The 55,829-nt window shown below is 72.0% G+C and carries 49 protein-coding genes, 1 pseudogene and 1 riboswitch (2 of these 51 only partly in view); of the genes and pseudogenes, 21 read left to right on the top strand and 29 right to left on the bottom strand.

What is annotated here, in order from left to right:
• The 9 genes in view from ACSUPV_RS16475 to ACSUPV_RS16515 are tightly spaced (at most 6 nt apart) and all read right to left on the bottom strand, a layout consistent with a single transcriptional unit that may run on beyond the window.
• Positions 1-1,510, bottom strand: partial view of a complex I subunit 4 family protein gene (locus ACSUPV_RS16475; protein WP_037763612.1) — the 5' portion only. Its footprint begins 65 nt before the window's first position; the window shows 1,510 of its 1,575 coding nt (coding positions 1-1,510); it begins with the start codon at positions 1,508-1,510; its stop codon lies off the left edge, out of view.
• Between the two features lie 6 nt (positions 1,511-1,516).
• The gene (locus ACSUPV_RS16480; RefSeq protein ID WP_436947735.1) at positions 1,517-3,511 is read right to left on the bottom strand and encodes an NADH-quinone oxidoreductase subunit 5 family protein; all 1,995 of its coding nucleotides are present in this window, start codon (positions 3,509-3,511) and stop codon (positions 1,517-1,519) included.
• Positions 3,508-3,906 (bottom strand): NADH-quinone oxidoreductase subunit NuoK, encoded by a 399-nt coding sequence (gene nuoK, locus ACSUPV_RS16485; RefSeq protein ID WP_031118822.1) that lies wholly within the window; start codon positions 3,904-3,906, stop codon positions 3,508-3,510. Before nuoK (ACSUPV_RS16485) ends, ACSUPV_RS16480 begins: the two co-directional genes overlap by 4 nt.
• The gene (locus tag ACSUPV_RS16490; RefSeq protein ID WP_051648917.1) at positions 3,906-4,592 is read right to left on the bottom strand and encodes an NADH-quinone oxidoreductase subunit J family protein; all 687 of its coding nucleotides are present in this window, start codon (positions 4,590-4,592) and stop codon (positions 3,906-3,908) included. The genes nuoK (ACSUPV_RS16485) and ACSUPV_RS16490 overlap by 1 nt, the downstream gene beginning before the upstream one ends.
• The gene (locus ACSUPV_RS16495) at positions 4,589-5,254 is read right to left on the bottom strand and encodes a 4Fe-4S binding protein (protein ID WP_359784821.1); all 666 of its coding nucleotides are present in this window, start codon (positions 5,252-5,254) and stop codon (positions 4,589-4,591) included. The genes ACSUPV_RS16490 and ACSUPV_RS16495 overlap by 4 nt, the downstream gene beginning before the upstream one ends.
• A 2-nt stretch (positions 5,255-5,256) precedes the next feature.
• On the bottom strand, positions 5,257-6,225 hold the full coding sequence (locus tag ACSUPV_RS16500) for a complex I subunit 1/NuoH family protein (protein ID WP_010049241.1): 969 nt from the start codon (positions 6,223-6,225) through the stop codon (positions 5,257-5,259).
• Complete coding sequence (locus tag ACSUPV_RS16505) at positions 6,222-7,934, bottom strand: NADH-quinone oxidoreductase subunit C (protein ID WP_436947736.1); 1,713 nt, start codon at positions 7,932-7,934, stop codon at positions 6,222-6,224. Before ACSUPV_RS16505 ends, ACSUPV_RS16500 begins: the two co-directional genes overlap by 4 nt.
• Positions 7,931-8,536 (bottom strand): NADH-quinone oxidoreductase subunit B, encoded by a 606-nt coding sequence (locus ACSUPV_RS16510; protein WP_037763603.1) that lies wholly within the window; start codon positions 8,534-8,536, stop codon positions 7,931-7,933. The genes ACSUPV_RS16505 and ACSUPV_RS16510 overlap by 4 nt, the downstream gene beginning before the upstream one ends.
• Positions 8,527-8,934: an NADH-quinone oxidoreductase subunit A gene (locus ACSUPV_RS16515; protein WP_031116983.1), complete on the bottom strand. Its 408-nt coding sequence runs from the start codon at positions 8,932-8,934 to the stop codon at positions 8,527-8,529. The genes ACSUPV_RS16510 and ACSUPV_RS16515 overlap by 10 nt, the downstream gene beginning before the upstream one ends.
• 226 nt (positions 8,935-9,160) lie before the next feature.
• Between ACSUPV_RS16515 and ACSUPV_RS16520 the strand changes: the two genes are divergently transcribed.
• From ACSUPV_RS16520 to ACSUPV_RS16540, 5 genes are all read left to right on the top strand, one after another.
• The gene (locus ACSUPV_RS16520) at positions 9,161-10,369 is read left to right on the top strand and encodes a sensor histidine kinase (protein ID WP_436947737.1); all 1,209 of its coding nucleotides are present in this window, start codon (positions 9,161-9,163) and stop codon (positions 10,367-10,369) included.
• A 110-nt stretch (positions 10,370-10,479) separates the two neighbouring features.
• The gene (locus tag ACSUPV_RS16525) at positions 10,480-11,841 is read left to right on the top strand and encodes a sensor histidine kinase (RefSeq protein WP_436947738.1); all 1,362 of its coding nucleotides are present in this window, start codon (positions 10,480-10,482) and stop codon (positions 11,839-11,841) included.
• Positions 11,842-12,132: 291 nt separating this feature from the next.
• Positions 12,133-12,804, top strand: a complete 672-nt coding sequence (locus tag ACSUPV_RS16530) for a LuxR C-terminal-related transcriptional regulator (RefSeq protein WP_436947739.1) — start codon at positions 12,133-12,135, stop codon at positions 12,802-12,804.
• 158 nt (positions 12,805-12,962) lie between these two features.
• Positions 12,963-14,891, top strand: coding sequence for a 2-oxoacid:acceptor oxidoreductase subunit alpha (locus ACSUPV_RS16535; RefSeq protein WP_031116989.1), 1,929 nt, complete (start codon positions 12,963-12,965; stop codon positions 14,889-14,891).
• Positions 14,884-15,963, top strand: a complete 1,080-nt coding sequence (locus ACSUPV_RS16540; protein WP_031116990.1) for a 2-oxoacid:ferredoxin oxidoreductase subunit beta — start codon at positions 14,884-14,886, stop codon at positions 15,961-15,963. The genes ACSUPV_RS16535 and ACSUPV_RS16540 overlap by 8 nt, the downstream gene beginning before the upstream one ends.
• Before the next feature lie 30 nt (positions 15,964-15,993).
• On the opposite strand, the gene ACSUPV_RS16545 is transcribed toward ACSUPV_RS16540, so the two are convergent.
• The gene (locus ACSUPV_RS16545) at positions 15,994-16,374 is read right to left on the bottom strand and encodes a winged helix-turn-helix transcriptional regulator (RefSeq protein ID WP_031116991.1); all 381 of its coding nucleotides are present in this window, start codon (positions 16,372-16,374) and stop codon (positions 15,994-15,996) included.
• A gap of 91 nt (positions 16,375-16,465) precedes the next feature.
• Here ACSUPV_RS16545 and ACSUPV_RS16550 point away from each other — a divergent pair, with 91 nt between their 5' ends.
• Positions 16,466-17,320, top strand: coding sequence for an SDR family oxidoreductase (locus ACSUPV_RS16550; RefSeq protein ID WP_037763594.1), 855 nt, complete (start codon positions 16,466-16,468; stop codon positions 17,318-17,320).
• Positions 17,321-17,449: 129 nt separating this feature from the next.
• Positions 17,450-18,463, top strand: coding sequence for an EamA family transporter RarD (gene rarD, locus ACSUPV_RS16555; RefSeq protein ID WP_436947740.1), 1,014 nt, complete (start codon positions 17,450-17,452; stop codon positions 18,461-18,463).
• A gap of 80 nt (positions 18,464-18,543) precedes the next feature.
• Here the strand turns inward: rarD and ACSUPV_RS16560 are convergent.
• Positions 18,544-19,698, bottom strand: a pseudogene (locus tag ACSUPV_RS16560) (MFS transporter); the annotation flags it as partial.
• Positions 19,699-19,789: 91 nt separating this feature from the next.
• On the opposite strand from ACSUPV_RS16560, the gene ACSUPV_RS16565 reads away from it, so the two are divergent.
• Positions 19,790-20,263 (top strand): winged helix-turn-helix transcriptional regulator, encoded by a 474-nt coding sequence (locus ACSUPV_RS16565; protein ID WP_031116995.1) that lies wholly within the window; start codon positions 19,790-19,792, stop codon positions 20,261-20,263.
• On the opposite strand, the gene ACSUPV_RS16570 is transcribed toward ACSUPV_RS16565, so the two are convergent.
• Complete coding sequence (locus ACSUPV_RS16570; protein WP_359784804.1) at positions 20,250-20,873, bottom strand: CGNR zinc finger domain-containing protein; 624 nt, start codon at positions 20,871-20,873, stop codon at positions 20,250-20,252. The genes ACSUPV_RS16565 and ACSUPV_RS16570 overlap by 14 nt on opposite strands.
• Positions 20,874-20,894: 21 nt before the next feature.
• On the opposite strand from ACSUPV_RS16570, the gene ACSUPV_RS16575 reads away from it, so the two are divergent.
• Both ACSUPV_RS16575 and ACSUPV_RS16580 read left to right on the top strand, forming a co-directional pair.
• Positions 20,895-21,368 carry a VOC family protein gene (locus tag ACSUPV_RS16575; RefSeq protein WP_359784802.1) on the top strand — a complete coding sequence of 158 codons (474 nt, stop codon included), beginning with the start codon at positions 20,895-20,897 and terminating at the stop codon, positions 21,366-21,368.
• 141 nt (positions 21,369-21,509) lie between these two features.
• Entirely contained in the window at positions 21,510-22,460 is a 951-nt protein-coding gene (locus ACSUPV_RS16580) for a M28 family metallopeptidase (protein WP_037763580.1), read from the top strand.
• 45 nt (positions 22,461-22,505) lie between these two features.
• Here the strand turns inward: ACSUPV_RS16580 and ACSUPV_RS16585 are convergent, their stop codons facing one another.
• Positions 22,506-23,723 carry a tetratricopeptide repeat protein gene (locus tag ACSUPV_RS16585; RefSeq protein ID WP_436947741.1) on the bottom strand — a complete coding sequence of 406 codons (1,218 nt, stop codon included), beginning with the start codon at positions 23,721-23,723 and terminating at the stop codon, positions 22,506-22,508.
• Between the two features lie 160 nt (positions 23,724-23,883).
• Here ACSUPV_RS16585 and ACSUPV_RS16590 point away from each other — a divergent pair, with 160 nt between their 5' ends.
• The 3 genes from ACSUPV_RS16590 to ACSUPV_RS16600 all read left to right on the top strand — a co-directional run bounded on the left by ACSUPV_RS16590 (position 23,884) and on the right by ACSUPV_RS16600 (position 26,314).
• Entirely contained in the window at positions 23,884-24,387 is a 504-nt protein-coding gene (locus tag ACSUPV_RS16590; protein ID WP_037763575.1) for a DUF6668 family protein, read from the top strand.
• Positions 24,384-25,625: an amidase gene (locus tag ACSUPV_RS16595; RefSeq protein ID WP_436949907.1), complete on the top strand. Its 1,242-nt coding sequence runs from the start codon at positions 24,384-24,386 to the stop codon at positions 25,623-25,625. Before ACSUPV_RS16590 ends, ACSUPV_RS16595 begins: the two co-directional genes overlap by 4 nt.
• A 107-nt stretch (positions 25,626-25,732) precedes the next feature.
• Positions 25,733-26,314 (top strand): flavodoxin family protein, encoded by a 582-nt coding sequence (locus tag ACSUPV_RS16600; protein WP_031117004.1) that lies wholly within the window; start codon positions 25,733-25,735, stop codon positions 26,312-26,314.
• A 3-nt stretch (positions 26,315-26,317) separates the two neighbouring features.
• Here ACSUPV_RS16600 and ACSUPV_RS16605 read toward each other — a convergent pair whose 3' ends face one another.
• From ACSUPV_RS16605 to ACSUPV_RS16620, 4 genes are all read right to left on the bottom strand, one after another.
• A complete protein-coding gene (locus ACSUPV_RS16605) occupies positions 26,318-27,196 on the bottom strand; it encodes an ABC transporter permease (RefSeq protein ID WP_037763573.1) in 879 nt (292 codons plus the stop codon).
• Positions 27,183-28,169, bottom strand: coding sequence for an ATP-binding cassette domain-containing protein (locus ACSUPV_RS16610; protein WP_436947742.1), 987 nt, complete (start codon positions 28,167-28,169; stop codon positions 27,183-27,185). The genes ACSUPV_RS16605 and ACSUPV_RS16610 overlap by 14 nt, the downstream gene beginning before the upstream one ends.
• Positions 28,170-28,214: 45 nt before the next feature.
• The gene (locus ACSUPV_RS16615; RefSeq protein WP_436947743.1) at positions 28,215-29,483 is read right to left on the bottom strand and encodes a LolA family protein; all 1,269 of its coding nucleotides are present in this window, start codon (positions 29,481-29,483) and stop codon (positions 28,215-28,217) included.
• Positions 29,484-29,716: 233 nt separating this feature from the next.
• Positions 29,717-30,727 (bottom strand): polyprenyl synthetase family protein, encoded by a 1,011-nt coding sequence (locus ACSUPV_RS16620; protein ID WP_031117008.1) that lies wholly within the window; start codon positions 30,725-30,727, stop codon positions 29,717-29,719.
• A gap of 503 nt (positions 30,728-31,230) precedes the next feature.
• A riboswitch (cyclic di-AMP (ydaO/yuaA leader) is annotated at positions 31,231-31,409 on the top strand.
• Between the two features lie 3 nt (positions 31,410-31,412).
• Here ACSUPV_RS16620 and ACSUPV_RS16625 point away from each other — a divergent pair.
• A complete protein-coding gene (locus ACSUPV_RS16625; RefSeq protein WP_436947744.1) occupies positions 31,413-32,177 on the top strand; it encodes a transglycosylase SLT domain-containing protein in 765 nt (254 codons plus the stop codon).
• Here the strand turns inward: ACSUPV_RS16625 and ACSUPV_RS16630 are convergent.
• Positions 32,141-32,989: a Cof-type HAD-IIB family hydrolase gene (locus tag ACSUPV_RS16630; protein WP_031117010.1), complete on the bottom strand. Its 849-nt coding sequence runs from the start codon at positions 32,987-32,989 to the stop codon at positions 32,141-32,143. The genes ACSUPV_RS16625 and ACSUPV_RS16630 overlap by 37 nt on opposite strands.
• Before the next feature lie 186 nt (positions 32,990-33,175).
• On the opposite strand from ACSUPV_RS16630, the gene ACSUPV_RS16635 reads away from it, so the two are divergent.
• The 3 genes from ACSUPV_RS16635 to ACSUPV_RS16645 all read left to right on the top strand — a co-directional run bounded on the left by ACSUPV_RS16635 (position 33,176) and on the right by ACSUPV_RS16645 (position 36,480).
• Positions 33,176-34,246, top strand: coding sequence for a GNAT family N-acetyltransferase (locus ACSUPV_RS16635; RefSeq protein WP_436949908.1), 1,071 nt, complete (start codon positions 33,176-33,178; stop codon positions 34,244-34,246).
• Between the two features lie 21 nt (positions 34,247-34,267).
• On the top strand, positions 34,268-35,557 hold the full coding sequence (locus ACSUPV_RS16640) for a glycosyltransferase (RefSeq protein WP_037763562.1): 1,290 nt from the start codon (positions 34,268-34,270) through the stop codon (positions 35,555-35,557).
• A gap of 167 nt (positions 35,558-35,724) precedes the next feature.
• Positions 35,725-36,480, top strand: a complete 756-nt coding sequence (locus tag ACSUPV_RS16645; protein WP_037763717.1) for a polysaccharide deacetylase family protein — start codon at positions 35,725-35,727, stop codon at positions 36,478-36,480.
• A 45-nt stretch (positions 36,481-36,525) separates the two neighbouring features.
• Here ACSUPV_RS16645 and ACSUPV_RS16650 read toward each other — a convergent pair whose 3' ends face one another.
• From ACSUPV_RS16650 to ACSUPV_RS16670, 5 genes are all read right to left on the bottom strand, one after another.
• Complete coding sequence (locus tag ACSUPV_RS16650; RefSeq protein ID WP_031117014.1) at positions 36,526-37,671, bottom strand: glycosyl hydrolase; 1,146 nt, start codon at positions 37,669-37,671, stop codon at positions 36,526-36,528.
• Complete coding sequence (locus ACSUPV_RS16655) at positions 37,668-38,108, bottom strand: hypothetical protein (protein WP_436947745.1); 441 nt, start codon at positions 38,106-38,108, stop codon at positions 37,668-37,670. Before ACSUPV_RS16655 ends, ACSUPV_RS16650 begins: the two co-directional genes overlap by 4 nt.
• Positions 38,105-40,000, bottom strand: coding sequence for a glycosyltransferase (locus ACSUPV_RS16660; RefSeq protein WP_436947746.1), 1,896 nt, complete (start codon positions 39,998-40,000; stop codon positions 38,105-38,107). The genes ACSUPV_RS16655 and ACSUPV_RS16660 overlap by 4 nt, the downstream gene beginning before the upstream one ends.
• Positions 40,001-40,115: 115 nt before the next feature.
• A complete protein-coding gene (locus tag ACSUPV_RS16665; protein ID WP_382614430.1) occupies positions 40,116-42,452 on the bottom strand; it encodes an oligosaccharide flippase family protein in 2,337 nt (778 codons plus the stop codon).
• A gap of 4 nt (positions 42,453-42,456) precedes the next feature.
• The gene (locus tag ACSUPV_RS16670; protein WP_436947747.1) at positions 42,457-43,704 is read right to left on the bottom strand and encodes a DegT/DnrJ/EryC1/StrS family aminotransferase; all 1,248 of its coding nucleotides are present in this window, start codon (positions 43,702-43,704) and stop codon (positions 42,457-42,459) included.
• A gap of 319 nt (positions 43,705-44,023) precedes the next feature.
• On the opposite strand from ACSUPV_RS16670, the gene fahA reads away from it, so the two are divergent.
• The 3 genes from fahA (at position 44,024) to ACSUPV_RS16685 (ending at position 46,514) form a co-directional block, all read left to right on the top strand.
• Positions 44,024-45,235: a fumarylacetoacetase gene (gene fahA / locus ACSUPV_RS16675; RefSeq protein ID WP_436947748.1), complete on the top strand. Its 1,212-nt coding sequence runs from the start codon at positions 44,024-44,026 to the stop codon at positions 45,233-45,235.
• Positions 45,236-45,403: 168 nt separating this feature from the next.
• Positions 45,404-45,538 (top strand): hypothetical protein, encoded by a 135-nt coding sequence (locus ACSUPV_RS16680; protein WP_436947749.1) that lies wholly within the window; start codon positions 45,404-45,406, stop codon positions 45,536-45,538.
• Positions 45,539-45,575: 37 nt separating this feature from the next.
• Positions 45,576-46,514, top strand: a complete 939-nt coding sequence (locus ACSUPV_RS16685; protein WP_359784914.1) for a M56 family metallopeptidase — start codon at positions 45,576-45,578, stop codon at positions 46,512-46,514.
• Positions 46,515-46,660: 146 nt separating this feature from the next.
• Here the strand turns inward: ACSUPV_RS16685 and recQ are convergent, their stop codons facing one another.
• Positions 46,661-48,733 (bottom strand): DNA helicase RecQ, encoded by a 2,073-nt coding sequence (recQ, locus tag ACSUPV_RS16690; protein WP_436947750.1) that lies wholly within the window; start codon positions 48,731-48,733, stop codon positions 46,661-46,663.
• Positions 48,734-48,933: 200 nt separating this feature from the next.
• Between recQ and ACSUPV_RS16695 the strand changes: the two genes are divergently transcribed.
• Positions 48,934-49,536 carry a Uma2 family endonuclease gene (locus ACSUPV_RS16695; protein WP_359784769.1) on the top strand — a complete coding sequence of 201 codons (603 nt, stop codon included), beginning with the start codon at positions 48,934-48,936 and terminating at the stop codon, positions 49,534-49,536.
• Positions 49,537-49,611: 75 nt separating this feature from the next.
• Here ACSUPV_RS16695 and nuoN read toward each other — a convergent pair whose 3' ends face one another.
• The 5 genes in view from nuoN to ACSUPV_RS16720 are tightly spaced (at most 15 nt apart) and all read right to left on the bottom strand, a layout consistent with a single transcriptional unit that may run on beyond the window.
• Positions 49,612-51,261 carry an NADH-quinone oxidoreductase subunit NuoN gene (gene nuoN / locus ACSUPV_RS16700; RefSeq protein WP_037763540.1) on the bottom strand — a complete coding sequence of 550 codons (1,650 nt, stop codon included), beginning with the start codon at positions 51,259-51,261 and terminating at the stop codon, positions 49,612-49,614.
• A complete protein-coding gene (locus ACSUPV_RS16705) occupies positions 51,258-52,829 on the bottom strand; it encodes an NADH-quinone oxidoreductase subunit M (RefSeq protein ID WP_436947751.1) in 1,572 nt (523 codons plus the stop codon). The genes nuoN and ACSUPV_RS16705 overlap by 4 nt, the downstream gene beginning before the upstream one ends.
• Before the next feature lie 5 nt (positions 52,830-52,834).
• Positions 52,835-54,799, bottom strand: a complete 1,965-nt coding sequence (gene nuoL / locus ACSUPV_RS16710) for an NADH-quinone oxidoreductase subunit L (RefSeq protein WP_359784766.1) — start codon at positions 54,797-54,799, stop codon at positions 52,835-52,837.
• A 15-nt stretch (positions 54,800-54,814) separates the two neighbouring features.
• On the bottom strand, positions 54,815-55,114 hold the full coding sequence (nuoK, locus tag ACSUPV_RS16715; protein WP_003992252.1) for an NADH-quinone oxidoreductase subunit NuoK: 300 nt from the start codon (positions 55,112-55,114) through the stop codon (positions 54,815-54,817).
• Positions 55,111-55,829: the 3' portion of an NADH-quinone oxidoreductase subunit J gene (locus ACSUPV_RS16720; protein ID WP_031117032.1), read on the bottom strand. Its footprint extends 124 nt past the window's final position; 719 of the gene's 843 nt are visible here — the last part of the coding sequence; its start codon lies beyond the right edge, outside the window; it ends in the stop codon at positions 55,111-55,113. Before ACSUPV_RS16720 ends, nuoK (ACSUPV_RS16715) begins: the two co-directional genes overlap by 4 nt.

Here is a 55,829-nt window from a genome sequence, read left to right on the forward strand (position 1 = left end):
GCCACAGGCCCGCGACGACGGTGAGGACGACGAGCGGGGTCCACGCCGCGAACTCGTACGAGCGGACGTCGGTGAGCCGGGGGGCGTCCTGGGGCAGGGCGCCCATGCAGACGCGGCGGACCACGATCAGCAGGTACGCGGCCGTCAGCAGCGTCCCGAACGCGCCGATCGCCATGAAGGTGAGGAAGGCCGCACGGTTGAGGCCCTCGGCGGGCTGGAACGCGCCGAACAGGGCCAGCATCTCGCCCCAGAAGCCGGCCAGGCCCGGCAGACCGAGCGAGGCGACCGCGCCGAACGCGAGCAGGCCGCCGAGGCGCGGGGCCCTGCCGTAGAGCGCGGCGCCGGTCTCCTCGGCGAGGGTGTCCAGGTCGGTGGTACCGGTGCGGTCCTTCAGGGCTCCGACCAGGAAGAACAGCAGGCCGGTGATGAGACCGTGGGCGATGTTGGCGAAGAGGGCGCCGTTCACGCCGGTCGGGGTCATGGTCGAGATGCCGAGCAGGACGAAGCCCATGTGGCCGACGGAGGAGTAGGCGATGAGGCGCTTCAGGTCGCCCTTCGCGCCCTGCTTGGCGAGGGCCAGGCAGGCGAGGGATCCGTAGATGATGCCGACGACGGCCAGGGCGGCGAGGTAGGGCGCGAAGGTGCGGAAGCCGTCCGGTGCGATGGGGAGCAGGATCCGGACGAATCCGTACGTACCCATCTTCAGCAGGACGCCGGCCAGCAGGACCGAGCCGACGGTCGGAGCGGCGGTGTGGGCGTCGGGCAGCCAGCTGTGCAGGGGCCACATCGGCGTCTTGACCGCGAGCCCGATCCCGATCGCCAGAACGGCGATGACCTGCACCGATGTGGTCAGCGACCGGCCGTTGTCAGTGGCGAGTGCCATCATGTCGAACGTGCCCGCCTTGATCCCGATCAGGAGCAGGCCGAGCAGCATGACCACGGATCCGAGCAGCGTGTAGAGGATGAACCGCCACGCGGCCTGGCTCCGGTCCTCACCGCCCCAGCGGGCGATGAGGAAGTACATCGGGATGAGGACCATCTCGAAGGCCAGGAAGAACAGCAGCAGGTCGAGGACGGCGAAGGTGGCCAGCGTGCCGGACTCGAGGACGAGCAGCAGGGCGACGAAGGCCTTCGGGGTCGGCCCCGCGGGCATCTTGAAGTACGAGTAGAGCGCGCAGAGGAAGGTCAGCAGCGCGGTCAGGACCAGAAGGGGGAGGGAGATGCCGTCGATGCCGAGGTGGATGCGTACGTCGAGTGCGGGGATCCAGCTGATGTCGGTGCTGGCCTGCATCTTCGACGGCTGGTCGTGGTCGAAGCCGAGCGCGAGGACGACCGCTGCGATGAGGACGGCGCCGGTGACGGTGACGCCGTGCCGGAGCACGGCCTGCTCGGGCGACTTCCCCTTCAGCCCGGGCGGGGCCGGCAGGAGAGCCGCGGCGGCGCCGAGGAGCGGGCCGACGACGACGAATGCCAGAAGGAACTGCATCACGGACTCGTTGATATCGATCACGCCTGCTCACGCTCCCGTGGCGACGAGGACGACGGCGACCGCGAGGACGACGGTGCCGGCGAGCAGCGCGCTCACATAGGTCTGGACGTTGCCGGTCTGGGCGCGTCGTACGGCGGTGCCGAGCCAGCGGGGCAGGGCGCCCGCACCGCGTACGTAGGTCTCGACGACCTCGCGGTCCAGGAACCGGACGAGGCTCGCTCCGGCCTGGACCGGGCGGACGAAGAGGGTCCTGTACAGGGCGTCCAGGTGGAAGCCGGCGGCCGCGTGCCGGTGCAGGGGGCCGAGCAGCAGCCGTCCCGGGTCCGCGGGGTCGGGTGCGTAGGCGATGTCGCCGTAGGCCGGTTCGTGGGTGGCGATGGCTTCCGCCTCGACCTGGGCGGCGTCGCCCTCCGGGTGGGCCGCGACGGCTCCCAGCAGGACGCGTGCGGTGAGCGCGGTGGTGTGCCGCCAGGCGGCGTAGGTGACGATGCCGCCGACCAGGGCCACGCCCGTGCCGAGCACGGAGGTGGTCAGGGTCGGGCTGAGGTCACGGCCGTCGAACCAGTCGGGCAGCAGGCGGAACGCGAACCCGCCGAGGGCCAGGGAGGGGACGGCCAGCACCCACAGCACGACGGTCATGGTCAGCGGCTGCCTGCCGTGGTCGGGGGCTTCGGCGCCCCGGCCCCGGAAGGCCAGCAGCCACAGGCGCATCGCGTAGGCGGCGGTGAGCACGGCCGTGACCAGGCCCGCGACGAGGACGATCCAGCCCGCGGCGGCGGGAGCGTGCTCGGTGTGCCCGGTGACGACGTGTTCGGCGACGCCGAGGACGGCCTCCTTGGAGAAGAAGCCGCTGAACGGCGGGATCGCGGCGAGCGCGAGCAGCGCCACGGTCATCGTCCAGTACGCGTCGGGGATCCGGTCGCGCAGGTTCCGCATGCGGGACATCGCGGCCAGGGAGTTGGTGCCGGCGGCGTGGATGATCACGCCGGCCGCGAGGAACAGCAGCGCCTTGAAGGCGCCGTGGGACAGGAGGTGGAAGACGGCGGCTCCGCGGTCGCCGACGGCGAGGGCGCCGGACATGTAGCCGAGCTGCCCGATCGTCGAGTAGGCGAGGACGCGCTTGATGTCGTCCTGGGCGAGCGCGGCGAGCGCCGAGCCGGCCATCGTGACGGCGGCCATGACGGCGAGCACCACCATCGCGGCCTGGGAGGCCTCGAAGAGCGGGAGGAGACGGGCGATGAAGTAGACACCCGCGGCGACCATCGTCGCCGCGTGGATCAGCGCGGAGACGGGGGTCGGGCCCGCCATCGCGTCGGGGAGCCAGGTGTGCAGCGGGAACTGCGCCGACTTGCCCGCCACGCCCGCGAGGAGCAACAGGGCGATCAGCGTCGGGTGGTCGAGCGAGCCGCTCGCGACGGCGCCGAGGACCCGGGTGATGCGGAAGGAGCCGGCGTCGGTGGCCAGGGCGAACAGGCCGATCAGGAAGGGGACGTCGCCGAGCTTGGTGACCAGGAACGCCTTGAGGGAGGCGGCCCGGGCTTCCGGGGTCTCCCAGTAGTGGCCGACCAGGAAGTAGGAGCAGATGCCCATGACTTCCCAGCCGACCAGCAGCACGATCAGGTCGCCGGAGTAGACGACCAGGAGCATCGCGGAGGTGAACAGGGAGACGAGGGCGGCGTACGAGGGGTAGCGCGGGTCGTCGCGCAGGTAGCCCGTCGAGTAGATCTGCACGCAGGAGGCGACCAGGCCGACCAGGACGGCGACGAGCGCGGCGAAGCCGTCGATGTGCAGGGCGAGTTCGATCGGGACGGAGCCGGTGGGGGTGAGTTCCGTGGCCGCGTCGACGGCCGCGTCGCCGCCCTGGCGCGCGGCGACCAGCGCGGCGAGTACCAGGGCGGTGAGCGTCGGCAGGACGGCGAGGGGGCGGACGAAGCCGGGTGCGGTGCGGCCCAGGAGCAGGCCGGCGACGGCACCGAGGAACGGAAGGAGGGGGACGAGGACGGCGAGGGTGGTCGTGGTCACGCGGTGGCCTCAGCCTTCTGGGCCTCGCCGGACTGCTCGGCCGCGAGGGCGTCGCTGTCGGGGCCGTCGGGGTCGTGCCGCTCGGAGGTGTCGCGGAGCTTGTCGATGTCCGCGGTGCCGCGGTTGCGGTGCACGGCGAGGACGATGGCCAGGCCGATGCCGATCTCGGCGGCGGCGATGGCGATGGTGAACAGAGTGAGGGCCTGGCCGGAGTGCAGGGTCTCCTCGGCGGTCTTGCTGAGCCAGACGTCGAAGGCGACCAGGTTGAGGTTGACGGCGTTGAGCATCAGCTCGACCGACATCAGGACCAGGATCGCGTTGCGGCGGGCGAGGACACCGTACAGGCCCGTGCAGAACAGGAGGGCGGAGAGCACGGCGGGATAGGCGAGGTGCATCAGCGGGTCCCTTCCTTCTCGCTCCGGGAGCCCTTCTCGGTCCGGGGGTCTTTCTCGCTCCGGGCGGCCGACGTGCTTTCGGCCGTGGTCGCGGCCCCGGCCTTCGCCTTGCGGGACAGGACGATCGCGCCGACCAGGGCGGCGAGGAGGAGGACGGAGAGGGCCTCGAAGGGGAGGACCCAGTTCTGGAAGAGGCTCGCGCCGGTGGCCTCGGTGGAGCCGGCGGCGGGGCCGTCCAGGTCGATCCAGGTGGTGCGGAAGGCGTCGACGACGACCCAGACCAGGGCGGCAGCGGAGGCGACGGCCACGGTGAGGGCGGCCCAGCGGTTGCCGGAGTCGGCGTCCGGGGAGCGGCCGATGGGGGCCCGGGTGAGCATCAGTCCGAACAGGAGGAGGACGACGACGGATCCGACGTAGATGAGGACCTGCACCCAGGCGATGAACTCGGCGGTGAGCAGGAGGTACTCGACGGCCAGGCCGCCGAGGGTCACCACCAGCCACAGGGCGGCGTGCACGAGCTGCCGGGTGGTGACGGTGACGATCGCGGCGCCGAAGGTGACCAGGCCGACGAGGAGGAAGGCGATCTCGACGCCGGTCGGGGAGAGGAAGCCGTGGGTGTCGGCGGCGGCCGTGGTGATCGGGATCGGGCCCGTCGCGAGGATGCCGACGGTTGCGGCGAGGGTCATTCCTGTCCCTCCTGCCGCGGGGTCGACTGCTCCGGCTTCGGCTGGTCGATCTGCTGCTTGGAGTCGCCCTGGGGGCGGGTGGGCTGTTCGGCGGCGCGGGCCTGCTCGTCGGCGTGCGGTTCGGTGGGCGGCGGGGACTGCTGGGCCGCCAGCTTCTCCGCGGCCTTGCGGGCGGCGGCGAGTTCCTTGGGCTCCTCCGCGCCGGGGTCGAGGGCCGGCGGGGCGGGGACGGTCCACATCCACTCGCGGAGCTTGTCGCGCTCGTGGGTGAGGTCGCGGATGTCGGTCTCGGCGTACTCGAACTCCGGGGACCAGAACAGGGCGTCGAAAGGACAGACCTCGATGCAGATACCGCAGTACATGCACAGGGAGAAGTCGATGGCGAAGCGGTCGAGGACGTTGCGGCTGCGTTCGCGGCCACCCGGGGCCGCCGGAGGGACGGTCTCCTTGTGGGAGTCGATGTAGATGCACCAGTCCGGGCACTCACGGGCGCACAGCATGCAGACCGTGCAGTTCTCCTCGAACAGGCCGATCACACCCCGGGTGCGGGGCGGGAGGTCGGGCTGGGCGTCCGGGTACTGCGCGGTGACGGACTTCTTCGTCATCGTGCGGAGGGTGACGGCCAGGCCCTTGGCCAGGCCGCTTCCTGGAATGGGGGCCATGGTTACTGGATCACCACCTTGACGATGCCGGTGAGGGCGATCTGGGCGAGGGAGAGGGGGACGAGGAGGGTCCAGGAGAGCTTCTGGAGCTGGTCCTCGCGCAGGCGCGGGTAGGTGACGCGCAGCCAGATCACGAGGAAGGCGAGGACGGCGGTCTTCAGCAGGGTCCAGACCCAGCCGAGGCCGTCGGCGCCCCAGGGGCCGTGCCAGCCGCCCAGGAAGAGGACGGTGGTCAGGCCGCACAGGACGACGATCCCGGCGTACTCGGCGAGGAGGAACAGGGCGAAGCGAAGGCCGGTGTACTCGGTGTAGGCGCCGAAGATGATCTCCGAGTCGGCGACGGGCATGTCGAAGGGCGGGCGCTGGAGTTCGGCGAGGCCGGCCACGAAGAAGACGATCGCGCCGACGATCTGCCAGGGCAGCCACCACCACTCGAAGGCGTCGAGGATGCCGGGGATCGAGACGGTGCCGGCCGCCATCGCCACCGAGGCGGCGGTGAGGAGCATCGGCAGTTCGTAGGCGAGGAGCTGTGCGGCGGTGCGCAGTCCGCCGAGGAGGGAGAACTTGTTCGCGGACGCCCAGCCGGCCATGAGCGAGCCGAGGACGCCGACGCCCATGACGGCCAGCACGAAGAAGACGCCGGCGTCGATGACCTGCCCGACCGCTCCCTCGTCGGGGCCGATCGGGATGGCGAGCAGGACGAGGAGGTAGGGCAGGAGGGCGACGGCTGGGGCCAGTTGGAAGATACGGCGGTCGGCGCCCGCGGGGACGACGTCCTCCTTCTGCGCGAACTTCACGCCGTCGGCGATCAGCTGGGCCCAGCCGTGGAAGCCGCCGGCGTACATGGGGCCGAGGCGGCCCTGCATGTGGGCCATGACCTTGTGCTCGGTCTGGCCGATGATCAGGGGGAAGGTGAGGAAGACGACGAAGACGATCAGGAGTCGCAGGGTGACGTCGAGCACGTCGTTCACCGCGGGCCTCCTGTGGGATCGGTGGGACCAGTTGGGTCCATGGGACCTTTGGGGTCTTCGGGGTCGTCCGTGGGCTTGGGGTTGTCTTCCGGGGCCTCCGAGGTCTCCTGGGTCTCTGGGGTCTCCGAAGGTTCCGTGGTGCCTGGAGATTCGGTGGTCTGCGGACGCTCGGGCGGCTCCCGGTCGGGCGACGGCTCGGGGGCCGGCAACGGCGCGGCCTCCGGCGACGGTTCGGGTTCCGGTTCGTCGAAGGCCGGGCGGGCGTGGTGCCAGGGGGCGTCCGAGCTGCGCGGAGTGCGCGGGGCGCTGCCCGACCGGCCGTCACTGCGCCTGTCGGTGCCGCTGTCGCCGTCACCGCGGTCGGATGCGGCGCGTTGACTCGCGCTGCCCTCCGACGCGCTGCGCGCCCGGCGCGGGCCGGCCGGGCTGTCCGCCCCTGTCCGCTGCGACGCCGACCCTTCGCTCGCGCTCCGCGCGCGCCGCGGCCCCACCGACGGAGCCGAGGCCCCGGCCTCAGCGGAGGAAGCCCCGGCCTCAGCGGACGAGGGCCCAGTCTCCGCGGAGGCGGGTCCGGTCTCCGCAGTGGCGGGTCCGGTCTCCGCAGTGGCGGGTCCACTCTCCGCGGTCGAGGGCCCGGCATCCCGGGACGGCGCCGACTCCGGCCCGGTAGTCCCGGCCGCGGCCTGGCTCGCCGAACCCTCCGCCGCCGTACGAGCGCGACGCGGACCGGTCGAAGACGGCGCGCCCGGGTCACCAGCAGCAGCCTGGCTCGCCGAACCCTCCGCCGCCGTACGAGCGCGACGCGGACCGGTCGAAGACGGCGTGCCCGGGTCACCAGCAGCAGCCTGGCTCGCCGAACCCTCCGCCGCCGTACGAGCGCGACGCGGACCGGTCGAAGACGGCGCGCCCGGGTCACCAGCAGCAGCCTGGCTCGCCGAACCCTCCGCCGCCGTACGAGCGCGACGCGGACCGGTCGGAGACGGCGTGCCCGGGTCGACGGCGGCGGCCTGGCTCGCCGAGCCCTCCGATGCCGTCCGTGTTCGCCGTACCGGACGGTCGCCCGCGGGGCGGGCCGCTCGGGTCGGGCGGTCGCCTGCCGGGCGGGCCGCGCCGCGGGACGGGCGGGCGGGGGCCGGGGGGAGTTGGCCCTTCAGGGGGCCCCACTCGTTCGGGTCGGGGACGCCGGGCGGGAGCATCTGGCGGCGCTTGGGGCCGCCGTGCTCCGACTCGCCGGGTTCCTTGGCGCCGGGCCAGGCCTTGGCGACGCGTGCGGCCAGGACGAAGTCCTTGCGCAGGGGGTGGCCTTCGAAGTTCTCGGGCAGGAGGAGGTGGTCCAGCGCCGGGTGGCCTTCGAAGGTGACGCCGAACATCTCGTGCGTCTCGCGTTCGTGCCAGGCGGCGCCCGCGTAGACATCGACCGCCGAGGGCAGGGCGGGCGCCTCGTGCGGGACGGTGGTGCGCAGGAGGAGACGGCGCAGCGGGGCCAGGGCGGCGACGTGTGCCGTGACGCGGAAGCCGGTGCCCGGTTCGTCGACCGCGCTGAGCCAGTCGAAGTAGGTGCAGCCGAGCCGGTCGCGTGCGGTCTCCAGGGCGGAGATCCAGGTGGCCGGGGGGACGTCGACGGTCAGGACCTCGTAGGACTCCTCGGCCGTGGCGTCCGGGCCGAAGAGTTCGCCGACGTCGGCGGGCAGCCAGCCGGCCGCGGTCATCGTCCCTCCCTCGACGTCGGGTCGGTGACCGGAGCCGGCGGCCGCACCAGACCGCTCTGCAGCGCGGCCGCCGAGGGGCGGTCCGTGCCGTAGCGCTCCCCCAGCGACTCGCGGGCGATCTTCTCCTGGAGCTTGAGGATGCCCTGGAGCAGTGCCTCGGGCCGGGGCGGGCAGCCGGGGACGTAGACGTCGACGGGGATGATCTGGTCGACGCCCTTGGTGACGGAGTACGAGTCCCAGTAGGGGCCGCCGCAGTTGCTGCACGCGCCGAAGGAGATGACGTACTTGGGTTCCGGCATCTGCTCGTAGAGGCGCTTCACGGCCGGGGCCATCTTGTCCGTGACCGTGCCGGAGACCACCATCAGGTCGGCCTGGCGGGGGCCCGGCGCGAACGGGATGACACCGAGACGGATGAAGTCGTGGCGGGCCATCGACGCGGCGATGAACTCGATGGCGCAGCAGGCGAGACCGAAGTTGAAGACCCAGAGCGAGTAGCGGCGGCCCCAGTTGAGGATCACCTTCATCGGCTCGGGCGCGAGGCGCGCGAGGGCACCCAGCCGCTTCGGCTCGGGCAGCAGAACAGGCTCGGGGGTCACGTCCATGTGAGGACGCCCTTCTTGTATGCGTAGAGCAGGCCCACGGCCAGGAAGCCGAGGAAGATGAACATCTCGACCAGGGTCGTCGCGCCGTAGCCGGGGGCGGCGAAGACGGTCGCCCAGGGGAACAGGAAGATCGAGTCGACGGCGAAGATCACATAGAGGAAGGCGTAGACGTAGTAGCGGACCTGGGTGTGGGCCCAGCCCTCGCCCACGGGGTCGACGCCGCACTCGTACGTCAGGAGCTTCTCGGGCGTGGGGACCACGGGCCGCAGCAGGCGGCCGGCCCCGAAGGCGACGGCGACGAACAGCACGCCGACGACGGCGAGCAGTCCGACGACCGAATAGGACTGGAAGTAGTCCGCCGCGACGACGGTCGTGGTGACGACGGTCGGTTCCGGCACGTCCGTCCCTCGCTCCCTCAGAAAATCGGACCTGGATCCTGCGCCGATCCCGCGGCTCATCCTGGACGCCGCCGTTCGACGATCTGTACGCACGGGAGTCTAGGCCCTGATAAAGGCAGGGTAAGCAGCCCGTCACGCCCTGGCATGCGGGGGTGGGGTTTTCCTCAGGTGATCCTGGCGGCGCACCTCATGGCGCGGCCGCCCACCGCCGGGCACGCTAACGCATATGACCGAACGCATCCCGTCCGCGGGCACCAGACCGGCCGCGTCGGCGGCCGGACAGGACGACCGTCCGCCACCGGCCCGTCTCGCCTACGACCGGCACACCTGGAAGGAGATCGCGCACCTCCTGGCGAACCTTCCGGTGGCGCTGCTCGGATTCACCTATGTCGTCACGATGCTGTTCACCGGTTTCGGGCTGACCGTCACGGTGGTCGGGTTCCCGCTGCTCGCGGCCGGCCTCATGGGCGCGCGGCAGCTGGGCAGGATGGAGCGGGCGCGGGCCAGGGCGCTGCTCGGGGTGCGGGTGGACGAGCCGAGCCGGCTGCGGCTGCGCGGCGGGGGCGGCTTCTTCCAGCGGTTGTGGATGCAGCTGAAGGACCCGGTGGGCTGGCGCACGGTCCTGTACGAGTTCATCCGGCTGCCGTGGGGCGTCCTCACCTTCACGATCACGCTGACCTCGCTGTTCGTGCTGTGGCCGGTGCTGCCGTTCATCGCGCGGGGTCTGGCCAACGCCGACCGGGCCATGGTCCGCGGCCTGCTGTCGCCCTCCGACGAGTTGGAGCGGCGCATCGCCGAGCTGGAGTCCGACCGGGGGGTCGTGGTCGACACGGCGGCGGCCGACCTGCGGCGCATCGAGCGGGATCTGCACGACGGGGCGCAGGCCCGGCTGGTGGCGCTGGCCATGGGGCTCGGCCTGGCCAAGGAGAAGGTGCTGGAGGACCCCGACGCGGCGGCCGCGATGGTCGAGGAGGCGCACGGCGAGGTGAAGCTGGCGCTCCAGGAGCTGCGGGACCTGGCCCGCGGCATCCACCCGGCGGTCCTGACCGACCGCGGCCTGGACGCGGCGCTGTCATCGGTCGCCTCCCGCTGCACGGTGCCGGTGAAGGTGACGGTCGACCTGCCGGCCCGGCCCGCCGCGGCCATCGAGGGCATCGCCTACTTCACCGTCTCGGAGCTGCTGCAGAACGTCAGCAAGCACAGCCGGGCGAAGTCGGCGTCGGTGGATGTGTGGCGGACGGCCGACCGGCTGCTCATACAGGTGCGGGACGACGGCCGCGGAGGCGCGCGCCTCGACGGCGGTACGGGGATGAAGGGCCTGGCCGACCGGCTGGACGCCGTCGACGGCCTGTTCGTCCTGGAGTCGCCCGAGGGTGGCCCGACGACGGTCACGGCGGAACTGCCGTGGCGCGACCGGTCCGGGGCCGCCGGGTAGGGAAAACCCCCCGTCCAAGACGCCGACGGACTCCATGGTCCGCCGACCTGCGGCGGAGCAGGGTGGAGGTACGAGGGAACAGCCGCAGGACGAGGAGAAGGACGACGCCGATGGCCACGGAGTACGGACAGGGATACGGGCTCGACAGCGGGTCCGGGTTCCCCGCGAGCACCGAACGGCGGCACCGGCTGCCCGCCGCGCTGCGGGCGCCCGTCGAGGACCGCACCTGGCGCGAGCTCGCCCATGTGCTGCTCAGCCTGCCGATCAGCATCCTGCTGTTCACCTACGCGGTCACGATGGTGTCGCTCGGGGTGGGCCTGCTGGTGACGTTCCTCGGCATTCCGGTGCTGGCGGCGGCGCTCGCCGGGTGCCGCGGCTTCGGGGCGCTGGAGCGGATGCGGGCGCGGGGGCTGCTGGGCCTGGAGGTGGCCGAGCCGGAGCCGCTGCGGACGAAGAAGCCGGGCGTCATGGCGTGGATGGGTGCCGTCCTCAAGAGCGGCGTCTCGTGGCGGGCCCTGCTGTACGCGGTGCTGCATCTGCCCTGGGCGGTGTTCTCGTTCGTCGTCTCGGTGAACGTGTGGGCGCTGGGCTGGGGGCTGCTGACGTACCCGCTGTGGTTCTGGGTGTTCCCGATGTACGCCGGTCAGGACGGGGTCCAGCTGTACGGCGACGAGACGCACCGGGTCTATCTCGACAACCCCTTCGAGATCACGGTGACGGCGCTGGTGGGGCTGCTCTTCACGATTGCCACGCCGTGGATCGTGCGGGCGCTGACGATGGTGGACCGGCTGCTGGTGCACGGGCTGCTCGGGCCGTCGCGGCTGGCCTCGCGGGTGGTGGAGCTGGAGTCGGACCGGGGGGTCGTGGTCGACACGGCCGCCGCCGACCTGCGGCGCATCGAGCGGGATCTGCACGACGGCGCGCAGGCCCGGCTGGTGGCGCTGGCCATGGATCTGGGGCTGGCGAAGGAGAAGCTCCAGGAGGATCCGGAGGCGGCCGTGCGGATGGTGGACGAGGCGCACGGCGAGGTGAAGACCGCGCTGCAGGAGCTGCGGGACCTGGCCCGGGGCATCCACCCGGCGGTGCTGACGGACCGGGGACTGGACGCGGCCCTGTCGGCGGTCGCCTCGCGCTGCACGGTGCCGGTGCAGGTCGAGGTGGATCTGGCGGAGCGGCCCGCGCCGGCGATCGAGGGGATCGCGTACTTCACGGTCTCGGAGTTGCTGCAGAACGTCAGCAAGCACGCGCGGGCGACCTGGGCGGGCGTGGAGGTGTGGCGGACGGAGAACCGGCTGATGCTGCAGGTCGTGGACAACGGCGTGGGCGGGGCCGACACGTCCCAGGGGTCCGGGCTGGCGGGGCTGGCGGAGCGGCTCGACGCGGTGGACGGGATCCTGGTGGTGGACTCGCCGGCGGGCGGGCCGACCCGGGTGACGGCGGAGCTGCCGTGGCGCGGTGAGCACGTGCGGTGACCTCGGCGGGGGTCCGGCCCCCGCGGCCAAGGGGCCAGGGGGCGAACTCCCTGGCCCGGCCTTTTCCCTTCCCTCCGCTTTCCCTTCCCTCCGCCGGCGTTCGAAGCCCGAGCCATCGAGGGTCCGGCACCTCGGAACCCGGCATACCGGAGCCCGGCCCCCCACATTCGATTCGCGTCGCCCGCCCCCATCCACCCCCGGATGCTGAAATGCTGGACCCGTCGCACGGGTGGGCGCGGAGCCGTTGTGGGCCGCGGACGGGCGGCGTCGGGCTGTGGGGGGCCGAAGATCGTGGAGGACAGGGTGCGGGTGGTCATCGCCGAGGATTCAGTGCTGCTCAGGGAGGGCCTGACCCGGCTGCTGACCGACCGCGGGCACGAGGTCGTCGCCGGGGTCGGTGACGGCCAGGCACTGATCAAGACCATCACCGAGCTGGACGCGCAGGGTGAGCTGCCGGATGTCGTCGTCGCCGACGTACGGATGCCGCCGACGCACACCGACGAGGGGGTGCGGGCCGCGGTGCAGCTGCGCAAGGCGCACCCGGGGCTCGGGGTGCTGGTGCTGTCGCAGTACGTGGAGGAGCGCTACGCCACGGAGCTGCTCGCCGGGTCCAGCCGGGGTGTCGGCTACCTGCTGAAGGACCGCGTGGCCGAGGTGCGGGAGTTCGTGGACGCGGTGGTGCGGGTGGCCGAGGGCGGGACGGCCCTGGACCCGGAGGTGGTCGCGCAGCTGCTGGGCCGCAGCCGCAAGCAGGACGTGCTGGCGGGGCTCACGCCGCGGGAACGCGAGGTGCTGGGGCTGATGGCCGAGGGGCGGACGAACTCGGCGATCGCGCGGCAGCTCGTGGTCAGCGACGGAGCCGTCGAGAAGCACGTCAGCAACATCTTCCTCAAGCTGGGGCTGTCCCCGAGCGAGGGCGACCACCGCCGGGTCCTGGCCGTGCTGACGTACCTCAATTCATGAAACTCCCGGCATGCGCGTCAGGGCGCTCGAACGTCTCAAAGTCGTGTCCAACATCCGAATGACCCGAAGAACGCGACCCTTGCGGTCGTAGGGTTGATCCTGGGAGGGCCTGCGGGAAGGTCTCTCCCGGACAGCCGCCTCGAGGGAGGTCCAGTTCAGTGACCAGCCAGGTCAGTAGCCCAGCGGAGCAGGCCGACGGAGCAGTCGTAGGAGAGCAGCGCAAAGCGGCGGGCGCCAAGGACGTCCGGCGCCTGGACCGGGTGATCATCAGGTTCGCGGGGGACTCGGGTGACGGTATGCAGCTCACCGGTGACCGCTTCACCTCGGAGACCGCGTCGTTCGGCAACGACCTGTCGACGCTGCCGAACTTCCCGGCCGAGATCCGGGCGCCCGCCGGGACCCTGCCGGGCGTGTCGTCCTTCCAGCTTCACTTCGCGGACCACGACATCCTCACGCCCGGTGACGCGCCGAACGTGCTGGTGGCGATGAATCCGGCCGCGCTGAAGGCGAACATCGGCGACCTGCCGCGCGGCGCCGAGGTGATCGTCAACACGGACGAGTTCACCAAGCGCGCGATGCAGAAGGTCGGCTACCAGGCGTCCCCTCTGGAGGACGGGTCGCTGGACGGCTACCAGGTCCATCCGGTGCCGCTGACCACGCTGACCGTGGAGGCGCTGAAGGAGTTCGACCTCACCCGCAAGGAGGCCGAGCGCAGCAAGAACATGTTCGCGCTGGGCCTGCTCAGCTGGATGTACCACCGGCCCACCGAGGGCACGGAGAAGTTCCTCAGGTCGAAGTTCGCGAAGAAGCCCGACATCGCGGCGGCCAACATCGCCGCCTTCCGGGCCGGCTGGAACTTCGGCGAGACGACGGAGGACTTCGCGGTCTCCTACGAGGTCGCCCCGGCGGCCACGGCGTTCCCTCCGGGTGTGTACCGCAACATCTCCGGCAACCTCGCCCTCTCCTACGGCCTGATCGCGGCCTCGCGGCAGGCGGATCTGCCGCTGTATCTGGGGTCCTACCCGATCACCCCGGCGTCGGACATCCTGCACGAGCTGAGCAAGCACAAGAACTTCGGCGTGCGGACCTTCCAGGCCGAGGACGAGATCGCCGGGATCGGGGCGGCGCTGGGCGCGGCCTTCGGCGGTTCGCTGGCCGTGACGACGACGAGCGGCCCGGGTGTGGCGCTGAAGTCCGAGACGATCGGCCTCGCGGTCTCCCTGGAGCTGCCGCTGCTGATCGTGGACATCCAGCGTGGCGGCCCGTCGACGGGTCTGCCCACCAAGACCGAGCAGGCGGACCTGCTGCAGGCGATGTTCGGGCGCAACGGCGAGGCGCCGGTGCCGGTGGTGGCGCCGCGTACGCCGGCGGACTGCTTCGACGCCGCGCTGGAGGCGGCGCGGATCGCGCTGACGTACCGGACGCCGGTGTTCCTGCTGTCCGACGGCTATCTGGCCAACGGCTCCGAGCCGTGGCGGATCCCGGACCTGGAGGAGCTGCCGGACCTCGGGGTGCAGTTCGCGCAGGGGCCGAACCACACGCTCGACGACGGCACCGAGGTGTTCTGGCCGTACAAGCGGGACCCGCACACGCTGGCCCGCCCGTGGGCGATCCCGGGCACGCCGGGTCTGGAGCACCGGATCGGCGGCATCGAGAAGGAGGACGGCACGGGCAACATCTCCTACGCCCCGGCCAACCACGACTTCATGGTGCGCACCCGGCAGGCGAAGGTGGACGGCATCGACGTCCCGGACCTGGCGGTGGACGACCCGGACGGCGCCCGGACCCTGGTGCTCGGCTGGGGTTCGACGTACGGGCCGATCACGGCGGCGGTGCGGCGGCTGCGCAGAGCCGGGGAGTCCATCGCGCAGGCGCACCTGCGCCACCTGAACCCCTTCCCGCGGAATCTGGGCGCGGTGCTGGAGCGTTACGACAAGGTGGTGATCCCCGAGATGAACCTCGGGCAGCTCGCCACGCTCATCCGGGCGAAGTACCTGGTCGACGCCCACTCGTACAACCAGGTCAACGGCATGCCGTTCAAGGCGGAGCAGCTCGCCGCGGCTCTGAAGGAGGCCATCGATGGCTGAGACGTCCACGCAAGGCACGGGCACCATCGAAGCGCTTTCCCTCGTCCCCAAGGCCGAGGGCAGGCAGTCGATGAAGGACTTCAAGTCCGATCAGGAAGTGCGCTGGTGCCCCGGCTGCGGCGACTACGCCATCCTCGCCGCGGTGCAGGGCTTCATGCCCGAACTGGGGCTGGCGAAGGAGAACATCGTCTTCGTCTCGGGCATCGGCTGCTCCTCCCGCTTCCCGTACTACATGAACACGTACGGGATGCACTCCATCCACGGCCGCGCCCCGGCCATCGCCACGGGTCTGGCCAGCTCGCGCCGCGATCTGTCGGTGTGGGTGGTCACCGGTGACGGCGACGCGCTGTCCATCGGCGGCAACCACCTGATCCACGCGCTGCGGCGCAACGTCAACCTCAAGATCCTGCTGTTCAACAACCGGATCTACGGTCTGACCAAGGGCCAGTACTCGCCGACCTCCGAAGTCGGGAAGATCACGAAGTCGACGCCGATGGGCTCGCTGGACGCGCCGTTCAACCCGGTGTCGCTGGCGATCGGCGCGGAGGCGTCCTTCGTGGCGCGGACGGTGGACTCGGACCGCAAGCACCTGACGGAGGTGCTGCGCCAGGCCTCCGCCCACCAGGGCACGGCGCTGATCGAGATCTACCAGAACTGCAACATCTTCAACGACGGCGCCTTCGACGCCCTCAAGGACAAGCAGCAGGCCGAGGAGGCCGTGATCCGCCTGGAGCACGGCAAGCCGATCCGCTTCGGCGCCGACCTGGCCAAGGGTGTCGTGCGGGACCAGCTGACCGGTGATCTGAAGGTGGTCGCGGTGACGCCGGAGAACGAGGACCAGGTGCTCGTCCACGACACGCACTCCCCGTCCCCGACGACGGCGTTCGCGCTGTCCCGGCTCGCCGACCCGGACACCCTGCACCACACCCCGATCGGCGTGTTCCGCTCCGTCGACCGGCCCGTCTACGACACGCAGATGGCCGACCAGCTGGACACCGCCATCGAGCAGCACGGCAAGGGCGACCTGGGCGCGCTGCTGGCGGGCGGCGACACCTGGACGGTCGTCGGCTGACGAGCCGCAGGACACCACGGCCCGGGACCGCTACGAAGCGGCCCGGGCCTCGTCGTACCCCCGGCGTGCCTTCTCCACGTCGTCCATCCTCCGGTGCGTCCACTGCGCGAGGGACCGCACCTGCTCGGCGGCCTCCCGGCCCAGGTCGGTGAGGGAGTAGTCGACGCGGGGCGGGATGACGGGCCGGGCGTCGCGGTGGACCAGGCCGTCCCGTTCCAGGGTCTGGAGGGTCTGGGTGAGCATCTTCTCGCTGACGCCGCGGCTCCCGTAGGTGCCGATCGCCCGGCGCAGCTCGCTGAACCGGTACGGACGGTCCAGGAGCTGGATCAGGACGAGGACGCCCCACCGGCTGGTGACGTGCTCCAGGACGAGCCGGTACGGGCACAGCGCCTCACTGTCACTTACTGCCATGCCAGTACCTTACTTCAAAGTGGGTACTTTCCACGAGTTAGCGCTCGCCCTATGGTTAGTGCCATCGCACCCCACAAGGAGAGTCGTCACCATGAGCATCGTCGTCACCGGAGCCACCGGACACCTCGGCCGCCACGTCGTGGAGCAGCTGCTGGAGAAGGTCCCCGCCGAGCAGATCACCGCGGTCGTGCGCAACGCGGAGAAGGCCGCCGACTTCGCGGACCGCGGTGTGAGGATCGCGCTGGCCGACTACAACGCCCCCGCCTCCTTCGACGGCCTGTTCTCCGCCGGTGACAAGGTGCTCCTGGTCTCCGGCAACGAGTTCGACAAGGGCCGCGTGCAGCAGCACAAGGTCGTCATCGACGCCGCCAAGGCGGCCGGTGTCGCCCTGCTCGCCTACACCAGCGCCCCGGGCACCCTGACCGCCGCGCTCGCCGACGACCACCGCGGCACCGAGGAGATCCTGCTGGACTCCGGCGTGCCCTACACGCTGCTGCGCAACGGCTGGTACCACGAGAACTACACCGAGAACCTCGCCCCGGTGCTGGAGCACAACGCGGTCGTCGCCGCCGCCGGCGAGGGCAAGGTCTCCTCCGCCTCCCGCGCCGACTACGCCGCTGCCGCCGTCGCCGTACTGACCGGCGAGGGACACGAGAACAAGACGTACGAGCTGGGCGGCGACACCCCGTGGAGCTTCGCCGAGTACGCGGCCGAGCTGAGCCGGCAGACCGGCAAGGAGATCGTGTACAGCGCCGTCTCGCCCGAGGCCCTGGTCGGCATCCTGACCGGGGCGGGCCTGCCGGAGCCGTTCGCGCAGATCCTCGCGGGCGTCGACGCCTCCATCGAGAAGGGCGAGCTGGTCGTCTCCACCGGAGACCTGTCCCGTCTGACCGGCCGTCCGACGACCCCGCTCTCCGAGGCCATCACCGCCGCGCTCAAGGGCTGAACTCCCCCGGCGGGCTCTTGAGCCACCCCACCCCCGGCTGTCATGACCGTATGCCGATACGGACATGACAGCCGGGGGTGCGCGGCGTTACCGTCGTGCACGCGGACGCGACGTGTGAAGGAGGGGCCCGTGACCGGCAAGCCGAGGGGCGAGCGGAACATAGGACTGCTGAACGGCTTCGCGGCCTACGGGATGTGGGGGCTCGTGCCCCTGTTCTGGCCCCTGCTGAAGCCCGCCGGCGCGATGGAGATCCTGGCCCACCGGATGGTGTGGTCGCTGGTCTTCGTGGGCGCCGCCCTGCTCGTGCTGCGCCGCTGGGCCTGGGCCGGCGAACTGCTGCGGCAGCCCCGCAGGCTGGGCCTGATCACGATCGCCGCGGCGGTCATCACCGTCAACTGGGGCCTGTACATCTGGGCCGTGAACTCGGGGCACGTCGTAGAGGCCTCGCTCGGATACTTCATCAACCCGCTGGTCACCATCGCGATGGGCGTGCTGCTGCTGAAGGAGCGGCTGCGGCCCGTGCAGTGGGCGGCGGTCGGCACCGGCTGCGCCGCGGTCGTCGTACTGACCGTCGGCTACGGCCGGCCCCCGTGGATCTCCCTCTGCCTCGCCTTCTCCTTCGCCACGTACGGCCTGGTGAAGAAGAAGGTCAACCTCGGCGGCGTCGAGTCGCTCGCCGCCGAGACCGCGATCCAGTTCCTGCCCGCGCTCGCCTACCTGGTGTGGCTGACCGCGCAGGGCGGCTCCACCTTCGCCGCCGAGGGCGCGGGACACGCCGCCCTGCTCGCCTCGGCCGGCATCGTCACCGCGCTCCCCCTGGTCTGCTTCGGCGCGGCCGCCATCCGCGTGCCCCTGTCCACGATCGGCCTGCTGCAGTACCTCACGCCCGTCTTCCAGTTCCTGCTGGGCATCCTCTACTTCCACGAGGAGATGCCGCCCGAGCGCTGGGCCGGCTTCGCCCTGGTCTGGCTGGCGTTGACGCTGCTCACCTGGGACGCCCTGCGCGCCGCCCGCCGGACCTCCCGCGCGCTCACCACCGAGATCAGCGCGCCCAGCGCGACCAGGACGACCGGCACGGTCAGTGCCGCGCGGAACGCCGACAGGGTGGCCTCGGGGCCGGACCCGGTGGACGCCAAGCCGTAGACCGCCGTCACCGCCGAGATGCCGATCGCCGAGCCGAACTGCGTGGCGGTGGTCAGCAGCCCGCCGGCCAGGCCCTGCTCCGACTCGGTGACGCCGTCCGTCGCCGCGATGGTCAGCGGCCCGTAGGCCAGGGCGAACGCGAGGCCGGACAGCAGCAGCGTCGGGAACATCATCCCGTAGGACCAGTCCATGCCGACCGGCAGGAACAGCGCGTAGGCGGCCACGGCCAGGGCGAAACCGCCGAGGATCACCCGGGCGTTGCCGAAGCGGGCGACCAGCCTCGGGGTGAGCGTCGGCGCGAGGACGGCGTCGATCCCCATGACGAGCAGGGCGAGGGCCGTCTGCAGCGACGACCAGCCGCGCAGTTCCTGGAGGTAGAGCGTGACGACGAACTGGAAGCCGAAGAAGGCTCCGAGGAAGAGCAGCGCCCCGAGGTCGGCGCGCACCACCGGGCCCTGCCGCAGGATGCCGAGGCGGACGAGCGGGTCCGGGCAACGGCGTTCGACCACGACGAAGGCCCAGCCCGACAGCAGCGCCGCGACCCCGGCGGCCACGGTGAGCGGCCAGTCGTGCAGGCCGTGCTCCAGGCGTACAACGGTGTAGGCGGCCAGCAGCATGGCGCCCGCGGCGGTGATCGCGCCGGGCAGGTCGAAGGCGCGGCGGCGGGTCGGCGGGGCGTCCCGCCGGGGGATCAGACGGACGGCGGGGACGAGCAGGGCGGCGGCCATCAGCACGGGCGCGAAGAACACCCAGCGCCAGCCGATCTCGGTGAGCAGGCCGCCGATCACCAGGCCGAGGGAGAAGCCGGCCGCGCCCGTCCCGGCGAAGACCAGCAGGGCCTTGTTGCGCTGGGGGCCCTCCTCGTACGACGTGGTGATCAGGGAGAGCGCGGCCGGGGTCATGAACGCGGCGGCGACACCGGTGACGAACCGGGCGACGATCAGCATCCAGCCCTCGGTCGCGAAGCCGCCGAGCCCCGAGAAGGCGAGGAAGACGGTCAGCCACAGCAGGAACATCCGCCGTCGGCCGAGGAGGTCGGCGGCTCTGCCGCCCAGCAGGGTGAAGCCGGCGTAGCCGAGGACGTAGGCGCTCATCACCCAGGCCGCGGTGCCGGTGGTCAGGCCGAGGTCGGAGCGGACGGCCGGGATCGCCACCGCCATCATCGCGACGTCGATGCCTTCGAGGAAGATCGTTCCGCACAGGACGAGCAGCAGCGCCCAGGCACGCGTGCCCATGAATCAACACTCCTCTGGTAGGGATCGGTTACGAAAGCGAGGGTCGGTTCCCTCTTGTAACCAGGACCACCCTGCGGCAGCATCGACAGACATGGAAGAAGGCACTTCTAAGTCACCGAGTAACTGCGAGAGCACCGTCGACCACGGCGACGCCGACCCCTTCCAGTGGGACACCCGCGAGGACTGTCAGGTCCGGCAGATCCTCGACCGGATCGCGGACAAGTGGTCGCTGCTGGTCATCGCGCTGCTGGAGAACCGGCGGCTGCGCTTCACGGAGCTGCGCCGGGAGATCGACGGGGTCAGCCAGCGCATGCTGACGGTGACCCTGCGCTCGCTGGAGCGCGACGGCCTGGTGAAGCGGACGGTGCACCCGGTGGTCCCGCCGCGGGTCGACTACGAGCTGACCTCCCTCGGCAGGACGCTGCACACCACGATCCAGTCCCTGGTGACCTGGACGGAGGAGCACCAGGACGAGATCGCGGCGGCCCGGAGCGCGTACGACGCGCGGGAGGCCCAGGAGCAGGTCGACCGTGTCGCCACCGCGGAGGCCGCTACGGCTTCCTAGGCGCCTGGCGGGCCCGGTGGGCCCGTACCTTCTCGCGGTTCCCGCAGTGCTCCATCGCGCACCAGCGGCGGCGGCCCGGGCGGGAGGTGTCGACGAAGAGCAGATAGCAGTTGTGGGCGCCGCATTCGCGGACGCGGTGCGCGTGGGGGCCGGTGAACAGGTCGATCGCGTCCCGGGCGACCGTGGAGAGCAGCTGCGTGCCGGTGGCGCCCGGGGCCCAGGCGCGGCTGCCGTCCGGCGCGATACGGGCGACGAGCGCGGGTTCGGCCGCGGCGGCGTTGACGACGTCCAGGTGGGCGGTGCGCAGCGGGCGGTCGTGGGCGCGGTCGGCGGCGAGCAGGAGCACGGCGTCGCGCAGGGCGCGGGCGCGCTCCAGCTCCCCGGCGGTGACCGTGAGGTCCAGCCCGGCCGGGAGGCGGCTGCGTCCGGCCCAGGCGAGCAGGTCGGCCGGCTCGTGCAGCACCTCCCAGCGCGCGAAGGCGCCGGGGCCGCCGGTCGTCGTCAGCTCCAGGCACAGCGCGCCCGGGTCGAAGCGGTAGGGCTTCCCCTCGGACGAGACCAGGGTCAGCCCCGGGGGCTCGTTCGGCGTTTCCGCCGCGCGTCCACTCACCTAACCAGTATAAGTGGTTACATGACGCAGACACCGGCATCGCCCGCCCCCGTCCACTGGAAAGTCGTCATCGACGCCAACGACCCGCACGCGCAGGCCGGCTTCTGGGCCGCCGCCCTGAGGTACGAGGTGGAGGACAACAGCGCCCTCATCGAGAAGCTGCTCCGCTTCGGCGCCCTGCCCGAGGAGGCCACGGTCGAGTTCCACGGCCGCCGCGCCTTCCGGGACCTGATCGCCGTACGGCACCCCGAGGACCCGTTCGAGGAGGAGAGTGGGACCGGGCTCGGGCGGCGGCTGCTGTTCCAGCGGGTGCCGGAGACCAAGACGGTGAAGAACCGGCTCCACCTCGATCTGCACCCGGGCGAAGGACGCCGCGACGAGGAGGTCGCACGGTTGGAGGGGCTCGGGGCGAGCGTGCTGCGGCGGGTGAAGGAGCAGGGCGGCGAGTGGGTCGTGCTGGCCGACCCGGAGGGGAACGAGTTCTGCGTCCAGTGACCCGGGTCGGCCACGGCAACGCCCTGGCCGGATAAGAGCCTTGACGGAGAGTCAGTCACAGCTTCACCATCCAGGCACCCCATTCACCGTGGGCTGCCTGTGGACACCCCACGGGCTTCCCAAGGAACTCGGAGCCCCCACATGAAGCTCTCCGTTTCCGCGCGTGCCGTGGCGGCAGGCGGCCTGGCAACAGCCATGCTCCTGACCGGCGGTGCCGTGGCCGACGCCGCGTCCTCCGCTCCCGCGAGAGCGGCCGCCGCGCCGGACATACCCCTGGCGGGCGTCAAGGCCCACCTGTCCCAGCTCCAGTCCATAGCCACCGCCAACGGCGGCAACCGCGCGCACGGCCGCCCCGGCTACAAGGCCTCGCTCGACTACCTGAAGGCCAAGCTGGACGCGGCCGGATACACCACCACCGTCCAGCAGTTCACCGCCTCCGGCCGCACGGGCTACAACCTGATCGCCGACTGGCCCGGCGGCGACGCGAACCAGGTCGTGATGGCCGGCTCGCACCTCGACAGCGTCTCCTCCGGGCCCGGCATCAACGACAACGGCTCCGGCTCGGCCGCCGTCCTGGAGACCGCGCTCGCCGTGTCCCGGGCCCAGTACAAGCCCACCAAGCACCTGCGGTTCGCGTGGTGGGGCGCGGAGGAGATCGGCCTGGTCGGCTCCCGCCACTACGTCAACCGGCTGGCCACCGGCGACCGTTCGAGGATCAGCGCCTATCTGAACTTCGACATGATCGGCTCCCCGAACCCGGGCTACTTCGTCTACGACGACGACCCGGCGATCGAGAAGACCTTCAAGGACTACTTCACCGGCATCGGCGTCCCGACGGAGATCGAGACCGAGGGCGACGGCCGCTCCGACCACGCGCCCTTCAAGAGCGCGGGCGTTCCGGTGGGCGGCCTGTTCACCGGGGCCAGCAGGACGAAGACGGCGGCGCAGGCGGCCAAGTGGGGCGGTACGGCCGGGCAGGCCTTCGACCGCTGCTACCACTCCTCCTGCGACACCACCGCCAACATCAACGACACGGCCCTGAACCGCAACAGCGACGCCCTCGCCCACGCGGTGTGGGAGCTGTCGGAGTAGCCCCCGCGGTTACCGGTACGGGAGCCGTCGGAGCGGCCCCCTCGGTCACCGGCCGCGGGCGCGCTCGGTGAGACGGCCCATGCGGGCGCGGGCCGACTCCAGTTCCTCGATCTCCTCGGCGGCCGGGCCGTCCTCGGCGGCGAGTTCCGTCCACAGGCCGATCAGGCCGCTCCCCAGCTCCAGCCCGAGCGCCGGGTCGCGCACCGCGCGCCAGGCGGTGGCCGCGCTCCGCACGTTGCCGTAGGCGCCCTCCGCGTCGCCGCGGCGGCGGTGGGCACCGGCCAGGTCGAGCGACAGGTGGAAGGCGCGGAGCGGGTCGCCCGCCAAGTAGGCGATGTACGCGGTCAGTTCGCGCAGCCGGAGCACCTCGGGGTGCTCCGGCCCCAGCGTCCCCGACGCCTGGGCGACGGTCTGGTCCGCCAGCTCGGCCGCCGCGTCGATCCGGCCCTCCTTCACGGCCTCGTTGATCCGCCCGACCGGCTCCGCCAGGAGGGCGGGTGCGGTGGAGTCGCCCGGGGCGGTGAGGGGTTCGTCGCCGAGCACGGCCTCCGCGACGGCGTCGAAGCCGCGGGCGGGGGTCGGCTTGGCCTCGGCCTCGGCGGCCACCAGGACCGCGTCGGGAACCCGCTCGGGTCGCGGAGCGTGCGGGGCCTCGGGGACGGGCAGCGGCCTCGCGTCCATGGGCGGGGGCGGGCCGAACTCGCCGGTGGGGGGCGCGACGGTGCCCGGGGGCGTGGCCGGAGCCGGTGGCGCGTCCTCCGGTACGGCCCGCAACCGGAACGTCGGCACCGGCTCGCCCGCCGGCTGCGGCTCGGGCACCGCCCGCGGCGGGAACGTCGGGGCCGTGCCGTGGCCGGACTCCGGCACGGTGCGCAGGACCTGGGTGGCGCTGTCGCCGCGCGGAGGCTCATGCTCCGCCGGGGTCGTGCGCACCGGCTCGGCCGAGAAGCGGCTGGAGCCGTCCGGGTCGACCTGGAGCGGGACGACGTAGCCGATGCGCTCGTCGCGGACCGTGGCGAGGACCGGGTGGCCGGTGGCGAGGGCCAGGTGGTGGAGGCGGTTCAGGACCGCCTGCTGGATCTCCTCGCCGGGGGCCGCGAAGACCGGGACCCCGCCGACCGACGCGCCGTCGGACGCCCCGCCCGTGCCCTCTCCGGTGTCCGCTGTGGCCCCGGGGACATGGACGTCGATCGGCGCCGCCGGAGTCGCCGCACGTGCGGCCTGCTGCTGTTCCCGCTTCTTCTCGCGGCTGAGTCGAGACATCGTCCCCTCACTCGGCGTCGTACACCTACTGTCGAGTGTGTCCGCTCGCCCCCGTTTCTCACGTCACCGCGGTGTCACAGGCTCGTCCCAAGGGCCACCGACACCGGTGCCGATCGTTCCGGATGGCATGAGGAGCGGGAGCACGAGGGAGGAGAAAGGCATGCACACAGGCATGCGACAGGGGCCGGAGATCTGGATCCGCGGCCCGGTGACCACACCCGGGGCGGGGTCGCCGGAGCCCGCCCACGCCCATGCCGCGGCGCGGCGCTTCTCCTGGGTCGGCACGCACGGCGGCGCGGGCGTCTCCACCCTCGCCGCGGTCTACGGCGGGCATGACAGCGGCCGCGCCTGGCCCCGGCCCGGCGAGCCCGCGTCGGTGCTGCTGGTCGCCCGGACGCACGCGGCCGGGCTCGACACGGCAGCCGGTGCGGTGGAGGCGTTCCGGCGCGGCCAGGCGCCTGCGGGGCTCGACCTGGACGCCGTCGTGCTCGTGGCGGACGCCCCGGGCCGGCTGCCGCGCCCGCTCGCCCAGCGGATCAAGTCCCTGGAGTCGGTCATCGACGTGTACCGGGTGCCGTGGGTGCCGGCCTGGCGGCTCGGCGAGCTGGGCCGTCCGCCGCGCGAGACCGAGCCCCTGCTCCGGCTGACGGGAGCGGTGCGCTGACGGCCGTGCCCCTGCCCACGGGGGAGACCCTGTCGGCCGGGGAGATCGCGGCGGGCGTGCGGGCCCGGGAGCTGCGCGCGGTCGATGTCGTCGGGGCGGCGCTGGAGCGGATCGAGCGGGCCGATCCGGAGCTGTGCGCGTTCGTCGAGGTGTGGAACGAGGACGCGCTGCGCCGGGCCGGTGAGGTGGACGCGCTGCTCGACCGGCGGGCCGGAGGTGCGCCGCCGCTGCCGCTGGCCGGTGTGCCGATCGCCGTGAAGGGACGGCACGGGCTGCGTGCGGCCGGGCCGCTGCTCGCGGCCGGGTGCGTCGCGGTGGGGGCGACCTCCGTGCCCGGGCCGGGGACGCCCTGGCAGACCTGGGGGCTCGGTGCCCGGGGCCTGACGGTCAACCCGTGGCGGGCCGACCGTACGCCGGGCGGCTCGTCGGCCGGGGCGGCGGTGGCGGTGGCGGCCGGTCTCGTGCCGCTGGCGACGGGCGGCGACGGGGCCGGGTCGGTGCGGATCCCGGCGGCGTGGTGCGGGGTGGTCGGGCTGAAGACCACGGGCGGACGGCTGCCGTCCGCCGACCGTACGGGGCTCGCCGTGCCCGGAGTGCTCGCCCGGACGGCGTCGGACGCGGCGGTCTGGTGGCAGGTCGTGTCGGGCGAGCCTGCAGCCGCCCGGCCGCCCCTTCCCGTCCCCGCCGTCTGGTCCCCCGACCTCGGGTTCGCCGGGCCCGACCCGGAGCCGGTCGCCCTGGCCCGGGCGGCGGTGGAGCGGCTCGTGGCGGCGGGTGTCGTACGGCTCGTCCGGCCACGGGTGCCGTTGCGGCTCACGGATCCCGGGCCTGCGTGGCTCGCGCTGCGGTCGCTCGGCACCGGTGCGTCCGGGAGCAGGTCGACGCCCGGTCTCGCCCTCGATCTCGACCTCGACCTCGACCTAGCCGGAGCCCATCGCGTCCGGGCCGGGAACAACGAGCGGCTGGACCGGCTGTTCGCCGAGGCCGAGCTGTTGCTCACGCCGACGGCGCCCACCGCACCGCACGGCCACGAAGGGCCCGGGGACCGCTACTCCACCTCGCTCACCTGGGCGTTCAACCTCAGCGGGCATCCGGCGCTGAGCCTCCCGGCGGGCTTCGGCGCCGACGGCTGCCCGGCCGGGCTGCACCTGGTGGCACGGCACGGGCGGGAGGCGCTGCTGCTGGCGGTGGCACGGAAGGCGGAAGCCAGTCAGGGGGAGGCGCGGACTGGGAACTGAAGACCCCCTGGCCGATTCGGGCGCGAGGCCCTCTGGCGGGTTTGCTTGCATGCGCATATGATGCATGCGCCTGTAATTGACGTACGCCGAGCATTCAGGGGGACCCCATGACCCGCCGCTTCCTCTTTGTCCTGGGCAGCGCCCGCGCCGACGGCAACACCGAGCTGCTGGCCCGCCGGGCCGCCGAGCAGCTGCCGCCGGACGTCGAACAGCAGTGGATCGACCTCACCGAGCATCCCGTGCCGGACTTCGAGGACCTGCGCCACGACAGCGACCACGTCCGGCCGACCGAGGGCAACGTGGCCCTGCTGCTCGACGCCACGCTCGCGGCCACGGACATCGTGATCGCCTCGCCCCTGTACTGGTACTCGGTCTCCGCGCACACCAAGCGCTACCTGGACTACTGGTCGGGCTGGCTGCGCACGCCCGGCCTCGACTTCAAGGAGACCCTGGCCGGGCGCACCCTGTGGGGCGTCACCGCCCTCGCGCACCAGGAGCAGGTGGTCGCCGACCCGCTGGTCGGGACGCTCAACAACTCGGCCGCGTACATGGGGATGCGCTTCGGCGGCGTACTGCTCGGCAACGGCAGCAAGCCCGGCGACGTGCTGAACGACACCGAGGCCCTGACCCGTGCGAAGACGTTCTTCGCCCAGGAGGCACCGCTCGCCCGGTTCCTGTACGAGGAGTGAGCCCTAGGCTGTGATGTCCTTCGCCGTGAAGCGCGCCCACGCCGCCGAGCCGAACACCGCCGCGTACAGGGCCTGCAGTCCCAGGTTCTTGGCGAGCTCGTCCCAGTAGACCGGCTCGCGCATCAGATCGGCGAAGGACAGCCAGTAGTGCGAGAAGAAGTACGGCTGGAGGGCGTGCAGTTGCGGGATCTGGTCCAGGATCTGGACCGTGATCAGCAGGCCCACCGTCGTCGCCATGGCCGCGATGCCGCTGTTGGTCAGCGTCGAGACGAACAGACCGAGCGCCGCGACGCCGATCAGTGACGCGGCCACGGCCAGGGCGATCAGCAGGGCTCTGCCCAGCCCCTCGGCGAAGCTGATCCGCGTACCGGAGATGGTCGTCAGGTCGCCGAGGGGGAAGAGGAGCGCGCCGACCGTCAGGGCCGAGACGGCGACCACGAGCGTGGCGGCCAGGCAGAACAGGACGACCGTCACGTACTTGGTGAGCAGCAGGCGGCTGCGGCCGGCCGGGGCGACCAGCAGATAGCGCAGCGTGCCGGCGTTCGCCTCGCCGGCGATGGCGTCGCCCGCGACGACACCGACCGCCATGGGCAGGAAGAACGGCAGGGTCGCGGCCAGGGCGGTGAAGACCAGGAACAGGCCGTTGTTGGTGATCTGCGAGATGAACGCCGGTCCCCCGCCGCCCCCGCCGCCGGGCGAGGAGCCGTCGCCCGTCTCAATCTTGACGGCGATGCCGACGAGGATCGGCACGCCCGCCAGCACGGCCAGCAGCGCGAGGGTGCGCCAGCGCCGGAACGTGGTGGTGAGCTCGTTGCGCAGCAGCCCGAAGGTCCACAGCGGGCTCACCGGCCGTACCTGCTCCGCGACGTCAGCCCGCGACATCGAACCCCTCCCCCGTCAGCGCCACGAACGCGTCCTCCAGCGAGGCCCGTTCGACCGTGAAACCGCGCACCCGGACCCCGGCGGTGACCAGCGCGGCGTTCACCTCGGCCAGGTCGCGGTCCGGTGGCTCGCCGGCCACCCGGTCGTCGGTGACGGCGATGTCCGCGACACCCTGCTCCTTCAGCACCCGGGCCGCCTCCGCCGGGTCCGGCGTGGTCACCACGAGCCGGCCGCGCGCCCCGGCCGCCAGCTCGGCGACCGGGCCCTGCGTGATCAGCCGGCCCCGCGCCATCACGGCCGCGTGCGTGCAGACCTGCTCGATCTCGTCGAGCAGGTGGGAGGAGAGGAAGACGGTCGTGCCGTCCGAGGCCAGCTCCCGTACCAGCGTGCGGATCTCGCGCATGCCCTGCGGGTCGAGGCCGTTGGTCGGCTCGTCGAGGACGAGCAGCCGGCGCGGCCGGAGCAGCGCGGCCGCCAGACCGAGGCGCTGTTTCATGCCCAGCGAGTAGGCCTTGGCCTTCTTGCCCGCGGCGGCCGTCAGGCCCACCCGGTCCAGGGCCGCGGCGACCCGGGCCCGCCGGGTGCGCGGATCGGCGGCGGGGTCGGCCGAGTCGTAGCGGATCAGGTTGTCGCGGCCGGAGAGGAAGCCGTAGAGGGCCGGGCCCTCGATGAGGGCGCCGACGTGCGGGAGCACGGCGCGGGTGGCCTTGGGCATGGGCTGCCCGAGGACCCGCGCCGTGCCGGAGGTGGGCTCGATGAGGCCCATCAGCATGCGGATCGTGGTGGTCTTGCCGGAGCCGTTGGGGCCGAGGAAGCCGAAGACGCTGCCCGCCGGGACGGTCAGGTCCAGACCGTCGACGGCGAGCTGTCCGCCGGGGTAGCGCTTGGTGAGTCCGCGGGTGGCGATGACCGGTTCCCCGGCCGCGGCACCCGCGCCGCCCTGCTCCGGCTCCGTGGCGGACGGTTCGCCCATCGGCTTCCTCGTTCTCTCTGCGTCCCGTTGCGTCCCGTGGCAGGACTACTTCGCGGCGTCGGCCGCCTTCACGAGCGCGTCCTTGGTGACCATGCCGACGTAGACCTTGCCGTCGTCCGTCATCAGGGCGTTGACCAGGCGGGTGGAGAAGACCGTGCCCGAGCCGAACTTTCCGGTGACCTTGTCGCCGAGCGAGTCCACGAAACCGCCGAGGTCGCCGCCGGCGCCCTCGCCGGAGGGCATGCCCTGGCCGCCAGTGTCGAAGACGGCTATGGAGTTCCAGCCCTCACCGATGGTCTTCATGCCCTCGGGGCCCTTGCCGGGGGCCTCCTTGGACTTCGGGGCGTGCTCGCGTGCCTCGCCCTTGCCGAAGTCCATCCCGAGGCCTTCGCCGAAGCCCTTGCCGGCGTCCTTGCCGGAGTTCTCGCCGGCGTCCTTCTCCTCGGTGACCTTCGCGCCCTTGGGCGGCGTGAAGTCGAAGGTCGACGCGGCCGGCTCGGCGAAACTGACCTGCGTGAAGCCCGCGTCGACGACGGCGGAGCCGCCGCCCGCCGGGGTCAGCGTGAACTTCAGCGGCAGGCCGGTCTCGGAGTCCACGGCCACGGTGATCGCGCCGACCGTCGAGCCGGACTGCTTGGGCTTGATGAGCAGCTTGTAGGCGTCCCGGCCGGCGACCTGGGCGGTACCGTCCACGGTCACGGAGGTCGTGTCGTCGGCGGCCTTCAGGGCCTCCTCGGCGAAGTCCTTCGGCAGGGCCGGCGGCTGCTGCGCCCGGTCGTCCTTCGCGCTCTGCGAGACGGTGCCGTGGTAGACCTCGTTGGACTTGCTGTCGTAGCCCCAGACGTCCTTGCCGTTGTGGATGAGGCTGTACTCCGCGGCGTTCTCCAGCAGCGACAGCTTCTGCTTCTCGGGGCCGTCGGCGGCGACGCGCAGCGTGTGCGTGCCGGAGGCCAGTTCGGTGAGCTTGGCCGTCGGGTCGGCGGAGGAACCGTCCTCGCCTCCGCCGGCGGCGCCGGACATCAGGCTGGACTCCAGGCCGCCGAGGTTCGGCAGGCCGAGGTCCGTGCTGATCTTGACCGTGCCGGAGAGCTGCTCGACGTCCGACTTGGCGATCTTCTCGATGAGCTGCTGTGCGGTGATCTTCGGGAGGTCGGGGTCGCCGGAGTCGGCGAGCGCGGGGACCAGGCCGATCGTCGCGGCGGCCACCCCCATCACCGTGACCGGGACGACGTACCGAGCGGCTTTGCGCCGCCCGGAGCGCTGCTCGTCGACCTCCCCGGCGGTCGTGTTGTCGTCGGATGCGTACGGTGCCATGTGTGCCCTACCTCCGTGGTCGGCGGCGGCTGTCCGTGTCGTCCACGCACTCGTCCCTGAGCCGCCATTCTCACCCGAACAGGTGAGGAGTGGTGTTTTCCGTGGTTTCCATCTGACCAAATCGGCCAGGGAGATACGTCAGACCCCGGGCTCAACTCCACGTACTGCTGCGGTATGACACGAGGGGGCGGCTTCCCCCCCCGACCCGTAGGGGTCGTGCGGGGAGCCCCGGGCTAGCCGGCCCGGTGCACCACCGCGTCGCACAGCTCCACGAGTGCCGTCTTCGCGGCGCATTCGGGCAGCGGGGCCAGCGCCGAGCGGGCGTCCTCGGCGTAGCGGACGGTGTCCCGGCGGGCCTGCTCCAGCGCCGGGTGGGCGCGCAGCAGGCGCAGGGCCTCGGCGTGCCGGGCGTCGTCGGTGAGGTCGGAGTCCAGCAGCTCGCACAGGGCGATGTCGTCGGCGAGCCCGAGCCGGGCCGCCCGCTCGCGCAGCCGCAGCACCGGGAGCGTGGGGATGCCCTCGCGCAGGTCGGTGCCGGGCGTCTTGCCGGACTCGTGGGAGTCGGAGGCGATGTCCAGGACGTCGTCCGCGAGCTGGAAGGCGACGCCGAGCCGCTCGCCGTACTGGGTCAGGACGTCCACCACCGTCTCGTCGGCGCCGGACATCATCGCGCCGAACCGGCAGGAGACCGCCACCAGCGAGCCCGTCTTGCCCCCCAGCACGTCCAGGTAGTGCTCGACCGGGTCCCGGCCGTCCTGCGGACCGGCCGTCTCCAGGATCTGCCCGGTCACCAGCCGCTCGAACGCCTCGGCCTGCACCCGCACGGCCTCGGGCCCGAGGTCGGCCAGGATGTGCGAGGCACGGGCGAAGAGGAAGTCGCCGGTGAGGACCGCGACGGAGTTGCCCCAGCGGGCGTTCGCGCTCGCGACGCCGCGGCGCACGGCGGCCTCGTCCATCACGTCGTCGTGGTACAGCGTGGCGAGGTGGGTCAGCTCCACGACGACGGCCGAGGGCACGATCCCGGGTGCGTACCGGTCACCGAACTGGGCGGAGAGCATCACGAGCAGCGGCCGGAACCGCTTGCCGCCGGCCCGCACCAGGTGCTGGGCGGCCTCCGTGATGAAGGGCACCTCACTCTTGGTGGCCTCGAGCAAGCCTTCCTCGACAGCCGCCAACCCGGCCTGGACATCGGCTTCCAGAGCCTGGTCCCGCACGCTCAGCCCGAACGGCCCGACGTCGGTCACGAGGGGTCTCCTGTCTGCTGGTGTCTGCCGGTGATCACACGGATTGTCGATAGGTCGCTGCCATCACTCGAGTCAGCGTATCCGGTCACGTTTCGATCACCGCCAGCGCCCATGGTTACAGGCCGGGCGGTATCCGATCACGACCTCTATGTTTTCGATCAGCTCATAAGAGCAGACATTTATCGACTTTCCGGGAAGTTGCGGTCTATGCACGATTTGCCGTATTGATGAAGCAAATTCCCCTTGCGGGACATTGTGCTCCGGCTCGTGATCAGTGAGTTGAGTCACTTCACCCCGTCGACGGCCGTCTCCCGGCACCTGCTCGTACCTCCTTCCGCAACACGCCAGTTGAGGCTTGGCTCCAGCAAAGGATCAAGGGGTCCAAACACCCCTGACCAAGGTCGATCGGCGCAATGTGTGACTCCGGTGCTTGTTCCCGACATGTGCTCTCGCATACGTTCCGGGCCTGTCCGGCGGACGCCGAATCCTGCCGCCGCCCGGACTCCCCACACACACCGACTCACTCACGCAGGGCAGGAGCGGGGGACCCAGGTAAGTCGCCGGTCCACGACGTGGAACGGCTCGGGGTGAAGCCGCGCACGGCAGCACAGCGCCGTGCGCGGCCGGGCACCTCCCGGCCCGAACCCGACAGCTCACCTCGCAGGCGCCGGAGAGGAACATCGCCATGCCCGGACGAGGTAAGCACCGTCGGCCCAGAACCAGCCCGCTCACCCGAGGTGTCGTCGCCGTCGGCACCGGTGGAGCGGCCCTGACCCTCCCGCTGCTCGGCGCGACGCAGGCCGGCGCCGCCCAGCCGGCCCAGAGCGCCCCCGCCGCCCAGACCGCACCCCAGGCGGCCCAGCCCGCCAAGTCCCTCACGTACACCGTGACCAAGGGCGACACGCTCTACCGCATCGCGGACAAGTACGACGTATCGGGCGGCTGGAAGCAGCTCTACAAGGACAACCGCGCCGTCGTCGGCGACGACCCGCGGCTGATCCACCCGGGCCTGAAGCTGAAGGTGGCGACGACGAAGGCGGCCGCCAAGAAGAAGGCGACGCAGTCGTCCGCCCCGGCCAAGCCGGCCGGTGGCGTCGCCAAGGCCACCCCGGCCGCCGCGAAGACCTACGCGAACAACCTCGACGGCTGGATCCGCGAGGCGCTGGACATCATGGCCCAGAAGGGCATCCCTGGGTCGTACGACGGCATCTACCGCAACATCATGCGCGAGTCGTCCGGCAACCCCCAGGCGATCAACAACTGGGACTCCAACGCCGCCAAGGGCACGCCCTCCAAGGGCCTGCTCCAGGTCATCGACCCGACCTTCGCCGCCTACCACGTGCCCGGCACCCCCTACGACCCGTTCGACCCCGTCGCCAACATCACGGCGGCCTGCAACTACGCGGCCGACCGCTACGGCTCGATCGACAACGTCTTCGGCCCGTACTGAACCGCCCCGCCCAGCAGTCGCTCGAGGACGACGGCGATGCCGTCGTCCTCGTTCGACAGCGTGACCTCGTCGGCGACGGCCTTCAGTTCGGGATGGGCGTTGGCCATCGCGACGCCGTGGGCGGCCCAGTCGAACATCGGGATGTCGTTGGGCATGTCGCCGAAGGCGATGGTGTCCGCCGGCCGCAGCCCCAGGTGCTCGGCGGCCAGCGCCAGGCCCGTCGCCTTGGTGACCCCGCACGGCTGGAGCTCGACCGTGCCCGGCCCCGACATCGTCACCGTCGCCAGTGAGCCGACCACCGAGCGGGCCGTCGCCGCCAACTCGTCGTCCGTCAGGTAGGGGTGGCGCAGCAGCACCTTGCTGATGGGCTCGCCCCACAGCTCGTCGCGCCGGTCGACCCGTACCGCGGGCAGGGTCGGGTGCGGCATGAGGTAGCCCGGCTCGATCAGCGTGAGCCCGTCGACCCCGTCCTGGTCGACCGCCGCGTACACCTGCCCCACCTCGGCCTCGATCTTGCCGAGGGCGGTCTCCGCCAGTTCCCGGTCCAGGGTGATGGACCACAGCAGCCGGTCCGCGCCGGCGTCGTACACCTGCGCGCCCTGCCCGCACACCGCGAGCCCCGTGCAGCGGAGGTCGTCCAGGAGCGGCTGCACTCTCGGTGCCGGCCGGCCCGTCACCACGAGGTGCTGGGCACCGGCGTCCGCCACCCGCGCGAGCGCGGCGAGAGACCGGTCGGAGAGGGTGTCGTCGCCGCGCAGCAGCGTTCCGTCCAGGTCGGTGGCGATGAGTGAATATGAGATGGGTGCGGCCATGATCAGAGAATACGGACAGCCCGCCCCTTCGTTTCATCGCGCGGCGCACGCCGATTGCCCGGTTGAAGGCGTCTGCACCAGTTGGCAACAACATGGTCCGCTACCTACCGTCGGGGCCGTCTCGGGCGGTACCTTCCAAGTGTCCAGGGGGGACTTGATCGGGGGGTCAGGTTGAGCAGTGGGCGCATTCGCGTGGCGGGGCCCGGGGAACTCGGCGAGGGGGAGAGGGAGTGCTGGCGCGCGCTGCGCGCCGCCTCGGAGGCGCCGCGCAACCCTTTCATGGAACCGGAGTTCACCGCCGCCGTCGGCCGGGTGAGGCCGCAGGCCCGGGTCGCGGTCGTGTACGAGGGGCGGGAGCCCGCCGGGTTCCTGCCGTACGAGCGCGGGCCGTTGGGGCAGGGCAGGGCGATCGGACTCGGCGTCTCGGACGTCCAGGGGGCGATCCTGCGGCCGGGGCTGGCCCTGGAGACCGGTGAACTGCTGCGGGCCTGCGCGCTGTCGAGCTTCGCCTTCGACAACCTGGAGGCCGAGCAGCGGCTGTTCGTCCGGTACGCGGCGGAGGAGCACGCCACCTACGTGGTCGACGTGGAGAAGGGCTACGAGACGTACGAGTCGGCGCTGCGTGCCCAGTCGCCGAAGTTCCTGAAGACCACCCTGGCCAAGGAGCGCAGGCTGGGCCGGCAGGTCGGCGAGGTGCGGTTCGTGTTCGACGAGCGGGACCCCGCCGCGCTGCGCACGCTCATGGAGTGGAAGTCCGCGCAGTACCGCAGGACGGGCCGCCGCGACCGGTTCGCCCAGGAGTGGATCACCCGGCTCGTCGGGCAGCTGGCCCGCACCCGGGCGCCGGAGTGCGGCGGCACGCTGTCCGTGCTGTACGCCGGTGAGCGGCCCGTCGCCGCGCACTTCGGGCTGCGCTCGGCGTCGGTGCTGGCCTGCTGGTTCCCGGCCTACGACCCGGAGTTCGCGAAGTTCTCGCCCGGTCTGGTGCTGCACCTGCGCATGGCCGAGGCGGCCGCCGCCGAGGGCATCGGCCTGCTCGATCTGGGGCGGGGCGCGGCCGAGTACAAGGACGCGCTGAAGACGGGTGAACGGCCCGTGTACGAGGGCGCGGCGACGCGACCGGGGGCGGGCGCGGCGCTGCACTGGCTGAGCCGTGAGCCGGCGCGCCGCGCGCACCGTTTCGTCCGCCGCCGGCCGCGGCTCGCGGCGCTGGCCGCGCGGACCCTGAAGGGCGCGGCTCGGCTGCGCCGTACCTGAACACGAGTGGGGGGAGGGCGCATGGCTCGTTCGGCACGTGCGCAGGAGGAGATACGGCGGTTCCTGGACATCGGGGTCGTGCAGGTCGCGGAGCTGGACCTCGACCGTGACACGGCGGTGCTCAGACCGGGCCCGGGGAGTCCGCCGGTGACGCACGGGGAGGTGTTCGTACTGGTCAGACGGCATGGCCGGCCCGTGGGCACGCTGCTCGGGCGGGTGCCGGAGGGAGTGGATCCGAAGGCCGTGCTCGTGGAACGGGCGCGGGCGGAGTGTGCGCCGGCCGCCGTGGAGGAGCCCGGGGAGCCGCCGTTCACGAGCGTCGTCGTCGCCACCCGGGAGCGCGCCGGGCAGCTCGCCCGCGCGCTGGACTCGCTGCTGGCGCAGGACCATCCGCGGTTCGAGATCGTCGTCGTCGACAACGCGCCCGTGACGAGCGAGACGCGGGAGCTGGTCGAGCGGAAGTACGCCGAGCGCGTGCGGTACGTGTGCGAGCCGGTGCCCGGTCTGGCGGTCGCCCACAACACCGGCCTCGCGGCGGTGCGGGGTGAGGCGGTCGCCTTCACCGACGACGACGTGGTCGCCGATCCGCGCTGGCTGACGGAGCTGACCGCGCCCTTCGCCGCCGACGCCGGACTCGGGTGCAGCACCGGGCTGATCCTGCCCGCGCGGCTGACGACCCCGGCCCAGGTGCTGCTGGAGAGCCACGGCGGCTTCGCGAAAGGCTTCACTCCAAGGACGTACGACCCGGCGCGTCCACCGGGCGACGAGCCGCTGTTCCCGTTCACCGCGGGGCGGTTCGGCTCGGGTGCCAACATGGCGTTCCGGACGCGGGTCCTGCGCTCCGTCGGCGGTTTCGACCCGGCCACCGGTGCCGGTACGGCCGCCCGGGGCGGTGACGACCTCTACGGCTTCGTCCGTGTCCTGGCCGACGGGCACCGGCTGCGCTACACCCCGTACGCCCTGGTGTGGCACCACCACCGGGAGACCTGGCGGGACCTGGAGACGCAGGCGTACGGCTACGGCGCCGGACTCACCGCCTACCTCACCGCGGTGCTGGTGAACCGGCCCGCGCTGCTGCCGGCGTTCCTCGCGAGGCTGCCCCGCGGCCTCGCCCACGCCCGCGCGCTGACCGCCGTGCGCGAGACGGAGGGGGCGGACGGCGGGGGCATGCCGGGCGATCACGACGTGCGGACGCATCCCTGGCCGCGGCGGCTGTCACGGCTGCAGCGCAGGGGGATGGTGTACGGGCCTGTCGGCTATGTGCGGGCGCGCAGAGCGCTGCGCCGGACTGTTGTTCAGGGGGCGAGATGAAGACATCGGCACGCCGGCGGAGCGAGGGGCAGGGGGACGGCAGAGGCCGGGCGGAACGGGGGGCGCCGGACGGTGAGGGCCCGATATCCGCGGGGCGTTCCGCGGCTCCGGTGAGCCCGGGCGGCGTCCGCGCTCCGGCCATCCCCGTCTTCCTGTACCACTCCGTGATGGACGACCCGCCGGACTGGATCGCCGAGTTCACGGTCACGCCGAAGCAGTTCGCCGCGCATCTCGACGCCGTCGTGCGCAGCGGGCGCACGCCCGTCACGATCAGCACGATCGCCGACCATCTGGCCGGGCGGGCGCCGCTGCCGGCCCGGCCGGTGCTGCTCACCTTCGACGACGGCTTCGCCGATCTGCCCGGGCCCACCGCCGAGGCGCTGGCCGAGCGGGCGCTGCCCGCCACCGCCTACCTGACCACCGGCGCCATCGCCCCGGGCGGCCGCAGTCTGCTGCCGCCCGCCCCGATGATGACCCTGGCCCGGGCGGCGGAGCTGGAACGTTACGGCATGGAGATCGGCAGCCACACGGTCACCCACGCCCAGCTCGACACGCTGTCCGCGAAGGACCTGGCGTACGAACTGCGCACCTCCAAGGCCGTGCTGGAGGACGCCCTCGGGCACGAGGTCCGGCATCTCGCCTATCCGCACGGCTACAACAGCCCGCGGGTGCGGGCCATGTCGGCCCGGGCCGGCTACGAGACGGCGACCGCCGTGCGCCACGCGCTCAGCTCCGACCGCGACGAGCGGTACCGCATCGCCCGGCTCATCGTCCGGCGCGGCCACACCGTCGCCGACGTCGAGAGCTGGCTGGCGGGCGCGGGCGCCCGGGTCGCGCCGTACCGGGACGGGCCGAAGACGATCGCCTGGCGGTGGTACCGGCGGGCCCGCGCGATGGTGCACGGGCCCGAGTTCGCGGGCTGACCGGCCTTGCCTTCAGCTGACCGGCTTCACTTCAGCTGACCGGCCTTACTTCAGCGGCTGGTTGAGGTACGGGTCGGAGACCGCCTTGCGCAGGCTGTCCCAGGCCGCGTCGTTCGCCAGCGCGAGGTTGCAGTGCGGTCCGGGGTCGCGGTAGTTCCACTGGAGGGCGGCCTTGACGCCCTCCAGGCCCTTCAGCACCCCGGGCACCTGCGCGTACCACTCGGCCTGCCGCTGCGGGCGGGCCGAGTCCGCGGCCGTGCCGAACTCGGAGAGCATCAGCGGCTTGTCGTCGGAGATGTTCTCGCGGATCCAGTCGTGCGTGGCGTTCTGGGTCTGGGCGAAGGTGAGCCAGCCCGCGTCGTGGCAGCGGTAGTAGTTGTACTGGTTGTAGCCGATCCAGTCGACGTACCGGTCGCCGGGGTACATCTTCCTGATCACGTCGGCGTGGTCGAGGTAGCCGGTGGTGATCCACGTCCACACCACGTTGTCGACGCCCAGTTCGCGGAACCGGTCGTGGATGTGCCGGTACGCCTCGACGAACTCGGCGGGCGTGCCGTTGGCCGGGGTGCGGGTGTCCATCTCCAGGTCGAAGGAGAGGAACACCTTCTTGCCGTAGTCCTTGATGCGCCGGGCCTGGACGTCGATGACCTTCTCGTCCAGCTCGCCGGCCGCGATCTGCTTCCAGGTCGGCTGCTGCTTCTTCGTGCCGCCCCACCACTTGCTCTCCCAGGACAGCAGCAGCAGGTGGTCCCGGCCGACGCGCTGCTCCTCGGGGGTGAGCAGTTGGCCCTCCCTGCGGGTGCCCTCGGCCAGGGACATGTCGTGGTACGTGTACACGATGTCGAGTGCGCGGCCCACGCGTTTCTCGTAGGCGCGCACCTTCTCGGGCAGGTCGTCCCGCTCGTGCGGCACGAACGCGCCGAACCAGGCGCCGCAGGGCGGTTCCAGCAGGGCCGTCGGGCGGCAGTCGGCGTCGGCCCCGGCGGCTCCCGGTTCCGGTCCGGAGGCGTTCCGGAGGGCGAGGACGGCGACCAGGACCGCGCTGACGACCGTGGCGGACGTGATCAGCAGGCGGCGCCGGCTCGATGCGAAGGGGCCGGCGGCCTGCCGTGCGGCGGGTGGTTTCCTGCGGTGCTGCCCGGTCGTGATCGGGTCGCGGCGAAAGGGACGGTGGGGACGGTTGAACCTCACTGAGCAGAACCCTTCGGTGTCCTCGGCGTCGTCCTGGGCGGCGGGGAGGCGCGCAGCGGCGGACAGAACGCGGCGAGCGTGGTCAGCAGCGTCAGCGTCAGCAGCACCCGCTGTGCGCTGAAGGTGTGCGTGGCGATCAGCACGGTCGCGACGAGCATCACGGCGCCGATGCTCAGGAACAGCACCAGCATCAGCCGCTCCAGCAGGTCGGAGTGGCGGGCGAAGTCCGGGTCCCGGTGCTCGACGGGCTCCTCGGCGGGCCGTGCTCCCAGCGCGGGGGCGCAGACTCTCACCATGGCGGCGCCCGGGCCCGCCGCCAGGAAGAGCACGACCGCGGCGCCCCGCAGGGGCGATCCGCCGGGCAGGGCGAGCGCGGCGAGCGCCAGCCAGCCGCCGAACGGCGGCAGCATCCGGACCACGAGTTCCTGCGGTGTCATCGCTCCGCTCCCCCCGCCTGCTTCAGTTCGTAGAGCCATCCGGCGCTGTTCTCCGCCACGAGCCGGAACCGTGGCGAGGCGTCGACGGACGTCCGGATGCGGTCCAGCTGTGCCCCGGTGAGCTGCCCGTTCATCTCGGAGTTGGCCAGCTGCCCCTGGGTGAGCAGGAAGTAGGCCCGGGCCGGCCGCTCGACGCCGGCCATGTCACTGGCGAGGGTGGCGGCCGGGTCCCGGACGATCCGGTCGACGTGACTGCGGGCGTCGTCCAGGAACCAGTAGTGGTCGATGCTCCAGTAGGAGGCGTACGCGTGCGGGTAGTTGCGGTTGGCCGCCACCACGAGCGAACCCTCGGGCGCCTGGTCGAAGAGCTGCCGTACGAGGGCCACCTCCTGCGGCGGGAAGTAATTGATCCGGTCCTTGCCCGAGTAACTCGGCACGAACGCCAGCGTCCCGAGGAGCAGGGCGGCCGGCGGCACCCACGCGCCCGGCCGCCACCAGCGGCCCTTCGAGGGCGCGGCCTGCCGGCCGCCGGCCTGCTGCGCGGCGGCGTCGGCGGCCAGCGTGCGGACCTTGGGCAGGATCGCGGCGGCGGCGAAGAAGGCGGCGCCGGGCAGCATGAACAGCAGCACCCGAAAGATCATCTCGCTGCCGTAGCTGCTCGCCGCGAACATCGGCAGCGGGGCCGCCGCGACCAGCAGCAGGGGCCGGGCCCGGTGGCGCAGCACCCGCTGGCGCAGGACGCCGACGGCCGCGAGCAGCAGCACGGAACCGGACAGCAGGCGGGCCGCCCAGGAGGTGGCGATCGCCCCGGTGCCGGTCGGGGTGGCGCCGTAGCCGGTCTCGACGTTGGCGCCGACATCGCCGACGGAGCGGATCATGTCGGGCATCGCCGCGGACAGGAAGGGCAGCGCGGCCGTGAGGCACCAGGCCAGGAAGATCACGACCGTGGTGACCACCGGGACCCAGTCGCGGTAGCGGCGGCTCAGGCCGAGGGCGAGCAGGCAGACGACCAGCATGCCCGGGGTGAGCTGGTGGGAGATGACGATCGCCGTGATCATGACGGTGATCACCACCGCCCACACGGCCTGCCGCGGCCGCCCGCGCCGCACGGCGGACCGGCCGAAGCGGCGCAGCACCACGGCCAGCACGCCCACGTGCAGCGCGTACGCCACGGACTGGGGCGAGAAGTAGTCCTGTCCGACCCAGTTGGCGACGTAGAAGAGCCAGACCGCCGTCCAGATCAACCGCCGGTCCTCGGTGAAGGTGCGGTAGATCAGCAGCAGCGGGAGCAGCAGCATCAGGCTGGAGACCAGGGGCCACCAGGCCATGAACATCGCCACCGACTCCACGCCCAGCAGCCGCACCAGGGCGGCTTGGGCGGCGAAGAAACCGGGCCACTGGTCGTACACCGCCATGTCGCCGACCTGGTCGGCCGTCTGCAGGCCGCCGGCCGTCAGCAGGTGGTCGATGACCGCCTCGTGCTTCCACGCCCAGGCGTACAGCGGCGTCGGGTAGAGGACGGCCTGCGTGGCCCGCTCCATCACCAGCAGCCCGAGGACGTACGCCGCCGCCCAGGTCCCCGGCCGGCGCGGATCGCGGACCGTGCACCAGAAGCCGGCGGTGAGCACCACGAGGCCGCCCCAGAAGGCGGGGTGCAGCGCGGTGACCAGACCGTAGTCGTCGAGCCGGGAGACGTCGGTGTGCCGCACGGAGTACACCCACAGCGCCATCGCGACGAGCAGCGGCACCCCGGGCCAGGTGAGAGCGCGGCGCCCGGACCAGGCGGGGGGCAGGTCGGACAGATCCGTCACGGGCTCGTGGGCGGGGCTCGACGACTCCGAGGAGGAGGGGCTGGAGGACTGGCTGGAGGTCTCGGGGTCGCTGCCGGGCATGTCCGCGCCGTCCTGTGCGGGTGTGGGCTCTGGCGTGGATCTCTCCCGTGGAGTTACTGGCGGACGCACGGCGGTTCCCCCCTGGCGGTTCGGCTCTGTTCGGCTCTGGGTTCGGTCAGTCGCTGGATGGGCCGTTCGGTTGTCTGCGGAGCGGTGGCCCCCAGGCCGTCGCGGCACGGCGCCAGAGCGGCAGGAGCAGGGCGAGGACGGCGAGGACGACGAGCAGGGGCGGCGCGACCGGTGCGAGCGCCTCGCGCCACACCCAGCCGCCGACCGCGACGAGATACAGAACCCCCCAGCGCCCCGCCCACGACAGCCGCCGGCCCGCGCTCGCGAGCAGCGGCCACAGCGGCACGAGGCACAGCAGCAGGCAGACCGGCGGTGCCCAGCGCAGCAGCGGCTCGGGGCCGTCGAGCCCCACTACGTCCGCGAGGAAGCCGGCCGTCTTCTCGTACAACGCCCCGTCCACCGGCCGCGGTTCCCGGCCGAGGGCGGCCGGTGCGGCGTACAGGGCGACCAGCGCGGCGAACAGCGCCGTGCCCGGCAGCCACGGGTCGTGCCGGGTGCACAGGGTGACCGCGGCGACGAACACCACGAGCATCAGGCCCCCCGCCGTGAGCGACGGTAACGGCAGACCCTCCAGCAACTGACGCCCCGTCAGCGGCGCTTCGGAGGCGCCGTCGAGCCAGGGCAGGTCCCGCAGCGGCGCCCAGAAGAAGACGGCGGCGACCCCGAGCAGGCTCCACAGGGCGCCTCTGAGCCGCCGCTCCCGCGTCGGGTCGTCGCCCCCGGCCGGTTCCCCGCCACGGAGGGTGACCTGCGGCGCCCCTGGACCGTCGCGGTCCTCGGCCGTGTCCGCCGGTGTCCCCGCGGCGACCGCATCCTCGGGGCCGGTTCCCTTCTCCCCCGCTTCCGGGTGGTGCGGCCGGACGATCAGCGCGAGGGTGTCCGCCTGCAGCGCCTCCCGCTCGTAGCCGGGGCGGCCGATGAACAGCGTGACCGTGTCCTCGTCGCCGTCCTTGGGCTGGTAGGCGGCCCGGCGGGCCCAGGCCGTGCCGTACCCGGCCGTGGCGTTCAGCCGCGCCCAGCGGGTGCCGTAGGAGGGGTCGGCGGGCGTACGGACGGAGGGCGCGCTGTCGTTGTGGCGCAGTGCCGCGCGCAGCCCGACCGAGGAGACGACGGCGATCAGCGTCATGCTGAGCAGCACCGCCCAGCCCGCCCCCGCGATCCCGGCCGGTGTGAACAGCACGGCCGCGCTGCCCAGCACCAGGGCGCACATGGCGCCTTGGAGCGCGGCCAGCACTCCCGTACGCCCCTGCACGCGCAGTACGCCGATGTACAGCTCCACCACCACCCGCGGCAGCGCACCGAGGGCGAGCAGCCGCAGCACCGTCGAGCCGTGCTCGGCGTAGTCCGGGCTGAACGGCGTGAGGATGTAGGGGGCGAAGAGGACCAGCACCAGCACGACCGGCACCAGCAGCAGCGTCATGCGGCGCAGGGCGCCCCGGACGCCGTCGGCGAGCTGGCGCGGGTCGTGCGAGGCGTGCGCGGTGAGCGACGAGGCCATGTTGATGGCCATGAACTCCATCGTGCCGCCGACGGTGTACGCCACGTAGAAGTAGCCGTTCTCCGCGGCGCTGAAGCGGACCGCGACCATCACCGGCAGCAGGTTGATCATGGCCAGGCTGAACAGGGCGCCCAGCGAGTCCCCGGCCAGGAAGCGGCCCATCTCCCGGACTTTCGGGGGGTCCTTGTCGCGGTCGGCCGCCGCCTGGCGCGGAATGAGCCGACGGAAGATCAGCCAGCCGAGCGGCAGGGTGGAGAAGGCGATCGCCACCGCCCAGGACACGAAGATGCCGAGGACGGGCAGCGTGCCCGCGAAGACGGCCAGCAGGGCCAGCTTCCCGACCGAGAACACCGCGTTCCCCGCCGGGACCCACTCGGCCTTGCGCAGCCCCGTGAGCACCCCGTCCTGGAGGGTGAGCAGCGCCCAGGCCACGCACGCCGCGACGAACACCGCCCCCGCCATGGGCGTGCCCAGCGGCGCGTACGACGCGCCCCACGCGTCGAGCGTGAGCAGGAAGACGGCCGCGGCGAGCGCCACGACCAGCGAACTGGCCGCGTACGTGCCCCACACCAGGCGCCCGGTCTCCCGTCCCGCGCGCGGGACGAAGCGGACGACGGCCCCGATCATCGTCGTCGCCGTGATGCTGGCGAGCAGCCGCATCGCGGCGATCGCGGCGGAGCCCTGGCCGACGGCCTCCTCGGAGTAGTAGCGGGCGGCCACCAGCCAGAACCCCAGGCCCAGGACGGCGGAGACGCCGGTGCTGAGCATGAGGAAGTAGGCGTTCTTGAACAGCGAGTCGTGGCCGTGCTCGCCGCCGACAGGTTTCGGTCCGTCGCCGTTCTCGGCGCGCGCGGCGGCGGGCTCGTGCACCTGGATCTCAGCCACGGGACTAACCCAGCCCTCCCGGTGTCGGCCTGCTCCGGGACAGCTCTCCCGGTGCTTCGACCGGTCGCGCCCCCGACCGCTCCAGCACGTCGACGACCGTCCGCGCCCGCAGCGGGTCCACGGGCAGCGCGTGCCGCGCGAACCAACGGGCCGCTTCCGGGGCCGGTGAGGGGTCGGTGAACTCCGCGCCCGCGTAGTCGTCCAGGGGCGGGTCGTAGAGGTAGCCGACGACCACGCCCCGCCGGGCCAGGGCCGCCATGGCCGCGTCCCGGTCCGCCACGAACAGCGGGACGCGGAACAGCGGTTGCGTCCCGTCGGCCGCGCGGGGCTTGGCCCAGGGCGTGGACAGCAACAGCTCCGTGCCCGCCCGGCAGGCGTCGAGCACGTCGTCCAGCCCGTCGAGTTTGTGGCCGATGCGCCGCAGCCGCAGCAGGCCGGACTCCTGGCGGTAGTCGTGCATGTCGACGCGCACCCACGGGTGGTGGGCTTCGAGTCCCGGCGCCCGGCGGGCGGCCCGCGCGAGTTCGTCCGGGCGCAGCGGCATCCGGATCTCCTCGCGGTCCGCCAGCCCCAGCAGCCGGACCGCCGCCCAGGCGGCGCGCCGCAGCCGCAGCCCCCGCACCGCCGCCTCCGCGTACGGCCGGACCGCAAAGGCCAGTTCGGAGCTCAGCCGACGCGGAGTGAGCAACCCCGCGCAGGTCCGCTCCACCGCGTCCCGCAGCCCCGGGTCGGCGAGGGACAGCATGCCGCCGGCCTTGGCGCCCACGTGCTTGGACAGGCTGAACACGGAGGCCTCACCCCACGCCCCGACCGGCCGGTCCCCCACCCGGCTGCCGATCGCGTGCGCCGCGTCCTCGAACAGCGGGATCCCCAGCGCGTCGCACTTCTGCCGCAGGCGCGGCGCCGGATCCGGGTTCCCGTACAGGTTCGTCGTGAGCACGGCCGACACCGAGCCCCATGTCTCCTCGGGCACGGCATCGATGTCGATGGACGCGTCGAGCGGGTTCAACGGCGCCTGCACCGGGCGCAGTCCGGCCGCGAGCACGACGAAGAAGATCACGTCGTCGTTGACCGGCGACATCAGTACCCGGCCGCCCGGCGGGCACCAGTGGCGCAACGCCACGTACAGCCCGAGACGGCACGACGGTACGTACACACATTCCCGGCCGAGCCGGGCGCGCATGGCCTCTTCCAGCCGCTTCGGCTGTACACCACGCCGCACCGAACCCGGACCGGCCTCCCCAATGGCCATCCGCCCCCCTGGTGTGCCGTCGGAACGCCCCCTCCCCGAGGCCTTCCGGCACCCGCCCAGAGTCGCCCCGTTCGCACCGCTCCGTCAAGATTGCGTCGCGTCCTGTGGATAACTTCCGGCACGTACGCATGTGCGGTCCCGCCCGCCGCGCCGGACGGGGTCGTGCGGGCCCGTCCGACCGCACCCCGGCCCACCTGCCCCGTTCGCCCGTCCGAGCCTCCTCGGACTCTGCCCTCGACCCCCGTGTCACCCGTAACGTGTGGCACGACCACGAACACGTGGCGACGACACGGCACACCCGAAAGCGAGGCAGCACCCGATGCCCCCCTTCGATGTCCCCGAGGGCGATCCCTTCGGTCCGCACAACCTGCCGTACGGCGTGTTCTCCCTGCCCGGCTCCTCCCACCGGACCGTGGGCGTCCGGCTCGGCGACCACGTCCTGGACGCCGGCGCGGCGGCCCACGCCCTCGGCTCCCCGTACGCCTCCCTGCTGGCCCGCCCGTCCCTCAACCCGCTGCTGGCCGCGGGCCGCACGGCCTGGTCGGACGTGCGCCGGGCGCTGACGGCCTGGGTGACCGTGCCGTCCCACCGCGAGACCGTCGAGCCGCTGTTCCACCCCCTCTCCGACGTGACCCTGCACCTGCCGTTCGAGGTCGCGGACTACGTCGACTTCTACGCCTCCGAGAACCACGCCCGGAACGTCGGGCAGATCTTCCGGCCCGACGCCGAGGACTCCCTCACCCCCAACTGGAAGCACCTGCCGATCGGCTACCACGGCCGCTCCGGCACGGTCGTCGTCTCGGGCACGGACGTCGTACGCCCCTCGGGCCAGCGCAAGGCGCCCACCGACGCCGCTCCCGTCTTCGGCCCGTCCGCGCGCCTGGACATCGAGGCGGAGGTCGGCTTCGTCGTCGGCGTGCCGTCCCGGATGGGTGAGCCGGTGGCCCTCGCCGACTTCCGCGAGCACGTCTTCGGGCTGTGCCTGCTGAACGACTGGTCCGCCCGCGACATCCAGGCCTGGGAGTACGTCCCCCTCGGCCCGTTCCTCGGCAAGTCCTTCGCCACGTCCGTGTCGGCGTGGATCACCCCGCTGGACGCCCTGGAGGAGTCCCGGGTGGCCCCGCCGGCCCGGACGCACGAGCTGCTGCCCTACCTCGACGACGCCGACGAGGAACCCGGCGGCTACGACCTGCGGATCAGCGTCGCCGTCAACGGCCACCTCGTCTCCGAGCCGCCCTTCGCCACCATGTACTGGACGGCCGCCCAGCAGTTGGCCCACATGACCGTGAACGGTGCTTCCCTGCGCACCGGCGACCTGTACGGCTCCGGCACCGTGAGCGGCCCGGCGGACCGGGAGCGCGGCTCCCTGCTGGAACTGACCTGGAACGGCCGCGACCCGCTCGAACTCCCCGACGGCAAGCGGACGTTCCTGGAGGACGGCGACGTGGTGACCCTCTCGGCCTGGGCGCCGGGGCCGGACGGCGTCCGGGTCGGGCTGGGCGAGGTGACGGGGCGGGTGGTCGGCGGCTGACCCCTGCGGACGGGGCGGGTGGTCGGCGGCTGACCCCTGCGGACGGCCTGGGCCGGTCCGCGATCGGCCCTCCCGGCCCTTCCGTTGACGTCCGATCCCTGACGCACACCGCCCGGGCCCGTCATACTGGGCGACGGGCGGTGTGCCCGCACGCGCGTGGTGCACGGCATGTCGGCCGCGTTCGTCGCGATCACGGGTGCGCACAGCAGCCGGATCTGCGGTGAGCACGGCGACCACGTCACCGGTGCGCACGCAGCCGCAGCACGCGCGCACGGCGACCGCCCTCCCCCGCACGACCCGTAGCCGCCCCTCTTCCGACCAGGAACCGGAGCCCGTGGCAATGACCGTCTGCCTGCTCCTGCTGAGTGTTGTCGCCGTGACGGCCGCCGTACCCGTGCCCCGTGCACTGACCCGGGCCACCTGGCCCGAGCGGGAACCGGTGGTCGCACTGTGGGTGTGGCAGTGCCTGGTCGCCACGGTCCTGCTGTGCTGCGTGACGGCGCTCTCCCTGGGCGCCGCCGCCGTCTTCGGCACCGTCCGCGCCCAGCTCTTCGCCCCGGCGCCGCCCGCGGTCACCGCGGCGTACGACCTGTCCACCGCCCCGCCGTGGGCCGCCGCCCTCACCCTGCTGCTGGCCTGCGGCGCCGCCTGGACGACCGCGATGCTCGCGCGGGAACTCGTCGAGGCCCGCAGGCGCCGCGCCCAGGCCCGCGCCCACCTGCGCGAACGCGCCCCCGACCTGCCGGCCGGCCTGCCCGCCGCCAAGGGTCCCCTGCTGGTCCTGGAGGACGAGTACCCCGACGCCTGGTGGATGCCGGGCAGCCCGCCCCAGCTGATCGTCACCACGGGCGCCCTGCACCGCCTCACCGGCCACCAGCTCGACGCCGTCCTCACCCACGAGCGCGGCCACGCCCGCGCCCGCCACGACTGGTTGCTGCACCTGTCCACCGCCCTGGCCACCGGATTCCCCCGCATCCCGCTGTTCGCCCACTTCTGCGACCAGACCCACCGCCTGGTCGAACTCGCCGCCGACGACACGGCCTCCCGCCGCTGCGGCCACCTGACCACGGCCCTGGCCCTGATCGAGCTCAACCAGCACCGCGGCGTCCTGTCCTGCGCCTCCAGCCACCGTCTGCTGGGCGAGCGGGTCGACCGGCTCCTGGAACCGCCGCCCCGGCTGGGCCGCCGGCACCGGGCCCTGACGACCACGACGGCCGCGCTCGTACCGCTGGTGCCGCTGCTGATCGCGTTCGCGCCGGGGCTGACGGCGTTGTCCTAGCTGCCCTAGCGCTGCCCTAGGCGTGTCCTAGCGATGACCGGCCGCGGGCATCACCCGAGACACCGCCGCGGGCATGACCCGAGACACGGCCGCAGGCATGGCCGCCGCCGGAGACACGACCAGGGGCATGGCCGGGCAGGCGGCCCCTATATCCAGTCCTCGGGCTCCGGCTCGGCGTCCAGTTCCGGCCAGTCGTCCGGCCCGACCGTGTCCTGGCCGGGTGCCTGTCCCGGAGCCGGGTCGGCCGCCGCGGTCGCACCGGCCGGTCCCCCCAGGGACGCGAGCACCTCCAGCACGCCCTCCCCGTACGTCGCGAGCTTCTTCTCGCCCACCCCGCTGATCCCGCCCAGCTCGCGCACCGACGTCGGCCACACCGTGGCGATCTCCCTGAGGGTGGCGTCGTGGAAGATGACGTAGGCCGGGACGCCCTGCTCGCGGGCCTGTTCGGCGCGCCAGGTGCGCAGGGCCTCGAACGCCGGCAGCAGTTCCTCGGGCAGCTCGGCCGCGGCCGTCCTGGCCTTGCGCTCGCTCCGCCCCGAGCCGGAGGACGACGAGGAGCCCGACCGGGAGGCCACCGGCTTCTTCGGCTCCTTGCGCAGCGGCACCTCGCGCTCCCGCCGCAGGACCGACCCGCTGGCCTCGGTCAGCACCAGCGTGCCGTACTCGCCCTCCACGGCGAGCAGCCCCTGGGCCAGCAACTGCCGGATGACGCCCCGCCATTCGCCCTCGGACAGGTCGTCGCCGATGCCGAACACGGACAGCTGGTCGTGGTCGAACTGGATGACCTTGCCGGTGCGCTTGCCCAGCAGGATGTCGACGATCTGCACCGCGCCGAACTTCTGCCCGCGCTCCCGCTGCAGCCGTACCACCGTCGACAGCACCTTCTGCGCCGCGATCGTGCCGTCCCAGGTCTCCGGCGGGGTCAGACACGTGTCGCAGTTGCCGCAGCCGTCCGGGTCCGGGTCCTGGCCGAAGTAGGCGAGGAGCTGGCCCCGGCGGCACTGCGCCGTCTCGCACAGCGCCAGCATGGAGTCCAGGTGGGCCTGGGCCCGTCTCCGGAAGGCCTCGTCGCCCTCCCCGGACTGGATCAGCTTGCGCTGCTGGATGACGTCGTTCAGCCCGTAGGCCATCCAGGCCGTCGACGGCAGCCCGTCCCGGCCGGCCCGGCCCGTCTCCTGGTAGTAGCCCTCGACCGACTTGGGCAGGTCGAGGTGGGCGACGAAGCGGACGTCCGGCTTGTCGATGCCCATGCCGAAGGCGATGGTCGCCACCACGACCAGGCCGTCCTCCCGCAGGAAGCGGGACTGGTGGGCCGCGCGCGTGCCCGCGTCCAGGCCCGCGTGGTAGGGCACCGCCTCGATGCCGTTGCGGCTGAGGAACTCGGCGGTCTTCTCGACCGAGTTGCGCGACAGGCAGTAGACGATGCCCGCGTCGCCCGCGTGCTCCTCGCGCAGGAAGGCCAGCAGTTGCTTCTTCGGGTCGGCCTTGGGCACGATCCGGTACTGGATGTTGGGCCGGTCGAAGCTCGCCACGAAGTGGCGGGCGGACGGCATGTTCAGCCGCTCGGTGATCTCCCGGTGCGTCGCGCGCGTGGCCGTCGCCGTGAGCGCGATGCGCGGTACGTCCGGCCAGCGCTCGCCGAGCAGGGACAGCGCCAGGTAGTCGGGGCGGAAGTCGTGGCCCCACTGGGAGACGCAGTGCGCCTCGTCGATGGCGAAGACGGAGATCTTGCCGCGCGAGAGCAGGTCGAGCGTGTTCTCCAGCCGCAGCCGCTCCGGCGCCAGGTACAGCAGGTCCAGCTCGCCGGCGAGGAACTCGGCCTCCACCATCCGGCGCTCGTCGAAGTCCTGCGTGGAGTTCATGAACCCCGCCCGCACGCCCAGCGCCCGCAGCGCGTCCACCTGGTCCTGCATCAGGGCGATGAGCGGCGAGACGACCACGCCCGTACCGGGCCTGACCAGGGACGGGATCTGGTAGCACAGTGACTTGCCGCCGCCGGTCGGCATGAGGACGACGGCGTCGCCGCCCGCGACCACATGCTCGATGACCGCTTCCTGTTCGCCGCGGAAGGCCTCGTAGCCGAACACCCGGTGCAGCGCGGCCAGCGCCTCGCTCGCGTCGGCCCCGAGGGGCCCGGCGAGGCCGCTGCCCGCACCGGTCCCGGTCCCGGTCACCGCGTCCAGTTCCGTCATCACACTCGTCCCGCCCGTAGCGCCCATCGTTCCGTCCCCCGTGCGTCGCGCCTCGACCACTGCGTCCACCATAGGGGCCCGCACCGACAGCCCCGGAGTTATCCACAGGCAGCCCCGAACGCCTACGTCAAGGACACGACAGTCGTTCACACGTTCGCGGGAGACCCCGTCCGTTTCCGCCCGATAGTCTGAAAGACCCGGCGAGACTCCGTCCCATGGGAGCACTGATGAGCGTCGCACCGAAGGCGTCCACGCCGACCTGGCCGACCCCGCCGGAAGGCGGCTGGACCGCCGACGACCTGGACCGCCTCCCGAATCTGCCTCCGCACACGGAACTGATCGACGGGAGCCTCGTCTTCGTGAGTCCGCAGACTCTTTTCCACTCGCGCGCTGTGAGCTTCTTCGAATGGCAGCTCCAGTCCCTCGCCCCCGCGGAATACGAGGTCATTCGCGAGTTCACCATCGACATCGACCGCCAGAACCGGCCCGAGCCGGATGTGATCGTGGTACGCGGCGACGTGGTGGAAGATCCTGAGCAGACTCGGTATCCAGCGGAGTCCGTCCTGCTCGCCATCGAGGTTGTCTCGGCGGACTCCGTCTCCCGGGACCGCGAGACCAAGCCGCTGAAGTACGCCCGGGCCGGTATCCCCCACTACTGGCGCGTGGAGAACGAGAAGGGCCTCGCCGCCGTGCACGCCTTCGAGCTGGAGCCCACCACCGGTGCGTACACCAGCACCGGGATCTTCCGTGAGCGGATGAAGGTCAGCGCCCCGTTCCCCGTGGATCTGGATCTCACCGGCATCAAACCGCGCCGCAAGAGCGGCGAGTAACCGCCACGACGCACAGGACAGCGACCCGGCACCCCCTGAGGGGAACCGGGCCGCTGTCTCGCGCCGAGCGGAGCGTCAGCGGACGAACACGCCCGCCTGCCCCGCCAGGTCCAGGAAGTACTGCGGCGCCACGCCGAGCACCAGCGTGACCGCCACACCGACGCCGATCGCCGTCATGGTCAGCGGCGACGGCACGGCCACCGTCGGGCCCTCGGGCCGCGGCTCGCTGAAGAACATCAGCACGATGACACGGATGTAGAAGAACGCCGCGATCGCCGACGAGATGACGCCGATGACGACCAGCGGGGCCGCCCCGCCCTCCGCCGCCGCCTTGAACACGGCGAACTTCCCGGCGAAGCCGGACGTCAGCGGGATGCCCGCGAAGGCCAGCAGGAACACCGCGAACACGGCCGCCACCAGCGGGGACCTGCGTCCGAGCCCCGCCCACTTGGACAGGTGCGTCGCCTCGCCGCCCGCGTCACGCACGAGCGTGACCACCGCGAAGGCGCCGATCGTCACGAACGAGTAGGCCGCCAGGTAGAACAGCACCGACGAGACGCCGTCCGGCGTGGTCGCGATGACACCCGCGAGGATGAACCCGGCGTGCGCGATCGACGAGTACGCCAGCAGCCGCTTGATGTCGGTCTGCGTGATCGCGACGATCGCACCGCCCAGCATGGTGACGATGGCCACGGCCCACATCACCGGCCGCCAGTCCCAGCGCAGGCCGGGCAGGACGACGTAGAGCACCCGCAGCAGCGCGCCGAACGCCGCCACCTTCGTCGCCGCCGCCATGAACCCCGTCACCGGGGTCGGCGCGCCCTGGTACACGTCCGGCGTCCACATGTGGAACGGGACCGCGCCCACCTTGAACAGCAGGCCCATCACCAGCAGCGCGGCGCCGACCAGCAGCAGCGCGTCGTTGCCCATGGTGTCGGCGAGCGCCGGGTTGACGTCCTGGACGGTGCCCTCGACGACCTGCGCGATCGTCGCGTACGACATCGACCCCGCGTAGCCGTAGAGCATCGCGATGCCGAACAGGGTGAACGCGGAGGCGAAGGCGCCGAGCAGGAAGTACTTGACCGCCGCCTCCTGCGACATGAGCCGCTTGCGGCGGGCCAGCGCGCACAGCAGGTACAGCGGGAGGGAGAAGACCTCCAGGGCCACGAACAGCGTCAGCAGGTCGTTGGCCGCCGGGAAGATCAGCATGCCGGCGACGGCGAACAGCAGCAGCGGGAAAACCTCGGTGGTGGTGAACCCGGCCTTGACCGCGGCCTTCTCGCTCTCGCTGCCCGGCACGGACGCGGCCTGCGCGGCGAAGGAGTCGACCCGGTTGCCGTGCACCACCGGGTCGAGGCGCCGCTCGGCGAAGGTGAACAGGCCGACCAGGGCCGCCAGCAGGATCGTGCCCTGCAGGAAGAGGGCCGGTCCGTCGACCGCGATGGCGCCCATCGCGGCGATGCGTGCCTTGGTCGTGCCGTACCCGTCGGCCGCGAGGGCGACGACCGCGGCGAAGGCGGCCGCGAGCGCGACGACGGACACGAACATCTGAACGTGGTAACGCGATTTCCGCGGTACGAACGCCTCGATCAGGATCCCGAGGATCGCCGCACCGACGACGATCAGGGTGGGCGCCATCTGTCCGTACTCGAACGTCGGCGCGTCGATCTTGGTGATCGGTTCGGCCGCGGTTGTCCACAGGCTGTGGACGGCTGTTGCGCTCACTTGGCCGCCTCCACCTCGGGCTGGGGGTCCTTCTTCTGTACGTCGGACATGGTCTGCTTGACCGCCGGGTCGATGATCTGCGTGACGGGCTTCGGGTAGACGCCCAGGAAGATCAGCAGGACGACCAGCGGGGCGACCACCACGAGTTCCCGCACCCTGAGGTCCGGCATCGCGCTCACCTCAGGTTTCACCGGGCCTGTCATCGTCCGCTGGTAGAGGACGAGGGTGTAGAGCGCGGCGAGGACGATGCCGAAGGTGGCGATGATGCCGATCACCGGGTAGCGCGTGAACGTGCCGACCAGGACCAGGAACTCACTCACGAACGGCGCCAGTCCCGGCAGCGAGAGCGTCGCGAGGCTGCCGATCAGGAACGTGCCGGCGAGCACCGGGGCGACCTTCTGCACTCCGCCGTAGTCGGCGATGAGCCGCGAGCCGCGCCGGGAGATCAGGAAGCCCGCGACCAGCATCAGCGCGGCCGTCGAGATGCCGTGGTTGATCATGTAGAGCGTCGCGCCGGACTGGCCCTGGCTGGTCATCGCGAAGATGCCCATGATGATGAAGCCGAAGTGGGAGATCGACGCGTAGGCCACCAGCCGCTTGATGTCGCGCTGGCCGACCGCGAGCAGCGCCCCGTAGATGATGCTGATCAGCGCCAGGACGAGGATCGCGGGCGTCGCCCACTTGCTGGCCTCCGGGAAGAGCTGGAGGCAGAAGCGGAGCATCGCGAAGGTGCCGACCTTGTCGACGACCGCCGTGATGAGGACCGCCACGGGAGCCGTCGACTCCTGCATCGCGTTGGGCAGCCAGGTGTGCAGCGGCCACAGCGGCGCCTTCACCGCGAAGGCGAAGAAGAAGCCGAGGAACAGCCACCGCTCGGTGTTGGTCGCCATGTCCAGCGAGCCGTTGGCCCGGGCCTCGGCGATCTCCTGGAGCGAGAAGTTCCCGGCGACCACGTACAGGCCGATCACCGCGGCCAGCATGATCAGACCGCCGACCAGGTTGTAGAGGAGGAACTTCACCGCGGCGTACGAGCGTTGCGTCGCCGCCGCCTTCTCGCCGTGCTCGTGGGCACGGTCCCCGAAGCCGCCGATGAGGAAGTACATCGGGATGAGCATGGCTTCGAAGAAGATGTAGAAGAGGAAGACGTCGGTGGCCTCGAAGGAGAGGATCACCATCGCCTCGACGGCCAGGATCAGGGCGAAGAAGCCCTGCGTCGGCCGCCACCGGCTGCTGCCGGTCTCCAGGGGGTCGGCGTCGTGCCAGCCCGCGAGGATGATGAACGGGATCAGCAGCGCCGTGAGCCCGATCAGCGCCACCCCGGTGCCGTCCACGCCCAGTTCGTAGCGGACGCCGAAGTCGGCGATCCAGGCGTGGGACTCGGTGAGCTGGTAGCGGTCGCCGTCCGGGTCGAAGCGGACCAGGACGACGATCGCCAGGACGAGCGTGGCGAGCGAGAAGAGCAGCGCCAGCCACTTGGCGGCGGTGCGCTTCGCGGCCGGTACGGCGGCCGTGGCGATCGCCCCGACGGCCGGGAGCGCCGCTGTCGCTGTCAGCAGAGGAAAGGACATCGGTATCAGACCGCCCTCATCAGCAGGGTCGCGGCGACGATGACCGCCGCGCCGCCGAACATCGAGACCGCGTAGGAGCGGGCGAAGCCGTTCTGCAGCCTGCGCATCCGCCCGGAGAGGCCGCCGACCGAGGCCGCCGTGCCGTTGACGACGCCGTCGACCAGGGTGTGGTCGACGTAGACCAGGGACCGCGTGAGGTGCTCGCCGCCGCGGACCAGCACCACGTGGTTGAAGTCGTCCTGGAGCAGGTCGCGGCGGGCGGCCCGGGTGAGCAGCGAGCCGCGCGGGGCGACGGCCGGGACCGGGCGGCGGCCGTACTGCGACCAGGCGAGGGCGACGCCGAGGACCATGACGGCGACCGTGGACAGCGTGACCGTGAGCGCGCTGACCGGCGGGTGCCCGTGGTCGTGTCCCGTGATGGGCTCCAGCCAGTGCATGAAGCGGTCGCCGATGCTGAAGAACGCGCCGCCCGCCACCGATCCCACGGCCAGCACGATCATCGGGATCGTCATGACCTTGGGCGACTCGTGCGGGTGCGGCGGGGTGTACTCGCCGCGTGTCTCGGCGGCGGGCTCCACGTCCGGCTCGGCCGGGGACGGCGTCGGGGCGTTGCGCCAACGCTCCTCGCCGAAGAACGTCATCAGCATCACGCGCGTCATGTAGTACGCGGTGATGGCCGCGCCGAGCAGGGCGCAGGCGCCGAGGATCCATCCCTCGGTGCCGCCCTTGGCGAACGCCGCCTCGATGATCTTGTCCTTGGAGAAGAAGCCGGACAGGCCCGGGAAGCCGATGATCGCGAGGTAGCCGAGGCCGAAGGTGACGAAGGTGACCGGCATGTACTTCCTGAGGCCGCCGTACCTCCGCATGTCCACCTCGTCGTTCATGCCGTGCATGACCGAACCGGCGCCGAGGAACAGCCCGGCCTTGAAGAAGCCGTGCGTCACCAGGTGCATGATCGCGAAGACGTAGCCGATGGGGCCGAGGCCCGCGGCGAGGATCATGTAGCCGATCTGCGACATGGTCGAGCCGGCCAGGGCCTTCTTGATGTCGTCCTTCGCGCAACCGACGATCGCACCGAACAGGAGCGTGACCGCGCCGACGATCGTGACGACCAGCTGTGCGTCCGGGGCGCCGTTGAAGATGGCCCCGGAGCGGACGATCAGGTAGACGCCCGCCGTCACCATCGTCGCGGCGTGGATGAGGGCCGAGACCGGAGTCGGACCTTCCATCGCGTCCCCGAGCCAGGACTGCAGCGGCACCTGGGCGGACTTGCCGCAGGCGGCGAGCAGCAGCATCAGGGCGATCGCGGTCAGCTTGTCCTCACCGGCGGCACCGGCGAGCCCGGCCTCCTCGTGGCTGCCGAGCACCGGCCCGAAGGCGAAGGTGCCGAACCACAGGAACATCAGCATGATCGCGATGGACAGGCCCATGTCGCCGACGCGGTTGACCAGGAAGGCCTTCTTCGCGGCCGTGGCGGCGCTGGGCTTGTGCTGCCAGAAGCCGATCAGCAGGTAGGAGGCGAGACCGACGCCCTCCCAGCCGACGTACAGCAGCAGGTAGTTGTCGGCGAGGACCAGGATCAGCATCGCCGCGAGGAACAGGTTCAGGTAGCCGAAGAAGCGGCGGCGGCGCTCGTCGTGCTCCATGTACCCGACGGAGTACAGGTGGATCAGCGATCCGACGCCCGTGATCAGCAGCACGAACGTCATGGACAGCTGGTCGAGTCGGAAGGCGACGTCCGCCTGGAAGCCCTCGACGGGGATCCAGCTGAACAGGTGCTGTCCCATGACGCGGTGTTCGGCGTCCTGGCCGAGCATGTCGGTGAACAGCACCAGGCCGAGCACGAAGGAGACGGCCGCGAGCAGCGTGCCGATCCAGTGGCCGACGGCGTCCAGCCGGCGTCCGCCGCACAGCAGGACCGCCGCTCCGAGCAGGGGCGCCGCCACCAGCAGCGCAATCAGGTTCTCCACGATTCTCCCGACCCCTTACAGCTTCATCAGGCTGGCGTCGTCGACCGAGGCCGAGTGGCGGGCACGGAACAGGGACACGATGATCGCGAGCCCCACCACGACCTCCGCGGCGGCGACGACCATCGTGAAGAAGGCGATGATCTGGCCGTCGAGGTTGCCGTGCATCCGGGAGAAGGCGACGAACGCGAGGTTGCAGGCGTTGAGCATGAGCTCGATGCACATGAACACGACGATCGCGTTGCGCCGGATCAGCACGCCGGTGGCACCGATCGTGAACAGCAGGGCCGCGAGATAGAGGTAGTTGACCGGGTTCACTTCGACGCCTCCTCGGGCCGCTTGAACGTGGCCGGCTCGATGGCCTTCCGCTCCAGGCGCTCCTCGGCACGCTGCTCCAGGGCCCGCAGGTCGTTGAGCGCCTCCTGCGACACGTCCCGGATCTGGCCCCGCTCGCGCAGGGTCTTGCTGACGGTGAGGTCGGAGGGGGTGCCGTCGGGCAGCAGGCCCGCGATGTCGACCGCGTTGTGCCGGGCGTAGACGCCGGGGGCCGGCAGCGGCGGCAGGTACTTGCCCTCGCGGACGCGCTCCTCGGCGAGCTCCCGCTGCGTCTTGGCGCGCTCGGTGCGCTCCCGGTGGGTGAGCACCATGGCGCCGACGGCGGCCGTGATGAGCAGGGCGCCGGTGATCTCGAACGCGAAGACGTACTTGGTGAAGAGGAGGGCGGCGATGCCCTCCACGTTCCCGCCGGCGTTCGCCTGGCCGATGCCGTTGAACTCTCTGAGGGAGGCGTTGCCGATCCCGGCGATCAGCAGGACGCCGAAGCCGAGCCCGCACAGCAGGGCCAGCCAGCGCTGGCCCTTGATGGTCTCCTTCAGGGAGTCCGCCGCGGTGACGCCGACGAGCATCACCACGAACAGGAACAGCATCATGATCGCGCCCGTGTAGACGACGATCTGGACGACGCCCAGGAAGTAGGCGCCGTTGGCGAGGTAGAACACCGCCAGGATGATCATGGTCCCGGCGAGGCAGAGGG

The sequence above is a fragment of the Streptomyces sp. SudanB52_2052 genome (genome assembly GCF_964272415.1).
GTDB lineage: Bacteria > Actinomycetota > Actinomycetes > Streptomycetales > Streptomycetaceae > Streptomyces > Streptomyces olindensis.

What these genes read in the sequence shown, in the direction of transcription:
- nuoK (WP_031118822.1), bottom strand. Translation starts at nt 3,906, where the DNA reads ATGCACCTCGCCTATCCCGCCGTGCTCTCCGCCCTCCTGTTCTGCACG.
- ACSUPV_RS16490 (WP_051648917.1), bottom strand. Translation starts at nt 4,592, where the DNA reads ATGACCCTCGCCGCAACCGTCGGCATCCTCGCGACGGGCCCGATCCCG.
- ACSUPV_RS16495 (WP_359784821.1), bottom strand. Translation starts at nt 5,254, where the DNA reads ATGGCCCCCATTCCAGGAAGCGGCCTGGCCAAGGGCCTGGCCGTCACC.
- ACSUPV_RS16505 (WP_436947736.1), bottom strand. Translation starts at nt 7,934, where the DNA reads ATGACCGCGGCCGGCTGGCTGCCCGCCGACGTCGGCGAACTCTTCGGC.
- ACSUPV_RS16510 (WP_037763603.1), bottom strand. Translation starts at nt 8,536, where the DNA reads ATGGACGTGACCCCCGAGCCTGTTCTGCTGCCCGAGCCGAAGCGGCTG.
- ACSUPV_RS16520 (WP_436947737.1), top strand. Translation starts at nt 9,161, where the DNA reads ATGACCGAACGCATCCCGTCCGCGGGCACCAGACCGGCCGCGTCGGCG.
- ACSUPV_RS16525 (WP_436947738.1), top strand. Translation starts at nt 10,480, where the DNA reads ATGGCCACGGAGTACGGACAGGGATACGGGCTCGACAGCGGGTCCGGG.
- ACSUPV_RS16540 (WP_031116990.1), top strand. Translation starts at nt 14,884, where the DNA reads ATGGCTGAGACGTCCACGCAAGGCACGGGCACCATCGAAGCGCTTTCC.
- ACSUPV_RS16545 (WP_031116991.1), bottom strand. Translation starts at nt 16,374, where the DNA reads ATGGCAGTAAGTGACAGTGAGGCGCTGTGCCCGTACCGGCTCGTCCTG.
- ACSUPV_RS16550 (WP_037763594.1), top strand. Translation starts at nt 16,466, where the DNA reads ATGAGCATCGTCGTCACCGGAGCCACCGGACACCTCGGCCGCCACGTC.
- ACSUPV_RS16565 (WP_031116995.1), top strand. Translation starts at nt 19,790, where the DNA reads ATGGAAGAAGGCACTTCTAAGTCACCGAGTAACTGCGAGAGCACCGTC.
- ACSUPV_RS16575 (WP_359784802.1), top strand. Translation starts at nt 20,895, where the DNA reads ATGACGCAGACACCGGCATCGCCCGCCCCCGTCCACTGGAAAGTCGTC.
- ACSUPV_RS16580 (WP_037763580.1), top strand. Translation starts at nt 21,510, where the DNA reads ATGAAGCTCTCCGTTTCCGCGCGTGCCGTGGCGGCAGGCGGCCTGGCA.
- ACSUPV_RS16585 (WP_436947741.1), bottom strand. Translation starts at nt 23,723, where the DNA reads ATGTCTCGACTCAGCCGCGAGAAGAAGCGGGAACAGCAGCAGGCCGCA.
- ACSUPV_RS16590 (WP_037763575.1), top strand. Translation starts at nt 23,884, where the DNA reads ATGCACACAGGCATGCGACAGGGGCCGGAGATCTGGATCCGCGGCCCG.
- ACSUPV_RS16600 (WP_031117004.1), top strand. Translation starts at nt 25,733, where the DNA reads ATGACCCGCCGCTTCCTCTTTGTCCTGGGCAGCGCCCGCGCCGACGGC.
- ACSUPV_RS16605 (WP_037763573.1), bottom strand. Translation starts at nt 27,196, where the DNA reads ATGTCGCGGGCTGACGTCGCGGAGCAGGTACGGCCGGTGAGCCCGCTG.
- ACSUPV_RS16610 (WP_436947742.1), bottom strand. Translation starts at nt 28,169, where the DNA reads ATGGGCGAACCGTCCGCCACGGAGCCGGAGCAGGGCGGCGCGGGTGCC.
- ACSUPV_RS16615 (WP_436947743.1), bottom strand. Translation starts at nt 29,483, where the DNA reads ATGGCACCGTACGCATCCGACGACAACACGACCGCCGGGGAGGTCGAC.
- ACSUPV_RS16625 (WP_436947744.1), top strand. Translation starts at nt 31,413, where the DNA reads ATGCCCGGACGAGGTAAGCACCGTCGGCCCAGAACCAGCCCGCTCACC.
- ACSUPV_RS16630 (WP_031117010.1), bottom strand. Translation starts at nt 32,989, where the DNA reads ATGGCCGCACCCATCTCATATTCACTCATCGCCACCGACCTGGACGGA.
- ACSUPV_RS16640 (WP_037763562.1), top strand. Translation starts at nt 34,268, where the DNA reads ATGGCTCGTTCGGCACGTGCGCAGGAGGAGATACGGCGGTTCCTGGAC.
- ACSUPV_RS16645 (WP_037763717.1), top strand. Translation starts at nt 35,725, where the DNA reads ATGGACGACCCGCCGGACTGGATCGCCGAGTTCACGGTCACGCCGAAG.
- ACSUPV_RS16655 (WP_436947745.1), bottom strand. Translation starts at nt 38,108, where the DNA reads ATGACACCGCAGGAACTCGTGGTCCGGATGCTGCCGCCGTTCGGCGGC.
- ACSUPV_RS16660 (WP_436947746.1), bottom strand. Translation starts at nt 40,000, where the DNA reads ATGCCCGGCAGCGACCCCGAGACCTCCAGCCAGTCCTCCAGCCCCTCC.
- ACSUPV_RS16670 (WP_436947747.1), bottom strand. Translation starts at nt 43,704, where the DNA reads ATGGCCATTGGGGAGGCCGGTCCGGGTTCGGTGCGGCGTGGTGTACAG.
- fahA (WP_436947748.1), top strand. Translation starts at nt 44,024, where the DNA reads ATGCCCCCCTTCGATGTCCCCGAGGGCGATCCCTTCGGTCCGCACAAC.
- ACSUPV_RS16680 (WP_436947749.1), top strand. Translation starts at nt 45,404, where the DNA reads ATGTCGGCCGCGTTCGTCGCGATCACGGGTGCGCACAGCAGCCGGATC.
- ACSUPV_RS16685 (WP_359784914.1), top strand. Translation starts at nt 45,576, where the DNA reads ATGACCGTCTGCCTGCTCCTGCTGAGTGTTGTCGCCGTGACGGCCGCC.
- recQ (WP_436947750.1), bottom strand. Translation starts at nt 48,733, where the DNA reads ATGGGCGCTACGGGCGGGACGAGTGTGATGACGGAACTGGACGCGGTG.
- ACSUPV_RS16695 (WP_359784769.1), top strand. Translation starts at nt 48,934, where the DNA reads ATGAGCGTCGCACCGAAGGCGTCCACGCCGACCTGGCCGACCCCGCCG.
- ACSUPV_RS16705 (WP_436947751.1), bottom strand. Translation starts at nt 52,829, where the DNA reads ATGTCCTTTCCTCTGCTGACAGCGACAGCGGCGCTCCCGGCCGTCGGG.